We start from the raw sequence: 49916 nt of genomic DNA, 5'->3' as shown, positions 1-49916 counted from the left end.
TGCTGAAATCGCTTTAAAATCAGCCACTTCGTTGCTGTTTTCAATTTCACCATAGCGGTGCTATGCTAAAATCTCCAAACAGCCTGATTTTCTTGCGATTGCAACACTTCCCGTAAACACGGGACAGGCTTCACCCCTGACAATGTCAGGGCGGAGAAATTCTATTACATAATCCGGGTTAATATATCTCATTTCAATACTTGTACTGAAACCCAATCACCATCCGAAGGATTTTCCTTTGATTACAAAACTCAATAGGTACCCATCTGTGTAATTGAAATGTTTATTGTTTCACATCCCACCAAACTCTTGTATCAAGAATATCCGGCCCCATTCTACTGGTGGCAAGATCTACGTTTTCTTTATTGACAGTTAACTCGGAATCAGGATAGGTTAGTCTTCTGATAAAGTCTTCCTCTTTAAGGTCACTACCTGGGTAAGGATTAGGATCTACGTCAGGATAACCTGATCTTCTAAAGTTTGCCCATGCTTCATGGCCAATTAGATAAGAGGACATCCAATACTGAGTATTAATGAGCTCAAGTTCTTTACCAGCTTCCAATGGATGGGCAGCTATGTAAGCATCGATTTCACTAGAAGAAATAGCCATATTATTGCCCCACAATGCCATTTGTTCCATATGTGCTCTTATACCGTCATGGTACAATTGTTCGGCATCCCCAGGGGCCCAGCCACGAAAAGCAGCTTCTGCCCATAAAAGCAATGTTTGAGAATAGGTTACTAGAAAATTTGGTGCTTCAGGATTTCCCATCCTACTTCTATCCAATTGTGTATAATCAAACAAGCTCGCCAAACCTGCATCCTCTACTACAGGAATAATGGTGGTATTGTCATAGCCCTGAGGCATTCCGACCTGGGCATCAAAATCCCTATTGGCATTTTCTTCAACTTGGTCATTACCGCTAAGCGCACCAATATACCTTACCCCGATAGAAGTCAATCTGGGGTCGTTGTTGTCTTGAAGGAAATCAACAAATTCTTGATCCAGATAGTAAAAAGGTGCTTGTCCTCCATTAAGGTTTGTACCTACACCATTTCTATAATCTGCATTGTGTCGGACAACGGCATTGTCATCGTTTGACTGCATCAAACCACCTGAAACTGCTTTGCTGGCATAAGAAGCAGCGGAAGTAGGATCGACTTTAGAAAGTCGCATACCAGCACGAAGCATTAAAGAATTCCCTAACCTCTTCCACTGTTCCACATTTCCACTGTACATTACTTCCTGCCCTATTGCATCCTTAGATGCATCAAGACCTTGCACTGCGGCTTCTAGGTCACTTAATATTCCAGCATAGATACTTTCTTGAGAATCATACTTTGGAAAAACCAAACCATCAATGTATCCTTTACCAGCTTCTGAATAAGGAATGTCTCCATAGGTATCGGTTAAGGTCATGAAAGTATGTGCTTTCCAAATTTGAAGAATATGTTTAAGATTAGTTCTTTCTGGCATGGATTCCAGCCTGGCCAAACCATCGATTAGGTTTTTCAATACGGTACGATAACCCGTGTTCCAGTTTCCTTCTGTGGCTGCTCTATTGTCTTGATTTAAATTGCCTCCAGTTCCTACCCCTTGAAAGGGAGTAATCATTTGTCTGACAATAGTTACTTCATAAGTCAAGTTATTGTAGCCAGGAGAACTAGAGATTATGGCCTGATTCAATTGAAACGCAGGGTCTATCGAAGTAAGCCGAACAGGGTTAGTGTTCATTTCATCAAAGCCCGAATCGCAGGAGAATAAAATGAACAGTAAAATAAAGGGATAGATGTATGATTTTTTTGACTTTTTCATCTCTGATAAATTTAATTGTAACTCATGGTTGATTGGATGTCGTAAAGCCATTAAAACTTCACATTTAGATTGAACCCAATACTTCTTGTAATAGGTAATCCGGTAGCTTCCAAACCAGCACTATTATCTGAGATAATACCGTTTTGGTCAGGATGAATATGTGGCACCCACTTTTTTATCACAGCTACATTGTTAGAAACAACATTAAATTTCAATCCTTTAACAAAGTTATTTTGAGGAATCAAGCTACTTAAGTCATAGCCCAGAGTTAACTGGCGAAGCTGCCAAGAACCTGCATTAAAAACAGATTGCTCAGACATTCTTCCAGAACGAATGGTCTCATAAAAGGTCTGTACAGGAGCTTGAGCTGTATTAACCTCTCCATTAGGATTTACACCATCACCTACTACGTATCCCACATCCCTTCCAACTAGTGTGGCTTTATCCAATCCATGCCTATAAGCATTTGTATGGGTTCCTGAGATCAATTTATGTCCCAATTTAAAGTCTATCAAGAAGGAAAAGCTAAGTTTTTTATAATTGAAGCTATTGGTAAATCCTCCAACCCATACAGGAATGGCTGAACCAAAATTCAATTGTTCATTAGATCTTAATGGACGTCCACTGTTCGGATCAAAGATTTGTCTGCCCTGATCATCTCTAAGGTATCCCCACCCATACAATTGGGCCATAGGCTTGCCAACTTCCTGTCTTAATTCTCCATGAAATTCTGCTAAACCTACAGTGATAAAAGTTCCTTCTACATCATCACCTAGACTTAGTACTTTGGATTTATTATAAGAAGCATTGGCTCCAAAATTCCATTCAAAATCTGAAGTTTTTATCGGAGATATAGCCGCATACATTTCCAAACCTTTGTTCTCACTTTCTCCTACATTAATCAATTGATTAAGATAGCCTGATCCATCAGATATCTGTGCTTGAAGAATTTGGTCTGAAGATAACTTGTCATAATAGGACATTTCAAAACGAAGGTTATCAAATAGTGTCAATTCCAAACCTATTTCTTTTTCAGTAACCCTCATTGGCCTTAAATTGGAATTTGGAACTACGGAGCCACTTACAGAACCTACCGGTTGCGCAACGCCATTAGAATTGGGGAATTGTTGTTGATTGATATTGTAGAATAGGTTATTGGCATAAGGCTGAACATCTGTATCACTACCTACTTCAGCATAGGCCAATCTAACCTTTCCGAAAGAAATCCAATTTGGCAGGTTTTCAAAAGCCTGTGAGAAGACAAAACTTCCTGTAACAGATGGGTAGACGATACTTCTATTGGCTGGAGAAAGGGTAGAAAACCAGTCATTTCTAACCGTTCCATTCAAATAAAGGAAACCTTTCCATGACAATTCAGAACTCGCATACAAGGAATTAACCTGTCTTTCAGAAATACTATAATTTGTGGTGATTTTACTTGCATTCCCTATTGTATAAAGATCACGGGTGTAAAAATTCTCGCCCAAAAGGGTATTTACATCCAGCCTTCTGTACATCTGGTTTCCTCCAAGATTAACCATCAAGCCAAAGTCTCCAAATGTCTTGTTCATTCCTATAAGGAAATCGGTATTAACTTCTCTAAATCTTCTTATATCTTGTACATATTGACCGTTTACAAATCCTGGAGGTGGGGAGGATTGTCTTTGCGATCCTGTAGGTAGGTTGTATTCTGAATCTCTGGAATAGAAATCCTGTCCAAATCTTCCTTGAACATACAACCAATCTGTAATGTCATATTTGGCCGTTACATTACCATAAACCCTATCCCTAATGTTGTTTTCAAACCTTGAAAGTGCAAAATAAGGATTGGTTCTGTTAGTAAATCTGGAATAGGGAAATTCATCACCGTTTTCATCAAAGGCATATTGCTCTAATAATGACAATGGCATGGAACTCGCTAAGGTGTAGATGACCACTGGGCTAAAATCCTGCTCTGCTATATTGGGTGGGTTTATTCTATCCTCTTTAGAATAGTTGATATTTCCAGAGACAGTTAATTTTTTTATGTTTTGAGTAAAGCCTAGGTTTATGGTTTTCCTATTGTAATTGGAGCCAGGCAAGATGGCCTTACTGTCCATATTAGAAACTGAAAGGCTAAAACCACCATTTTCACCACCTGAAGAAAGGGTAATGGTATTGGAAAGTGTAGAGCCATTTCTGTAATAATCTCTAATTTTATTAGGCTGAGCCGTGTAAGGAACTTCTACACCATCAAATAGTATTTGGGTCATTCCTGGCTCTATCTTTTCCCCAAAACTCCAAACCCCTGAAACCGGTCGTGGAGAGTTAGGTCTTATGCCACCTTCTCCTTGTCCATACTCATACTGATAATCTGTAAAATCTAGTGGTGTATCATTTGTATAATTGGTGTTAAGCTCTATTTGAATTCCTGATCCCGATGCCCTATTTCTGGTAGTAATCATAATTACCCCATCTTTAGCCCTGGCACCGTACAAAGCAGAAGCTGCGGCTCCTTTCAAAACAGACATTGAAGTAATGTCATCAGGATTAATACTACTTAAACCATCACCACTATCTGATTTTCTATTGCTTCCTACTTCTGAAACATCCCCACTTACTCCAAAATTGGTATTGTCAATGGGAACCCCATTCACCACAATCAAAGGAGAGTTATTTCCTCCAAAGGAAGAGACACCCCTGATCCTGATTTTACTACTACCCTGTGGTCCAGAACCCATAGAGGTAATGTTTACTCCTGGTACTTTCCCTTGAAGTGAATTGATGAAATTAGGCGTTCTGTTAATCGTCATTTCATCGGACTCTACTGTAGATGTGGCATAACCTAAGCTTTTAGCTTCTCTTTTTATACCCAAAGCAGTTACTACCACTTCTTCAAGTCCAGAAATTGACTCTTCTAAGGTGACATTAATAATCGACCTGGAATTGATTTGGATTCTTTGGCTACTAAAACCAATATAAGAAACCATCAACTGCCCATCCTCAGGTGCCGTTAAAGAAAACTCACCATCAATATTGGTTATTGTACCAATAGTAGTTCCAACAACAGCAATGGCTACTCCTGGAATAGGTTCTCCATTATTGTCTGTAACCTTTCCTTTGACATTAATATCGGCCTCATTGATAACAATCTCAACATCTTTGTTCTTTGCTTTATCTTCCAAAAATTTAACACTGATATTGTTATTTACCTGCTTGAAATGTAGGTTTTTTAACCGGGCGAGGTCTTTTAAGATATCAGCAACTGTACCTTTGTTACGACCAAGGGTAAGCACATCCTTGTCTACAATTGCTTTATCGGTGTAAAAAAACCTATAGTCGGTTTTACTCTCTATATTACCTAAGAGATCCTTTAAATTCCCTTCACGGAAGTCCAATTTGATCTTTACATCTTCAATACTCTTGGCAGTATTGGCAGACATTGCAGGAAGCATTGTGATTATGCTTAACAACCCTATTATTAGAAATCTAAATTTTAGGGCATTAAACTTTTTAAATAAAACTTGTTTCATGGGATTTTGGGTATTGGTTAGAACTAATTTTATTAATTACCTATTTAATCATCTATCATTATTTGTGTTAATTGTTACTTGTTTCTTATCTATTTCATAGCTAAAATTTAAGGCATGTGCCAGTACGTTTAAAACATTACTCAGGTAGGTGTTTTTTTCGAAGGTTCCACTGCAAGTACCTGTAGGTCTGTCACCAATGACAGTGATATGAACCCCATACCAGTTCTCTAATTTTTTTATAACCCTGTCAAATTTTTCATTATTTATGAAAAGGACCCCTTTTCTCCATTGAGCAATTTGTTCTGGATCAACTTTGTACTTTTCCATCTTGCTGTTGTCATCAACAACTCTACTTGCTTCCCCTGGGGCCAATAAGAGCTCTTTTCCTGTAGCCGAATTGGTTACTTTTAAAGCACCAGTAGCAAGGCCAATTTCAACCGATTCCGGATAATGTGAATTGACATTAAAAGAGGTACCTAAAACCGTTGTCTTGATATGGGATGCCTCGACAATAAAGGGATGATTTTTATCTTCAATAACATCGAAAAATGCTTCCCCATCTAGGATTACAAACCTGTTTTTGATGAAGTTATTGGAATACTTAATTTGACTTTCTGCATTTAAATAAACCCTTGTACCATCGGGTAAAAGTATCCTGGATTTTACTCCTTTAGGGTTTGATTTTGTAACCCATACCGTTTCAGACCCTTCATTGGTAGTATTAATTGAGAAGTTTGGTAAGAGGTAAATGTTTTTCAGCAATAAGAAAAAAGCCAACAAACAGGCTGCATATTTAAAGAGGGTGCCGATCCTTGAAATATCATAGGAAGTGAATTTTTTGAAAAAATTATCCTTTTTATTATTTAAGCTGGAAGAAGGATTGGAAAGGGGACTTGATTCTTGAGGATTAATTCTTCCTTGATCCGTCCAAATTTTCGTTAAGAGGCTTTCAAATTTTGCTTTACCCAAATCACTTTCTAGAAAATGTAAAAACTCAACAGCTTCTTTCTTAGAAAGACTGCCTTCATGAAATTTCTGCCACTTTCTGGTAAAGTTATCCATTAGCACATTTGGGTTTATATGGTATATATCCTTACTTACCTACATTTACTTACGCATACTCTTAATTTTACCTATTTTTTTACTAAATAAATTGCATTTTAAAAAATCAGCAATGAATAATTGTTTGTATTAATAAATTATCAACATGAACAGAAGTTCATAAGGGATCAATTCATTTGAAATTAATTGTTTTTTAAGTTTTTTAGTTGCCTTATACAATTGATTTTCCACTGTTCTTTTGGATATTTGAAGTTTCTCAGCAATTTCATCTGCTGTGAGCTGTTCTGAGAATTTTAGTGAAAACACCTCTTGTTGGCCTTTGGGAAGTGAAGCAATGGCCTTGGTAGAAAAGGACTTAATCTCCTCATAAAAGATCGATTCCTCTGTACTATTGTCCACTTTTTGGAGAAATTGAACATTGTATTTTTGGTAGGCAATATCCAGGGCCTGTTTCCTGGATCGTTTAAATATCAGCGAACGCATGATTGCCAATAGGTAGGCGTTAAATGACAAGGTATTGTCTAAATCAGCCCTTTTTATCCAAACTTTTAAAAACACCTCTTGAACGACCTCTTCGGCATCCTGCTGGTTTAGATACATTTTTTTACATGTATTTAAAATTTTTGGAGTGAATAGCTTATATAGATCATCGTAGGCTTTTTGATCTCCGTTCTGCAACAAGCCTACAAGCTTTGGAACGGATAGTTTTTTATCCATTGATTAAGTTATTTTTAATACATCACTATACAAGTAATGAATTTTTCTATAAATACACAATATTTTACCACACTTCATAAAACTAATTATACAAAATATTGTAGATTAAAAAATTTAAAGAATAATCAGTATTTGGTCAAAAATTTATATATTTTAAGATATTTTAGTAAAAATTAATTAATAAGAAAGTAGGTATAGCTAAATATATAACTAAAAAAATCATTTTCTGTAAATATATTTCTTTTATCCACAAGGCTTTAAATTTATTCTATGCATTGCATATCAATAAATTAGATGAAAAGTTTTCAATACTTTTTCCGAAATTATTCCTTAGAAAAAGATCAATACAACCAACTAAAACCTTTGATTTAAATTCCAATAGGACGGCAAAAAAGCGATCACCAAAAAATCCACAATAAATTTTGATTGTTCTCATTCAAGTTTTTCTGTCAATATTATAGTCATTTGCTATGCTTTATCAATCCCTTATGCTTAATTTTAAAATTGGATCAATGATTACAACCAAAGACATGAAAATTCAATTATTCGGAATTTCTAAGGATATTGTTGGAAAGAGAGAGCTGGATTTACCAGAAGATCCCTCCATCACTACGGTTATGGATCTAAAAAAATGGCTCTTAAGTAAATACCCCAAGATGGGCAATCTAGGAAGTATCGGTATTGCTGTTGACCTTGAATACGCAGAGGACGGTTTATCCTTGACCAATGCAAAAGAAATTGCTTTAATCCCACCAGTAAGTGGAGGATGATATGATACAAGTTAAACTGGTTGATCAGATTGAGCTAAATGATATTTACTCATGGCTTCAACACCCTGAGGCAGGCGGAATGGACCTATTTATAGGGAGTGTAAGAAACCATGCCCAAGGGAAAGATGTTGTAAAACTTGAATTTGAAGCTTATGAACCTATGGCAATTTTAGAGATGAACAAATTGGCGGAAATTGCAACAAAACAATGGCCCTTAAAAAAAATAGTAATCGTCCATGCCTTAGGAGTGAAACAAATAGGAGATCCGGTAGTAGTTATTGGTACTTCTTCTGCCCACAGGCAAGATGCATTTGAATCCTGTAGGTTTCTTATCGATGAGCTTAAGAAGACAGTTCCAATTTGGAAAAAAGAATATTTTACCGATCAAACGGTGTGGGTAAATGCACATCCATAACCTAAGGGCCTCAAAATCCCAACAACAATCTATGCAGCAAGAGCTAATTGATAAATACGGCAGAAAACTAGATTATCTAAGGTTGTCAGTTACTGATCGCTGTAATTTTAGGTGCTATTATTGCATGCCTGAAGAGGGAATGAATTTCGTGCATCGGGAAGATTTGCTAACTTATGAAGAGCTTGATTATCTCACAAAGATCTTCGTAAATCTTGGGGTTAAAAAAATTAGAATTACAGGTGGTGAACCCTTTGTAAGGAAAGGAATCATTGATTTTATTGAACTGCTTTCGAACAACAAAGGACTCAAAGAGGTAACCTTAACTAGCAATGGTTCAATTAGTAAAGCGCAGATCCGAAAACTGGCCAAATTTGGGGTAAATAAAATAAACATTTCTTTGGATTCCCTGGATAGAAAGCGGTTTCATGAAATTACAAGGCGAGACAAATTTGATGAAGTAATGGCCTGCATTATAGAATTATTGGACCAGAATTTCATTGTTAAGCTGAACTGTGTGATCGATGGAAAAAAGAACATCGAGGACATTGTACCTTTTATTAAACTGACGGAAAAACATCCATTGTCAGTTAGGTTTCTGGAAGAAATGCCTTTTAATGGAACCGATAAATTTGAAGTTCCTGAGTGGAACTACAAGGCCCTTTACAATTATATTGAAGCTCAATTTCCCGGAATACAAAAGATAACAGATGAATCAAATAGTACCTCTGTAAATTATAAGGTACCTGGTTACATGGGAAGTTTTGGCATCATCCCCGCCTTCAGTAGAACTTTTTGTGGCACTTGCAACCGTATAAGGCTATCCGCTACCGGAGAATTAAGAACTTGTTTATATGGACCACCTGTAAGCAACCTTAGGGATGTATTACGAAGTGGTGCTGGAGAAGAGGCACTTAAAACAGCCATTCTTTTGGCTGTGGCAGGTAAAGAAAAAGACGGTTTTGAAGCTGAAAAGCAAATTCCTGATGGCTCGAAAGAATCCATGTCATTTTTAGGAGGGTAAAAGCTCTTTTATGAATTATTGTGAAGATAAATCAAACTGAATGATTAGCGTAGCAGAAGCCCAAAATATTATTTTAGAACACAGTACAAAAGGTGGAACAGAAAGCATAGCATTCGAAATCTGTTTGAATAGAATGCTGGCAGAGGGTATTTATACCGACAGGGATGCACCACCATTTGACCGTGTAGCTATGGATGGAATAGCCATTGATAGCCGGCAATTATTGAAGCAGCGAAGTTTTTTTATCGAAGCCATACAAGCTGCAGGACAGGAACAGAAAACACTCAAAAATCCAGAGAATTGTATTGAAGTCATGACTGGTGCTGTTTTGCCTTACCATACCGATTGTGTGATTCCTTATGAAAAGGTTACAATACAAAATGGAATTGCAAAATTGGACTCAATGGCTCATAAGCCCTTCCAAAACACCCATAGAAAAGGTATAGATGCTAAAAAAGGAGATTTATTGCTACCTTCAGGAACATGGATCCAACCGGGGGTCAAGGGAATCCTGGCCACTACAGGAAATACACAGGTAAAAGTGGTGAAATTGCCGAAAGTCATGATTTGTTCTACAGGAGATGAATTAGTTCCTATAGAAAGTGAACCCCTGCCCCACCAAATAAGAAGGTCCAATGTTTACATGCTTCAAGCAGCCTTGAAAGAGCTGAATGTAGAAGCAAAAACGACCCACCTACCAGATGACAAAGCAAAGCTTACATCGGCCATAAAACAACTACTTGACGAATTTGATGTATTGCTGTTTTCCGGAGCTGTCTCCAAGGGGAAATATGATTATCTACCAGTGGTTTTTCAGGAACTAGGCCTTCAAATCCACATTCATGGGGTAAAACAAAAACCCGGAAAACCTTTTTTATTTGGTACTAAAGGCACAAAATGTGTTTTTGGCTTTCCAGGAAATCCAACCTCTACCTTGGTTTGCTTTCATGCTTACTTTAAATTATGGCTCAATCAACATTTAGGGATTACCCTAACCCCTAAATATGCCTATTTAACCAAAGACATTGTTTTCAAAAAGCCTCTTACCAATCATTTATTGGTGAAAACCAGCCATGAAAATGGTAAAACAATGGCCAATCCAATTGCAAACTCAGGCTCAGGAGACTTGGTTCACTTGGCATTAGCAAATGCATTTTTGAGTCTTCCGTCGGAGCAGGATGAGTTTAAAAAAGGAGAATTATACCCTATCACTTACTTTCATCAAAACAGCTTTTAGTCGAATGAAAGAAATAAAAGAAATCCTGAAAGCTTATGATTCGGCAAGACAGAACAATGAAAAAACTGCATTGGCTACAGTTGTAAAGGTCGATGGCTCTTCTTACCGCCAACCAGGGGCTAGAATGCTAATTACAGAAAACGGTGCCCTAACAGGTGCTATTTCAGGAGGATGCTTGGAGGGAGATGCTTTAAAAAAGGCACAAATGGTGATCTTTCAGCAACGTGCATTGTTGGTCACCTACGACACTACTGATGATGATGATGCTAAATTTGGGATTGGTTTAGGTTGCAATGGAATCATTCACATTTTGATAGAACCGATTGATGAAAGTTATGAGAATAACCCCATCCAACTGCTCAAATCCTCCGTTAAAAACAGGGAATCAAAGGTTCTTGTCACCTTGTTTGATATAAAAAACAAAAGAAATGACCAACACGGAACCATTCTCCTCTTTCAGGAAGAGGCCATGACTTATAGTAAACCTTATAACCAATTAGAGGCTGAAATCAAAGCATTTGTACTTAATGAAGCTACGACGGTTTTAGCATCCAATAAATCTATTATTCTCCCCATAAAGAACTCCAATTATACAGCCTTTGTAGAATGTATGCTGCCCGCTATAAAGCTAAACCTATTGGGTGCTGGGAATGATGTTATTCCCTTGGTGAAATTAGCCAAAGTAATGGGCTGGGAAATCACGATCGCTGATGGTAGAAGTGACTTGGTTACAGCTACGCGCTTTCCCGAAGCTAGTGAACTTCTGATAGGTAAGGGAGAAGAGATTGTGGACCAATTGAAAGTAGACAATAAGACGGCTGTGGTACTAATGACCCATAACTTCAATTATGATCTTGCAATTTTGGAAGGTTTGTACCCCTATAAATGTCCATATATAGGAGTATTAGGGCCTAAAAAAAAGCTATTGAAGTTAATAGACCAGTTACAAAGTCATGGAATTGCGATTCAAAAGAAGGATGAAGAATTAATTTTCGGCCCTATGGGTCTGGATATTGGAGCAGAAAGCCCAGAAGAAATTGCCTTGTCCATTATGTCAGAAATCAAGGCGGTAATGAGTGGAAATAAAGGAGGCTACCTCAAGTCAAAAAACGGTCCTATTCATGACAATTGATACTGTCATTTATTGATATTATTATTTTTGACAGTTTCGATCAAAAAACCTTAAGGTGTTTTCTAAGTGTTTCTGCCAATAGGGCCATTCATGAGCACCATCAAATTCCCCATATTCATGAGGAACACCCAATTCCAGCAATTGAGCATGTAGTAAGCGATTGCCTTCAATCAGCTCATCCTCTTTACCGCAGTCAAAGCGCAAGGCGGGAATAGATTGGGCATTTTTTCTTATTGAATCGATTACATCATTGTCTTCATTCATTAGATCGTAAGCATCCATAGGCTCTTCTACAAACCCCTCCATTTCGGTAAATTTAGTGATGGCACTGTGTGCAGATATGGCTTTGAAAACTTCCGAAAATTCGGTACCCAATCTTAAAGCACCATATCCTCCCATAGATAGGCCGGCTATTCCAAGTGGAGATTTCTCGCTTGCAGAGGGAATATTCTCATAGACAGCTTTTGGCACATCAGAGACGATCCATTGACCAAAATCCCTGTTCTTATGCCTCAAATAACCAGAGCCATCTCCCCATAGCCCATCGGAAGGCATGGCAAGAATGGCTGGCCGGATTTCACCGGAATCCATCATCCTTTTGGCTGTATGGTGAGCGCCACCTTTCAATGCCCAAACCCAGGAGCTCCCGTATACACCGTGGAGCAAAATATAAATGGGCAGATCGGCAAGTGCATCTGTTCCATCAGGTATAAATAGACAAATGTCTCCCCTCCCTTTAAGGTTTGGCGTTTTGACAGTGAGAAAGCGCAAACCGTCCATTCCAAAAGTGTTGTCAGACAATTCACTGGTTCTGAAACTACTCATAGGATAAGCTAATTTTACTTAAAAACGATGACTCCTTTTGCATTCTTTCCTGCTAGCATGTCATCAAATGCTTGTTGTAAATCCTCCAGCGCATATTCCTGGGTGATCATCTGATCCAGCATCAATTCACCCTTATTGTAAAGTTTCATGATTTTTGGAAAATCAATTTGTGGCCTACATTTGCCATAAAGAGGGTTGATATAGACTTTATCCCATTCAAATAGCCTCATGTCTATACTTATTTCTTCTTCTATTCCACTCACCTGAACCGCTGTTCCAGCATTCCTAACCATGGCCAAAGGTGCGGCACCCAAGGCAGGTATGGCTGTACACTCAAAAGCATAATCTGAGCCTCGGCCTCCTAATAATTCCTTTACTTCTTTAGCAGCCAACAACAAACCTATGTCCTCCTTGTCCGCCAAAATAGTGTCAGTTGCCCCGAATTTTCTTGCCAATACCAACTTTGTAGGGTTGACGTCTACTGCGATAATTTTCGCTGCTCCTGAAATTTTACAGGCGTTGATCACATTCAGGCCAACTCCTCCGCAACCTAAAACAACAGCTGAGCTTCCTGCTTCCACCTTTGCCGCATTTACAACAGAGCCAAAACCTGTCATCACACCGCAACTCACTATGCTTGCTGCCGAAAAATTAAGTCCAGGTTCATCCACTTTCACCACTGCGGCCTCTTTCACAAGTGCATACTCACTTAGGGTACCCAGGTTAAATGAACGCTCAATGCTTTTTCCGTTCCATTGGCTACTCTCTAGGTTTGCATGACCGGGAGTATGTCCATTTGCTCCGGCTACAACAGGTGAATTGTTCTCACAAATGTGCTGATTCCCCTCCTGACACTGAAAACAATGCATGCAAGGGGTTGCCCAATTAAGAATCACCTGATCCCCTACTTTGAGCTCCTTTATGGCTGATCCAATTTTTTCTACGATTCCCGCCCCTTCATGACCCATTACAAGAGGCTTTCCCCAATTGAGTGAATCATAATCTGTATGGCAAAGTCCTGCAGCTTTCATTTTGATTAAGACTTCGTCTTCTTGAGGATCAGAAAGGTTGACCTGGGAAATAATAAAAGTCCCGTCCCCTTTGGCTACAGCACTTTTAGAAGTATTTGACATGGTGAGCTCGTTTTGGGATAATAGTAAGGATAAATCTAGTGGTAAAGATAGCAGTCTAAACGAATAATTTTATCTAACATCTACTAATTCCTGTACCGCTATTGGTGCTTATTCTCCCTTGGCTTTGTGTGAGGTTCTTCTGGCTGAAGAAAAACGCATGATACTTTGATAATCGGAGTTATTGTAAATATGGGACAGTCCCCACCGAAGAATTTCAGTTGGTTCCTTTTCTGAATCCGCACTACGGTTTAAGCCAATGGCATGAGGAGCTCCTTTGATCGAAGACATAATTTCAAAATTGATTCCATCAGGTGCCCATTGAATGGTATTTTTTTCCGGGCCATCTGTGGTGATTAATGAGGCTATTCCACCATTGTACGGCCAAACACATATCTCATGTCCACTGTTACTGATGGGGTTGTAAGGAGATTTGACATAGGGTCCTTTGGGATGGTCTGCAATGGCCACCCCATGCCGGATCTGTCTACCTCCAAAAGTAATCTCCTCGCCCATTTGTTCTCCCTTGTAATAAAGGTAAAATTTGCCTTTATAGGGAAGAATACATGGATCATGGACTTTATGACTGTCAAAGTCCCCTTTTTTCACTACAGCAAACCTATCCTGTTCTTCTCCTTTCCAAATGCCATTGTCTGCCGGACTCAATATTGGTTCTTCACTTTTGGTCCATGGGCCTTCAGGTGAATCAGACCAAGCTAGTCCAATTTGATTTTTCACCCGCACATTGTAGGGGGATTTCACTGTTTGATAGGTCAGGTAATACATATCTTCATGCTTCATGATTTCAACGGTGAATACCGAGCGATCATCATAGGCTCCTTTTTCCCCTCTGCCTACCGCCATTCCTTCTTCCTTCCAGGTCCAACCATCTTCTGAAGTCGCGTACCAGATATCGCACCTATCCCAAGGGAATACTTTGTCTTTGTCAATGTCCCCGGCAAATCCATCCGTTGGTCCAGTACTTTTGGAGTACCAAACATAGTATTTACCATTTTCAAATAGCATGGCACTTGGGTCTCTCCGAACTATCCCTTCTTCATAGGCCAGATCCCCTTTTAAAGGTTGTAAACTTGAGAATTCTATAAACCATTCATTCCCAATATCCGGCCAATTCAGTGCACGCTTGGATGCGGCGCTTAGGTGCTCCGCATTGGTAATTCCCAATTTATCCATTTGCTCCGGGCTGACTGCAATTTCATTCTCCTCTTTATGGTTTTCAGAATTTTGTGTAGACTGACATGATTGAAATAAAAACACACTTAGTGCACAATAAATAAGTAGTTTAAAATCCATATTTAATTTATTTGGGCTTGTATCAATTGTTAATTTAGAGTAATAGTAAAACTGAAAATGTAGGGCATTAATTTACACTTATTTATTTGGTCAATAAAAAGTGAACCCTAAAAATTTCGCTAGGGAAGTTTGCAACTACAGGGTAAAAATTAGATTTATGAAAAATTCACTGCTTTAAAAAAAAATAAACTATGGCTATTTTATCATTTATTCTCTATCCAGCTTTCAATTTTCGAATTTCATCTGCTAAAACAGGTATATTCTTTTGAATTATTCCCCATAATATCCCCGCTAGGTGTTTGCAACTACACCTTTATATATTTCAGAACTAATGTCACCTCTAAGGATACGTGTAAAACAGCTTTAAAACAATTTAATTGACATTTTAATGATAATCAGTTATTTTGAAGGTATTGGAGAAGCCTATCAAATAAGAAATCAAGAATTGCCTTATTTCCTCAATTCCAGGTGATAGGATAGGCTGATGTTTTTACAAGAAAAAGGTATAGCGATTTTATTTTGGAAAACCTGACTTGGTGCCGAAATGAAAAGGACTTTTTGAAGTGAATTATTTATGATTACGAGCTATTTTTACCATTTCTTGTCATCAAAAATATTGGGCTATAGTTGCAAACTACACCCAGACATCTTGGCTCTCAAAAAAAAGCAAAACAACATCCAATACTTTTTTTTACCAACCAATTTTAAATCAATTGCCAATTCCTTTACCAGTACTGCACAGGATGGTTTGATTAAATCAAAACCCTACTTTTAGACTAGCCTATAAATTAAAGTCGAATTAAAGACTTCGATCTTAATATCAAAAAGGAATTGTTTAATCCTGATCAAAACGACGATATAATAGCCCAAATACCTATAAAATGAATAAAATACAATTTTTAACGCTCTCCCTCTTTCTTTGCTGCGCTTGTCAGAAACAAGAAAAACAAGCCGAAAAACCTGTGGCAAGCCGTCCCAATATAATTTTCATTTTAGCGGATGATTATGGGATCATGGACAGCCAGACCTATGCGCAAAAATTCACAGGTGCGGATACGGCAAAAATGTTTTATGAAACGCCCAACATAGACAGACTCATCAGCGAAGGCACCGCTTTTTCTCAAGCCTATGCCAACCAACTGTGTTCGCCTACCAGGGCAAGCCTACTCACAGGCAAATATGCAGGCAGGCTTGGTTTTACTACTGCCATGCCGCCCAGGGCTACTTATTATAACCAGGATATAGCTGTTCCTGAAGGGCAATATATTCATGATGTATTAGAGCATAAGGACAATATACTGATAGAACAAGCCTTGATAAATGGCATTTCCAATTCGGCCATCCCCACAGGTTCAGACTTGGACAAGGGATGGGACGAATTGTCTATAGCTGAGGCATTGGAAGATTATCACTCGGCTTTTATTGGAAAATGGCATATTGGAGGTTTTGGAGCAAAAGGCTACCAACCCGAAGATCAGGGATTTGAACCATTGGCATGGTATGATGCCGGTGGATCGGCCTATTTTAATTGGAAAGACCGATGGAATGATACTACCAATAAGACTTTCCCTAAGCTGGCACCTGAAAAACTGGATATTGGAGACGCCGGGAATCCAAGCTCTGAGGAATACCTCACAGATGATTTGACCACACAGGCTTTGAATTTTTTGGAGCAAAGGGCTAAAACCAAGGAGCAACCATTCTTCTTGTATTTTTCCCATTTCGCTATACACTCCCCTTATCAGGGCATAGCAGATGAAATCAGTTATTTTGAGGGAAAAGATACCAAAGGATGGAATGGCCATAAAGACCCTACCTACGCCTCAATGATCAAAGGATTAGATCGTTCCGTGGGCAAAATATTGGACAAACTAAGCAGCTTAGGTCTGGAAGAGAATACCCTGGTAGTATTTATGTCTGACAATGGAGGAATTGATGCCAGTATCACTCCAAGAGGTGATGGTACCAGCAATAATCCCTTCATGGGAGGAAAAGCCTGCCTTACCGAAGGTGGCATCAGAGTTCCCTTGGTTTTTCGATGGAAAGGCAATGTCCCTTCGGGACAATGGGTAGACCTACCCATAGATTGTACAGATATCTATCCTACTTTACTGCAAGCTGGAGGCTACAACGCAAAACAAATAGTAGCTGCAAATGATTTGGATGGTGAAAGTTTAATGGGGCTGTTAACAGACAGTAAAAACAAAAAGAATAGCTATACCAAAACAAGTCATTACTGGCACTATCCTTTCAATGTAATATACAATAGTCCTTTCGAACCTTATCCATTGACGCCACATTCCGCTATCCGAGAAGGCAATTTCAAACTTATATTTGATTGGTATGGAAGGTTACGTTTGTACGATATAGAAAATGATCCATTTGAAAAAAATGACTTGTCTAAAACTTCTCCTGAGCAAACCAAAGAGTTATTCAAAAAGTTAAAAGGATGGATAAAAGAAAACATTGACAAGCGGTACTGGCCCACATTGAATCCAAGCTACAATGCGGACAATGAAGTAAGGGATAAGGAATTCAAAGTGTTGTTTAATGATATTTTATAAGTGAATTAAATGCTTTAACCCGGATTATGTAATAGGATTTCTCCGCCCTGACATTGTCAGGGGTGAAGCCTGTCCCGTGTTTACGGGAAGTGTTGCAATCGCAAGACAATCAGACTGTTTGGAGATTTTAGCATAGCTCCGCTATGGTGAAATTGAAAACAGCAACGAAATGGCTGATTTTGAAGCGATTTCAGCATGTAATAGATTGTCTATTGCATATTTCGGGTTTAATTAAGCTGAAATAAACAGCTCATTACTAGCGTAAATTTTAATGGCTAAATAACTTTAAAAGTTTTACTTTAAACTATTGATTTACAGTTATTTATGAATCTTTTAATAAAAGAGAATCTATTTTAAAAAGAGAAAAAATTATTGTTAATTGATTATTTGTGTTAATATTTTTTAATTAATTTCTCACACTTTATTATTTAAACTAATAAAGGTAATTCCTTACTTAAATATTACTGATTATTTATTCTATTTTATATTTAACTATTATTAACATTGAATGTAAATACCTCTAATGTATATTAGTTTATTCAAGTAATTTTTCTCTAATATGATCGATGCAAAAATTTTATACAGATATTTTATTCTTTTATTCCTTTATTCATGCAACCAAAAAATAGATGAAGACAAAGCATATCAACTGACCTTTGCTATTGATACTGTAATGGTGGACTCAGGAAAAGAAATTTTAGACCTTCAAACCGTTGATTTTGCCCTCTCTCCTGACAAGAAATATTATTACAACTTCAACTCCTACAATCACAGCTTAGAAAAAATTGATTTGGAGGAATTGAAGTTAGATGAAATGCTCCCCTTCGATAAGGAAGGCCCTAACGGTACGGTTGATAGAATATTTTATTTAAAAATGATAGACGAAAATATTGTCCAATTGGCTAACGATAATATTTCCGGGCAATTTCACCTAGATGGGACTAGAACTGGAAACCACAATTTATATTCTACAGATCTTAAAGGTGATGAATTAAATGATTTCGAATACATTAAAAAGGGCGTCATTAGCTTAGAACAGCCAGGGATAATATACGCTTTGGTTAACAATTGGAAAGACAAAACCTTTAATCTTCGCAAATTGGATTTCCATAAAAAGGAAATAAAAAAATATGAGATAGACTCAAAAGGTAAAATTCCAAAATATACTTTTAAAGTTCCAACTCTTTCAAAGGACCCTATAACTAGTCCTGCACTTTATCTGTCTTCAGCAAGAGGTAAACTTATTGTTTCGACAGATATTTCGAACGAAATTACTTTATATGATCCTGCTACCGATTCAATTATTACAATTAAAAACAACCATAAGCTTACGGCCAATGAAAAGTTAGGTGATTTTCCGGGTGAATATAACTCAATAGAAGAATTGATGCTCGATTATAAAAAAATGTATGAAGAAATCAGCTTTTCTCCACCCGTCTGGGACAACATCAATGAAAAATATTACCGGCTTTCTTATCAATTAACTTATGGAAAAAAAATAGTTTCCGAATCAAACGTAATCGACACCGCCCATCGGGAGATGTTTTTTTCTATCTATAATAAAAACTTTGAACTAATCGGAGAAGCAATCTTACCATATTCACTAAAAACATTGTCCAAACCCTTTATAAGGGAAGGAATGCTATGGCTAAAGGTAAATATAGCCGATGAACTTGGTTTTTTAAGAATAAAACCAAACCTAAAAGAAGAGAGGTAAACAAAAGAGCTAAGATTAAAATAATATCAATATTATTACGCAAAAAGGCATCATTACCCCTAAAACCTAAGCTAAACTTTCCCATTTCAAAGGTTAAAACCCCGATTTAGTTTATAGAAGCCAATAGGTTTCTCAAGTTCCCCTAAAAACTAAAGAGGTAGGCTAGAACCTGTTAAAAAAACAAGCCTTCACCTACCTAAATACAAACTGGAAAGGGCAACCAATTCACTACCTGCCCATCCAGCCGCCATCTACCAACATAGTGGTACCATGCATATAAGATGCAGCCTCAGAGCATAGGAATACGGTAGGCCCTGCAAAGTCTTCCGGCTTGCCCCAACGGCCCGCAGGTATCCTTCCAAGAATACTAGCTGATCTTTCCGGGTCATTGCGAAGTGCTTCTGTATTGTCTGTTTCAATATAACCAGGAGCAATGGCGTTAACATTTACCCCTTTGCTTGCCCATTCATTGGCAAAAGCCATGGTCATCTGTCCTATTGCACCCTTGCTTGCGGCATAGCCAGGCACGGTAATGCCTCCCTGAAAAGTCAATAAGGAGGCTGTAAAAACAATTTTACCTGCTCCCCGACTCACCATGTCCTTACCGATTTCCCTGGTAAGAATAAACTGGGCATTTTGGTTTACTTCGATGACTTTGTCCCACATTTCATCAGGATGCTCAGCAGCCGGTTTTCTGAGAATGGTTCCTGCATTATTGATAAGGATGTCTATTACCGGAAAATCTTGTTTAACGGCATCGATAAAGCCATACAAAGCTTTTCTATCACTAAAGTCACAGGCATAACCTTTAAAGGTTTTTCCCAATGCTTTTACTTCTTGTTCTACTGCACTGCCTGATGTTTCAAGGCTGGCACTTACACCTATGATATTGGCTCCTGCTTCGGCCAAGCCTATGGCCATGGCCTTACCTATGCCTCTCTTGCAACCGGTTACCAAAGCTGTTTTACCTTCTAAACTGAAAGAATTCAATACTGACATTTCAAATTGTTTAAATGTTAAAATTTTTAATACCTCGATACAGGTAATTTCGTAATGATTTTGTCAGTATTGTTGCAGAAAAACAGCAACAATGCCGCCAAAATCAAGGTGTGCTTAATCTTTTATTCCAAGGGCTTTCACCCTTGGCTATGATATTGCGCCCTGGTGGGGCTTGGTGAGGTCAAATGAAATAATTCTCGACCCCAGTAATAAATAGACGTTGTGATTTTGTCAGTATTGTTGCAGAAAAAAGCAACAATACCGCCAAAATCAAGGTGTGCTTAATCCTTTACTCCAAAGGCTTTCACCCTTGGCTATGATATTGAGCCCCATTGGGGCTTGGTGAGGATTAATGAAATAATCCACAACCACAGTAATAAATAATGTTGTTATTTCATACTTCTGTCTATTGGTTAAAACCCATGGCTATTGACCATATACTTGTTCCTAGGGCTAGTAAGCTACATTAATAGGACCCCGACAAAAAGTAACTTAAGAAGAAAACTTGGATCTATCTCAATTTCTATTTTTTCCTCGGCCTTATGGAAATTAGTAAAATGGATTACTCAATGGCGTGAAGAACAAAAAAATTGTTTGACGCTTTTTCGGCGGAGTTTTTTTTTGTTTAGCCAGGGAGTAATTCATTTTTGCGTTAAGATTTACATACAGCCTTGATCTTTTTGGTTCGTTTTTGTATCATAGCCTGCCCTGATTTACAATTCCCTCAGGGCCTGCCCTGAGTATCGAAGCGGATCAGTGGACAAAAATGAACAGGAAGAAATATCAATAACCAGTGATTTAAACCTTCAAATTATATTAACCGGATACAATGTCCCTGTAAATAGAAATAGTCAGACGGAATGTATTCATAGGTTTTTATTTCGTTTTATAGCTGGCAATCCATTAATACTTTTAGGCCTGAAGGATTTTTATCTATGGACTCAAAAACCTGCTGAATATTGCTCAAAGGCTGTACATCGGTGATCATTTTTTCAAAAGGAAGTTCGTTGGCAGTGATCAGTGCAATGGCTTTTTCATAATCCTCTTTTTCATAAACTCTTGCCCCTATAAGCTTCAATTCCTTCCAAAAGAACTTGAACAGATCTACGGGTTTTTTTTCCCCATGGATGGCGACCATTACAATTCTCCCTCGAATTCCAGCCAGATCGGTCATTATATCCAGGGCAGGCTGCACTCCAGCTACCTCAAAAACCACATCCGCCAGTCGGCCTTCTGTTTGCTCCCGCACCAATTCAACAATATCCGTTTTGGTTGGATTAACGGCCTGCAGGCCAAACTCAGCAGCTTTTTTTATTCTGGTTTCATTGACCTCAGAGATGATTACATTGGCGCCGGCATTCTTAGCGACCAAAGCCACCAATAAACCTATTGGTCCGCCACCTAGCACTACAGCTGTTTCTCCGGGCACCAGACCACTCATTTTAACATCGTGAACAGCTACAGATAGAGGCTCTATCAATGCTGCCAATTTCAAGTCTGTTTCAGGCTTTAATTTATGTAAAACAAAAGCCGGAACATTCCAATATTGCTGCATGGATCCCGGACTATCAATACCAATAAATTTAAGGCCTGCACAAATATGGTTGTATCCTTTGTCTGAAGCTTTGACCAAGCGATCATCCAAAGGCCTAACCACTACTTTTTCACCAATTGAGTAATCATTGACATTTTCGCCAACCCCATCTATGGTTCCTGACATTTCGTGCCCGATGGTTTGGGGTATAGCTACCCGCTTGTCCATCATGCCATGGTAAATGTGTACGTCTGTTCCGCAAACACCTGTATAAGCCACCTTAATGCGGACTTCATCAGGAGCTGGATCTTCCGTTGTTTTATCGATTACAGAAAAGGAGCCATTGCCGTTATAAACTGTTGCTTTCAAAATTGTATAGGTTTTAAGTTATGATTAGGTTAAGAGACTAATATTGAATTGTCCGCTATAGCTTCAATTCGTAGATAAAATGCAGTAAAAACCAGTATTCGAATTTTAGATGATCCTTAAGTGCAAAAATTAAAGAGATCTTTTCATGGTAAAATCAACTGGCATTTCATGTAAAAACTATTTTTTTAAATTATTGTTTTCGATAAAATCCCTTCTTATTTGTTTTGCAGTTTGGTATTCACCAGAATGATGCCATCCGGGAGGTTTGACGATATATAAAAGTTTATTCTTCAGTCCTGGGGCATGGATTACATCCCTATAAAGAGCTATAAATTCTCCAAAGTAAACATCAACAAAATTACCTGAATCCATTTTTCTGGTAATCCCATATTCTATTTCAATTTTATCGTCCTCATCCTGAAAAGTGCCAAATATTTTGTCCCAAATAAGCAATAAATTACAGAAATTCGTATCCATGTATAAGGGGTTTTTGGCATGATGCACCCTGTGGTGGGAAGGTGTAAGTATGACCTTATTGAGAAAACCCATTCTCCCGTCCTTCATTAAATTTTCTCCGACATGAATAAAGGCACCATAAGTACCATCAATAAACATAATCACAAACAACATTTCAGGAGGAACGCCCATTAGTATACACACTGCGGTACGAATGGTGTCAGCATAAGGCGCTTCCAGAAAGAAATGCGCATAAGTAACAGAAAGGTTCATGTTCTCAGGTGCATGATGGGTAGAATGCAGGCACCAAAACAAACGGACTTTGTGCCCCCAATAATGGTACAGAAAATGCGCAAACTCCCAAACTATATAGCCATAAATAAACCAGTACCAGGTAAGTTCTGCATGGAAAAGCGCATAGGGTTCTAACAAGCCTATGAGTAAAACCACCATGGCAATGGCGATAAATCTACCCACAATCCGATTAAAAACATAAATCAAGAAATTGACCTTATAAACCTTGGTTTGTGGTTTTTTGTAAACAAAACTTAAAATCAGTTCTAGTAAAACCAACAAGGGAATGATTGGAAAAATCAATGAGGTGATGCCATCATAGGTTTTAAATGCTGCATAATCCCCAGAACTTAAGATTTCCATTAATCGGTTTATGCCTAAAAACCCGGTTATTTCACTGAATAAATTGTTAAAAAACTCCATTTGTTATAATAAGATAATCTAGGTTATTGGTTTATGATTGGCCTTATTATTTTGATTAATAAGTCAAGCCATAACCATCATTTGGGTTCTGTATTTGTTAAATTTGGTTTTTAAAATAGTAAATAGGATTCTAAAATACATGAAATTAAATCCAAATCAACTTTTAAGGATTCATGGCAAACCAGGTATTGGCATTTTTATAAAATATCTTATCCACAACTTGCTTTGGCAATTTAATTCCCTGAAAGGATGAATTGATTAAATCACTCTCCATGACGTTGTCTGTTACAAAATATTCCCAATCCCTTTTCCAGGCACTCTCCATATTGGCCTCCAAGTCTTCTTTGCTCATATTATCATTATCAGCCAAATCAGTTGCATACAATATCCTGTCTTGGTACTTAATAAAGAAGTCTCTGACTTTTTCTCTATCCTCAACCGTTTGGTAAAAAACTTGCCCCATTCTTGCTGCAAGCCCAATAGCCATATTTGGAAACTTCTCAAACCTTTCAGCCAATTCGTCAACGCTATACTCCAAACTTCCCATATGTGCTCCTAAAAATCTAAGGTCAGGATGCTTTTCTAACATTCTATCACGACTGGCCACAATATCCTCATGGGAAGGCATTTCAGGATGCAGGTACATATGATATTCCGGATGTTTTTTAAAATAACTTCTATCATTATTGGTCGTCATTTCGTCAAAAGGTAACCAGCAATTTTTAGGTTCTCCAAGATGTCCCATTAAGGTTTTACCCCTTTTCTGAATATGGGCTATAATAGGATCAAACCTTGCATCGTCGATCGCAATTAAATTTCCTGTAGTATCCCTTGATACCATACCAATATTCTTCCAAACCTTAACCCCTACAGCTCCTTCATCAAAGCAGCTGTCCAACCAGGAAATTACTTTTTCTTCCCAAACAGGATCATCAAAATCAGAGACGGCAAAAGAAGTTACCAAATCGACAGTTTCAGGGTTTTGCTCCTGTTGAATCTTTCCATAATTGTACTTGATATAAACATCATCCCAACCCTTATTAATCTCCAAAGCGACATTCACCAAATGAAAATTATCAGCCTTGGCCTTTTCCACGAAATAAGGCCTGTCTGACATTATATGGATGTGAACATCTGTCTTTTTGACCCTAGTATAATCTTCCATGGAGTAATACGCATTGTCTTCAGTACAAGAGACAAAAATTGTAAGCGCGATAATAACAGATAGGTATTTTTTCATTAAAATAGAACTAAGATTGATTAGGGATAAATACTGGAAAAACCGACTATTGTCTACTCATTTACAATAGTTTAATGTTTTAACTCGAAGAAACCATGTCAAATTCCGGTACGAGTATCATTTTGGGACACCAGCTTATTTTGGCATAATTTAAAGGAAATTATTACCAGTAAGAAAAAAACGATAAAAAAATTATTTTTTAATCCTCTATATATTTAAAAAAATAGTATACTTTGTCCCTCTAATTTTATTTAGAAACAATAGATCTTAAATAACAAGACCATATCACCAGAACCTTTACACCTTAATAACAAGGTGTAGTAAATTAAATTTTAATGCACTTTTCAGTAAAATCATTTTATAGTCTAAGTGTCGCTTTGGTTTTTCTTTTCAGTTGTAAACAGGAAAAACCTTATACCGACATCTCTCCGACAGAAAGGCTTGATCCAAGTAGAATGCAAGCCCCCTATCCTGAAGTTCCCATTCCCGAATCTGCCGATCTAACTTCTCCAAGATGGAAAGGCATAGACCTTAGTCCTTTACCGCCTTTAGTTCCATTGTCCGCCAGCGAAGAACAAAAGACCTTTGTTCTCCAGCCTGGTTACTCCATGACACCGATTCTTACCGAGCCACAAATCAAAGAGCCTGCAGCCATACAATTTGATGGCAATGGAAGAATGTATGTGCTAGAGTTAAGAAGTTACATGCAAGACATTGATGCAGTTGGAGAATTATTACCTACAAGTCGTATTTCCAGATGGGAAGACAAAGACAACGATGGCATTTATGAAGAAGGCGTTGTATTTTTAGACAGCTTGGTTTTCCCGAGATTTGTTGTTCCATTTGGACCGGGTACAATTCTATCTATGGAGTCCAATGAAGATGAGGTTTATAAATATACCGATACGGACAATGATGGCAAAGCAGATAAAAAGGAATTGTTTGCTTCTGGCCTTGGTAGATCAGGAAATGTGGAACACCAAACCAGTTTCCTTACCTGGGCCATGGACAATTGGATGTACAGCACCTACAATTCGAAAAGAATTAGATGGACTCCTGATGGGGTAATTCAGGAACCAACTGGAAATCCTTATGGACAATGGGGAGTGACTCAAGACAATTATGGACAGGTTTGGTTTCAAGATGGTGCCGGTGGAGTACCCCGAAACTTTAACTTTCCCATTGTTTATGGAAATTTTAATGTTAAAGAGGAGTTCCAAAAAGATTTTAGACTTCCTTTCAGTTTGGTTAGGCTAGCAGATTTTGAACCTGGAATGAGGGAAACAAAACCTGACGGATCACTGAATAATGTAACCGGTGCTGCTGGAAATGATGTTTTCAGAGGTGACAGATTGCCAAAAGAATTGGTTAATCAGTATTTCTATGGTGAACCTGTAGGTAGAATAGTAAGACAGGTATATTCGGATAAAAAAGAAGGAATCACCTCTATTCAAAACCAATACTTGGACATCGAATCAGAATTCATTCAATCTACTGATCCATTTTTCAGACCAACAGATATGGCTACCGCCCCTGATGGCACCATGTATATCGTGGACATGTACCGTGGAATTATTCAAGAAGGAAACTGGACCCAAGACGGCAGTTATTTGCGTACAAAAATCCTTCAGTACCAAATGGACGATGTCATAGAGAATGGAAGAATCTGGCGAGTTACCTATGAGGGAATGTCTAGAGACAAAAACAAGCCCAAAATGTTTGAAGAAAGTGCTGCTGAACTTGTCAAGCACCTGGAACATCCCAATGGATGGTGGAGAGACAAGGCACAACAACTCTTAATTCTGAGACAAGACCACTCTGTTGAAGCTAATTTGGTGAAAATGGCCAAAAGTTCCAGCAATGAACTAGCTAGAATCCATGCATTATGGACTTTGGAGGGTTTAGGCCTACTTAAAAAGGACCTCGTATTGTCTTTCTTGGGAGATAAGAGTGTAAATATCAGGATTCAAGGACTACGAGCCAGTGAAACCCTATACAAATACGGAGAAAAAAGCCTTGAAAAGTCCTACAAAGAAATGACTTTGGATGCTGAACCTTCCGTAGTCATTCAAGCGCTTCAGAGTGCCTATGTATTAAAAGTAAGTGGAATTGAAGAGACCCTCAAAGCAATTCAGCGCTCCAACCAAGCCAAAGGTGTTCAAGTGGTCACTAAACAGTTATTGGAAAATATCGCAGAAGAAAAAAAATTGGCCGAAACCCAATACACTCCGGCGGAACTGGTTTTATTTAATCAGGGGAAAACAATTTTTGACAGCTACTGTGCAACCTGTCACGGTGTAAAAGGACTTGGAACACCTACCGGAGCTGCCGGTGGTCAATTGATTGCACCAGCATTCTCTGGTTCACCACGTGTTCAAGGTCATCCTGAATACATTGTAAAAACACTTTTACACGGACTTACCGGAGCAATAGAAGGCAAGGAATACGAGGGGGTAATGATTGCCATGAGTAGCAATGATGACCAGTATATCGCTGCCGTAGCCTCTTATATTAGAAATGATTTTGGTAATTCAGGAAGCTTTGTATCAGCAGACTATGTAGCAAAAATTCGAAAAGATACCGAACAAAAGGATGGAAATTACCAATACGATGCCTTGTTAGCTGAAGTACCAAAAGTACTTTCCCCTCAAGACAACTGGAAGGTAACAGCAAGCAGTACCTCTTTACAAGGTGTAGGTTCTACAAGAGATCCATCTTATGTCTTTGGTTTTAAAGGCTGGAAAACTGATGGAAACCTAAAAAATGGCAGTTGGTTTCAGGTTGAATTGCCAAAGGCGGCGGCACTAACGGAATTGTCTTTTGAATCCAGGGATGAGATGAATCTTGGGAAATTCAAAGTTATGGTTTCCTTAGATGGTAAACAATGGATTGAAGTAGCTCAGGCTAAAGGCAACCAAGGAGCAAACACTGTAAGTTGGGACAATAATACCGAAGCCAAATTTCTGAAAATTGAAAGCTTGGAAGAAGGCGAAAAGCCTTGGAACATGCGCAAATTAAATATCTACGCAAGATAAAAAATACAATGGTGGCAAATCAAGGCGCTTTCGGCTCTGATTTGTCACCATTTAATTAACCTAAAAACGATTGCCTTTTTTACGGGTCGTTATATCCGAATGCGAAGACCCCGCCATTAACTTTTAAATCTTAAGATTTTGTCAGCATTGTTGCAGAATAAAAGCAACAATACCGCCAAAATCATATAGTGCTCATCATTTTTTTACCAAGGGCTGACACCCTTGGCTATGTTATTTCGCCCCCTTGGGGCTTTAACCCGAAATATGCAATAGACATTCTATTACGTGCTGAAATCGCTTTAAAATACCCAATCGTTGCTGTTTTCAATTTCACCATAGCGGTGCTATGCTAAAATCTCCAAACAGCCTGATTGTCTTGCGATTGCAACACTTCCCGTAAACACGGGACAGGCTTCACCCCTGACAATGTCAGGGCGGAGAAATTCTATTACATAATCCGGGTTTAATAATCGGAATGATTAATCTTCCATTAATTTATAAGAATTTCTGTATTGAATAAAAGGGTTAGATGGGATTATTAATTAAGATTCTCTAACTATTATCAGCCCAAATAGATCATTATTCAAAGAATTAATCGCAACAGGTAATATAAATTTGATTGCCTATTTCAAGTTAAAACTTAACCATATAGTCCGATATTACTGCAGTAGATACACTTCCGTACTGTCCTTCTGGCATTCCCAATTCATAAGGTGTGGGCTTGATCCATTGACTTCTTACACCTTCCACGGTTAGCGTACCAACTGGGTCAACTGTCACAAAAGCATATAGAGGATCTTTATAAGCAGCAATATGTGGCAAGTTTGGGTACCTTTCGTATTGGGCTTTAGGAAACCTCTCCAAACTGGTATATTTTTCTCCTATCCACTGATAAGACATACTGTTAATTTCAATATAATCTATGCCATTGAGGTGCCTATGAAAATCGATGTGATTGTGACCGTTAAAACAACAAATGACTTTATCTGCCTCAGCTTCCATTATCTCCTGAATTCTCAGTCTATTTTTCACTCCCCATTGATGGTGCCAAAGACTTTGGTGTGAAAGTACAATAGTCGGTAATTTTGTGGCAGCAAGGTCTGCTTTAAACCATTCAATCTGCTCGTCATCAATGTAAGTTCTTAGTGCACTATCCACGTAAAAATTGGCTTTATGATAATCAATATATTTCCCATCTTGAAACAAAAAATTAGCATCTAGGGTAATAAAATGGACTCCCTTTAGGTCATAAGAATAATAAGTCTTTGGCATACCCCAAAAATCCAACATTTCCTGCTTTGAATTCCGATCCATATCATGGTTACCAAGCACATGGTATTTAGGCCCTTTGAAAGTTTCCCAGATACCCATAAAATCCTTGTTTTTATCCTCCCCCATACAAAAGTCACCCAATTGTATTACCATGTCCACCTCTCTTGAGATGGACTTGTCAATAAACTCCTCCAATCGCTCATTGGCGTCTGGGATCAAATCTTTATGAACATCGGCCACCAAACCAAAACGCAATGTTTGGGTATTCTTCTTACTTTCAGCATTGGCTTTAAAAGACAATGAAGTAAATGGCAGGGAGGCAAGTAATGAACCTGTTCCTATTTTATTTATAAATTTTCTACGCTTCATTAATTAGGATAAATTGTCAGTTTAAAAATTCAATTCTAAAGTTAAAATTATAGGGTATTCCTCTTAATACAATCTTTTTAAATAACTTTCACTTAAAACAGATGCTATTTCTTCGGATGAAAAATTTTCACTGTTAATATGGTCTGCCAAGACTTTAGCCACAACTGGTAATTGTTCCTTTTCCAGCCATGTCTCAGGTTCCCATAATTTAGATCTTAAAAAAGCTTTTGCACAGTGAATATAACACTCCTCTACTTCTACAATAATCCCTACTTCAGGACATTTCCCATTAATCTGGTATTTTTCAAGTAAATCTTTGTCTCGACTTAAGATGGCTTTACCATTTATCCGCAAGGTTTCTTTGAGCCCCGGAATGATAAATATTAACCCAATATGAGGGTTAGAAAGAATATTCACCATAGAATCACATCGCTTATTCCCAGGTCTTTCAGGTAGAACTAGGTATTGCTCGTTTAGCACATCCACAAAACCTGCAGGGTCACCTCTGGGAGAAACATCACAGCTCCCATCTTTATTGGCTGTACTTAGAAACAACATTGGAGATTTGGCGATAAAATTCTTGCAATGCCCGTCAATAAAATTAATTGACTTTTTTTGCACTAACTCTCTGGGGAAACCAAGAATTTCTCTCAATTCTTCTAAAGTATTTATCTGATTTTTAAACTCAACTTTCATGGGTTAATATTTTATTAGTAGTGCAATGAATAGGTTTTTTTAAAGAAGCCTCTATAGGCGCCTCCTCTTATCGGTTTTAAAGCTTTAATTTAATAATAATTCATTAATAAATAGGGAAGGAAATTAAGATTGGTAAAGCAGCTATTTTAGTGAAGGCTTTTTTCAATTGGATTTAGAAAAGTCCTTGCTAAATTCAATCCTTAATGGACAGTTTTTAACTGTATGGCTGGAACTATTTTACCTGAGAAGGAATTTTATTAAAATGCTTGGCTTATTTAGGTCAAAATAACCAAAGGAAACTATGGAAAATGAATTAGAGGTAAAACTTGAAGAGAAAAGCATTAAACCAACGACCATGAGGCTTTTGGTTTTAAAGAAATTGGTGGAATCCACGGTTGCAGTAAGTTTGAATGACCTTGAAAGTAAGTTTGACCGGGCAGACAAAGCCACCTTGTACCGAACACTCAAAACTTTTGAAAAGAAAAAATTAATTCACAGCATAGAAGATGGTACCGGAGCTGTAAAATACGCCCTTTGTGAAGAAGGTTGTGCATGCGAGCCTAAAGATCAACATACGCATTTCCATTGCATCAAATGCAATGAGACTTTTTGCCTCACACAATCCAAAATCCCTGCGGCCAGTATTCCGGCCGGTTTTAAGGCATTAAGTGTTAGTATGGTTTATCAAGGCCTTTGTAATATATGTTCTTGACCAATTTCTCCTTAATGGTATCTAACTCTTCTGAAATTAAAGTAAAGATTCAATAATCTTACCTTTTAATTATTTGGAAAATAAAATAGAACAGTTATTGACCCTTATTTAATTAATCTGACTAGAAGTCATATTGATGCTTTTTTAATGATCTCTGCAGAGAATTTTAAATTAGAAAAAACTTCACACTGAAACTTAGACCTAATCGCATTAGGCCAAAACATTAACGGCTATGGACTATAGTTTTAAAACTTATTTCATTGTTTTTTATAACCGGCGATAAATATTGAAAATTAAATCTTTAATATTGGATTATATAAGACTATTTTTAACTAATAACTTTTACTTATGCGTTTCAAAAGTACCATTATTGGAATGCCGTTTTTGGCAATTATTTTAACTTCAAGCCTTAACCTATCTTGTATTTCAGATGATAATGAGCCTGAAGAAGAAACTTGTGGGGGAAGTGAGAATTTCCCTTATATGGAAGAGGGAAATCAATGGACCTACCGACTGGAATCATTTTTCATGGCCGATGCCGAGATGACTGTAACAATAGCAGAACCATTGGAACCGGGGAAGTTCAAGGTATTGATTGATTCAGATCTAATTGATGAACCAATAGAAAACATATGGTTTTCCTGTGGAGAAAATATCTCCCAAATGAATACAGCTACAGATGACCCTTTAAATAATATTTTCAGGAAAAATGACCCTGCCATAGGAACCACTTGGGAAGGTAATAACAACAATGATGTTGGGAAGTATGAAGTCATTGATAAAAATGTGACGGTCATTACCGATGCAGGATCTTTTATTTGCGATAAAATTACTTTTCATATTGAGGATGCATTTAATGTAGATACCATATATGAATCATCGAACTATGGAACGATCAAGTATGATGGGATATTTTTAAAATATGAATTATCCCACAAGAACTTTTAAAAAGTGCTAATGTTAATAAGTATTGGCATTACTTCTGAAATTGGATTAGCTATTAACCGTTCAATTTTGGGTGGTTTACTATGAATCGGTAATACCAAGACAATTGTTAACATTTTGATGGCCTTTTTAAGGATCAATTTGCACCAATTTCCATATTAATTTAATTCGTATTCCCATAGCATTTAACTAAATTGGCCAATATGACCTAATTTCTAGCAAACCAAAAAATGGAAATCTTTAATACAAAATTCAAATGGGTTATCTTTCTGGGCTTGCTCTTGCTGTTGATGCCGGGTTTTAGTCAGGGACAAACCGATACCCTTTCTACCCCATCAGATAGCATTATGATTACCATCATGATGAAACACCACCAAGATAAAAACATTGAAGAGTTAAGAGAGATCAGAAACAAAAATGGATTTTTGGAAAAATTTCCTCCAGCTTCAGCAAGAGTTATCAATTGGTATGTCATGATGGGTATCGGACAAGTGGTCACCCTGAAAATTCCAGCTAGTGAACTACGTAATCTCAATATAGCTGTAGAACAAAGTGTGTGGGGTGCCTTCTCAACGGAGTTTTACCCGACATACGATCTTTATCCTGTAATTAAGGAAGCAAAAGAAAATCTAAACAAAGGTCAATGAAATTAAACTTAATTCAAACATGTATGCCATACTGGTTTTCAAAGGGTAAAATTATCATATCTTAATGCTTGGTTATAGGTATTGAAAAATTACCTGTTTAATAAAATTTAGATGAAAAATAAAATTTGCTTAATCACAGGTGCCAATGCAGGCATAGGATTTGAAACAGCTAAAGCACTTTGTGCAAAAGGTTTTAAAGTGATTCTTGTCTGTAGAACAAAGGAAAAAGCAATATCTGCCATGGATAGAATACTGGAGAATCAGGCAGATGCCAGTATGGATTATGCTACTGCAGATTTAAGTTCTCAGGCAGAAGTAAGAACTTTGGCTATGAATATTATTAGCAAATATCCAATATTGGATGTCTTGATCAACAATGCTGGCATTTGGTATTCGGACATGGTGTTGACAGAAGATGGAATAGAACGCCAATGGGCCATCAATCATCTTGCCCCATTTTTATTGACTCACCTTTTGTTACCCTTACTCGTAAAAGCAGAAGACCCAAGGATTATTACTGTCAGCTCTGATTCGCATTTCCACGGCAAAATTCATTTTGAGGATGTCAACTTAACAAACAACTACCATGGACTGAGGGCTTATGCCCAATCAAAATTAGCCAATATATTGTTTACAAAGGCTTTTGATCGAATTAAACCCTTAAAAAAATTAGCCATTTATGCAGTACAACCTGGCTTAGTGAAAACAGACATTGGCTTGAAACATACCTTTTCTTTTCATGGGCTGATGTGGAAATTAAGAAGACTGACTGGTAAAACTCCTGCCAATGGTGCAGCGACCTCTATCTTTTTAGCCTCCGAAGATTCGGTTAAAGGCGATTCTGGGAAATACTGGGACAATTGCAAACCAAAAGCCACTTCAAATAAAGCAGCTTCTATTCCTGATGCTGACAGGCTTTGGGCATTGAGTTGTAAGCAATGTGGGATAAACGATTATTTTGAGAATATAACTTAATGTGTACTGTATACACGAAACAAACGTTCCAATAACCGCATCTTGGTGGTGGTTGGAAAAAGGCGAGACAGCTTGACCAATACCCAATTGATTTTGCCTGGAATGATTATGGTTTTGCCCTTCAGTAAGCCTTTTAAACCTATCTCAGCCACTTCATCAGGCATCAAAACTACCAATTTCGCCCTACTACCATGGGCTTTCATGCGTTGCAGACCTTCTGCATTGGTCACAACAGGTCCAGGGCAAACTACTGACACAGTAACTGGCCCACTTTTAAGTTCCTCCCTCAAGGCAAGACTATAAGCATATACAAAGTTTTTTGAGCCGGTATAAACGGCTTTATAAGGCAGAGGTAAATTGGCTTCCATGCTGCTCATATTCAAAATATAGGCCTTCTCTTCTAGCTTGAGTAAGGGTAGAAAATAATGACACATCCTAATCAGTACCTTATTGTTCAAATCAATGATTTGAAGCTGTTTTTCCAAGCTTATATTTTCAAACCTCCCTCCTGTCCCTATACCAGCATTGTTAATCAATCCATCAATTGAAAGTTGCTTTTCTATGCAAAAATCAAATAATGCTTTAACAGCATCTTCCTGTGTAAGGTCTACGGTGAAAGTCAGTACTTTCACTTTCCACTTGGATAAGATTTCAGTTTGGACCTCGGCTAATTGCCCATCAGGTAAAGCTACTAGGATAAGATTAAACCCTCTTGCAGCACTAGCCATGGCAAAAGCCCTTCCTATGCCCATACTGGCCCCAGTAATCAATGTGAAATTTTCTCCCTTCATTGGGTTAAGTTAAAAAAACCTAGCAAATAATCCTTCTTATCAGTGATTTCTAAATAAAAACGCTTTTAGTCCCTAAAACTTTTAACCTTTTTCAATGTCATTGTTTACCTTTATGGTCTATGCAAAACAATGATGTAATTAGAAGTTTGAGGTATACTTTTGATTTTGGTGATGACCAAATGATTAAAATCTTTGGTCTCGCAGAATTGGAAGTAACCCGAACCGAGGTAAGCGACTGGCTTAAAAGAGATGATGACCCGGAATCAAAACCCATCAATGATTTTAAATTGGCTGTATTTTTAAACGGCTTGATCATTTACAAAAGAGGTAAAAAGGAAGGTCCTCAGCCCGTTCCTGAAAGCAGGTTGAGTAACAATCAGATTATACGAAAGATAAAAATTGCACTTGAGCTCCAAAATGAGGATATCATGGAGATTTTATCTTTGGCAGGAAGAGAGATGAGTAAGCATGAAATTAGTGCTTTTTTCAGAAAACCGGAACAAGCTCAATATAGACTTTGCAGAGATCAGGTTTTACGTAATTTTCTTCAAGGCCTGCAACTTAAGTTTAGGGAACAACAAAATAAAAAGGATTAATCAATGAGGCAGTTTAAGTCAATTTTCACTGCAAATGCAATCTTTTGTTGCCGGACAAGCTTATTGTTGCTTATTCTAATGTTGTCCTTACCAGGTTTCGCTCAAATAATTAAAAAACCGATCCCGGACAAAACAGTTATTTTATCTTTTGACGATGGTGTAGCCAGTCATTACTGCAATGTAGCCCCCTTGCTACAGGATAGAGGGTTTGGAGCTACCTTTTTCGTGTGTGAATTCCCTCCTAACTTTGCCGACAGTACCAAGTACATGAATTGGCGTCAAATGCAACAGTTAGACAGAATGGGTTTTGAAGTGGCCAACCATACCCACAACCATGCTCCTGTGGGGAAATTGTCAGAGAAAGAAATCCTACAAGAAATAAGCTATATAGAAGATAAATGTGATTCCCTAGGGATAAAAGCGCCTATTAGCTTTGCTTATCCTGGCTACTCTATGAGTGAAACGGTCCTGAAAGCACTAAGTAAGAAAAATTACTTAGTGGCTCGAGCGGGAGGAAAAAGAGCTTACGACCCATTGAAAGATCACCCTTATCTTATTCCAAGTTGGGCGACGGATTCAAATAATGAGTCGGAAATTATGGAAGCCCTTAACCAGGCAAAAGATGGGCAAATTGTTGTGTTGACTATTCATGGGGTACCTGATCTGGAGCATCCTTGGGTAAATACCCCACCTGAAATGTTTTTGAGGTATTTGGACTTCCTTACTGAGAATAACTATCAGGTAATGTCATTTGAACAATTGGCCGGATACATCGATTTTCGAGAGGCCAAAAATCAACTGAAAATAGATATTGAACAAGCCTTGAGAAATTAATATTGGAGGTCTAAACAGCAATATGATTTTGCTTCAGTTTAACCTATTCAATTCAACATAATTCAGCTTGTTTTAAAACGATTGAAACAGGAGTTTGCAGAGCTGTTTCTTTTTTCTAGTAAAATCATTTTAGGAATTGAGTTTTCCCCTATTTCCCGCATTATAAGCCATAAATTTATGTGATTGATAGCGAATTAGATGCTTTGGGGCGCAATGAATATATTTGGTTTTTAGAAAATTAAGCAGTAATCTTGTCTTGAAAAGGGCTTTTATAAGGATATTGCGAATTAAATGTCCCTTTATAGATTTATTATAAAAGAATTTCAATTAATCATTAAACATATAAAACAATCATGTCCAAAAAAGTAGTTACTCTAGGTGAGGTAATGCTTCGCCTTTCTACCCCAGATTTTAAGCGTTTTGTACAAACTGATACTTTTGACATAACCTATGGTGGCGGTGAAGCGAATGTGGCTGGAGCCCTTTGCAATTATGGGCTGGAAGGCACTTTCGTGACTAAAGTTCCCGATAACCCAATTGGGCAATCAGCCATCAATCACTTGCGCAGGTACGGTGTGGACACACAATACATTGCCAGAGGTGGTAAAAGACTTGGTATCTACTTCTTGGAAACAGGGGCTTCAATGAGAGCTTCTCAAGTAGTATATGACAGAGCTGATGCTTCCATTTCAGAAGCTGAAATTTCTGATTTTGACTTTGATAAAATATTTGAAGGTGCAGTTTGGTTTCACACCACTGGAATTACTCCAGCATTGAGTGACAAAGCTGCAGCATTAACTGAAGCAGCTCTTAAAGCAGCAAAAGCTAAAGGTGTAACTACAAGTATAGACCTTAATTACCGTAAGAAATTATGGAGCAAGGACAAAGCAAGGGAAGTAATGACCAGACTTTGTCAGTATGTTGATGTTTGTATTGGTAATGAAGAAGATGCTGAAACTACTTTGGGTTTCCACAGTAAGGAAACAGACGTAACCAAAGGTGAATTGAACCTTGATGGCTACAAAGATGTATTCAAGCAAATGAAAGATAAATTCGGATTCAAATACATTGCTTCTACCCTAAGAGAAAGCTACAGTGCTTCTGATAACGGATGGAGTGCTTTGGTATATGATGGAAATGAATTTTATCATTCTAAAAAATATGACATCAGAATTGTTGACCGTGTAGGTGGTGGAGATTCTTTTGCCAGTGGATTCATTTATGGTTTAATTCAGGAAATGGGCCTTAAAGGTGCTACTGAGTTTGCTGTTGCGGCATCCGCATTGAAACATACCTTCCCAGGTGACATGAATCATGCAACACTTGCAGAGGTTGAAGTCCTAATGGGTGGTGATGCTAGTGGTAGAGTTCAACGATAGTAACTGCTAAACAACAACCCATGATACTTGATACATTATCCAATGCCTCTAGATACAATAGTGTGCATCCATTATTCGAAAAAGCATTTGCTTTTATCCAGTCCAACAATTTAGCGGATATGGAAGAAGGCAAATATGAAATCGATGGGGATAAATTAATTGCTGCTGTTTTTGAAAAAGGAGCTAAAACCCAATCTGAGGCCAATGAGAAATTTGAATGTCATGACAAGCACATCGACATTCAGGTTTTAATAAAAGGTAAAGAGAGCATTGGATGGAAACCTAGAGAAAAATGTACTGAAGTAAAAGGAGCCTATAATCCTGAAAAGGATGTGTCCTTTTATGTTGACCAACCAGAAATGTATTTTGGCATGGAGCCAGGACAATTTGCTATTCTTTATCCTGAAGATGTACATTCTCCAATGATTGGTGAGGGAAGTATTAAGAAAATGGTTGTTAAAGTAAAAATCTAGCAACAAGACCAAACACGCTTTAATTCAATAACTTATATAAATTACCCCGGGTATTCTCCGGGGTAATTTACTTTAATCATACTAAGATGAATAAAAACGAAACCATACTTAAAAAAATAACGGATCAGGCCATCCTTCCTCTTTATTTTGACGCTGACGAAACCGTAAGCTTAGAAGTATTGAAAGCACTTTACGCAGCTGGTATCCGACTAGTAGAATATACCAACAGAGGTGAAGCAGCTTTGAACAACTTTACTAAAATGGTTGCGCTAAGAAACAGCGAAATGCCAGATTTGTTGTTGGGTATTGGTACCATCAAAAATGCGCAAATGGCCACAACTTATATTGAGGCAGGAGCTGATTTTATCATTTGCCCAGGACTTGTTGAAGAAGTAGTAGAAGTTGCTGACAAGCACGATATGCTTTGGATTCCTGGATGTATGACTCCTTCTGAGATCATCAGAGCTGAGAATCTAGGTGCAAAAATGATCAAATTGTTTCCAGGTGATATTTTAGGTCCTAAATTTATGGCTGGTATCAAATCTTTGTTCCCAAATTTGATTTTTATGCCTACAGGAGGTGTATCACTTGACAAAGACAATGTTGAGGCTTGGTTCAAAGCTGGAGTAAGTGCAGTTGGAATGGGTAGTAAATTGGTTAGCAAGCAATTGCTTCAAGAGAAAAATTACAGTAAAATTCAGGAAATGGCAGGACAAGCCATTGAATTAGTGAATGAAGTAAAAGGATAAATGATAAAAGCGGCTAAGAAATTGGCCGCTTTTTTTAATGTTTATTCTTCTTTTACAATAGTTATAAAAAGAATTCTTTTTATAACTATACCATAGGTATCAATTATTGTTAAAAATCTCCTAATTATTCTGCGGGTTTCATGTTTCGAATGGCTGCAATTTTCCATTGCTTTCCTATCTTTACAGTCACAAAAGTGCTCCACATTTTCCGCTCCGTTCCATCCTGATTTTTAATGGTATATCGGGCATCAGCCAAGGCCACATCCTCTTTCATATAACGTACCCTTTCCACTTTCAATACCCTATCTCCAGGATTGGAGCCAGAACTTGCAGCCATTCCCTTTACTGCTGCTTCTTTACCATGTCTCCATTCTCCATTGGACACCAATTGATCCATATCTTCAGTAATAATGTATTTGAGCATAACCGTATCGATACTTTCCCTAGCTTGCGCATAGCTTGCAACAAGATCAATAATGGCTTTTCCATCTTCAAAGCTTTGCGCTTTAAGAGAAAAAGTAGTTCCTGAAAAGATCAATACAAGTAAAACAAAAATTCTGGATAGGTTCATGATAGATTGGGTTAGTAATAAAAGTAAGAATTTTTGTATTATTTCCCTACCTTTTTAAAACCAAATATTCAATAGTTTGCCTAGTGATTACCCAATTCCCCAATAAATTTACGGGTTTGATCAAACAAGCGTGAAGCCTTTTTGTGATAAAAAGGTAAACTCCTATCTGCAGCTAAAATAAATCAATGCGCTTTTACCTTAGAGGTATTGATACTTTGACCACATTATATATTTTATTTCTTTATACCCTCCAATTGAATCCCGGATTTTATTGGTTTATTACCTAACATAGGCATTCTTGAGGGAAAATCTTTAGAAAATTCTTTGACAGGCATTTTGGAAGAAAAATCCTTTGAAAGGTCTATAATGGCCATATTTGAATCTTCCCCTAATGTATTACCATTTTCATCACTAACATTATCATTATTATCACTAATATTTGATTCAAGTGGTGAAACTATATGGCCAAGGGATGACTCAAAGTCAATGGTGTTATCGTGCAGATTATTAGGTATATCCAATTTATCTGGGATTGAACGTGGTATAATCAATGCCTGACCAAATACAAATGACGAAGAAAATACTAATCCTAAAATGAGTACAATTTTATTCATGGGTATAATTGATAGATGCTATTTTAACTTTATCAAACGTTAAATTAAACATTAAGTTTGGATACCCTTCTATAAACTTCTTTAAAGGAGGTAATTATGGATAGATTTAACAATAAATAACACCCAAAAGGGCTTTTTCGCCTCACATCCACCTTGTTTAACATTGTCCCACTTTATGCTTCATTGCATACCACAATTTTACTTCATCAAATCTCCTCTCAAAACCTTCTGTTACCCCTTTTTCAATATATGCCTTTACAGTTTTCACTCCCCCATTTGCTCTTTCCATATTTTCTTTCTCCTTTGGAATCATGACTACTAGGTTAATTTTTGCCAAATTTATGGGTGGCTTTCGCGTATTTATGGTTAAATTAAACAAACAATCGTCAATAGCCTTGTTAAAAGCATGAGATACCTACTAATTGTTTTGTCCTTTTTCTTCCTTTGCCTATCCGGAGAAGTAACTGCACAAACTGAAAATGACTATTCTCAAAAAGAGCCATCGAGAGATGGAATTGGAAAAGTATATATGGGAAGAGAAATTTCTCATGTAATGGGTTTTCATGGGGTAGCCTGGCTGGAAAGAGACAGCCGTGAGGAAGAAGAAAACACTAAACTGACCATTTCCAAGCTACCTATTAGTGAGAACAGTAAAGTAGCAGATGTGGGGGCCGGCTCAGGCTTTTATACTTTTCGTATCGCTGATAAGGTACCAAAAGGTAAGGTATATGCCGTAGACATTCAAAAAGAGGCACTTAACTACATCAAAAATAAAGCGGAAAAACAAAAAGTAGACAATGTAATCCCCGTGTTGGGAACAGAGAAAAGTCCAAACTTACCTGAAAATACCTTAGATTTGGTAATAATGGTGGATGTTTACCATGAGCTTGCTTTTCCAAAAGAGATGCTTTTAAACATCAAGAAATCCTTAAACCCAACGGGTAAGTTATTGCTTATTGAATACCGTGGCGAGGATCCAAAAGTGGCTATAAAGCCATTGCATAAAATGACCGTTAAGCAGGTAAAGAAAGAATTGGAAGCCAATGGATTTAAATTGACTACCAATGGCCAATTTTTAAATATCCAGCATTTTCTTGTTTTCGAAAAAGAGGATTAGGATTATTTAATATCCAATGAAACTTCACAGCGTTGCCCTTTTAGCATTGTGGAAATGGCTTCCTGGTCCCAGGTTCGTTTTAACTCCTTAAGAATTGCTCCGTATTCACTTTTGTACTTTTTCCTTTTGATAGCTTCTACAAATCGCCTTACATCTGTACGGGTTTCCAATAATAATGGCGGAACAGGCGTAGGCTTGTCGTCCTCCCCTTTGGCGACCATGGTAAAGTAACAGGTATTGGTATGTTTTACTACCCCTGTTTTTACATTTTCGGAAATCACTTTTATCCCAATAATCATTGAACTATTGCCTACGTGATTTACTGAGGCTTTCAAAGAAACCAGCTCCCCTACTTCTACTGGCTGTAGAAAATCGACGGTATCCACTGAAACCGTGACACAATAAGCGCCGCTATGTTTGGTGGCAGCAGTATAGGCCACCTTATCCATCATAGAAAGTAAAATCCCTCCATGGATTTTGCCACCAAAATTAGCAAAAGAAGGAATCATAAGTTCAGTAATGGTAACGCGAGAAAAACTCGCTGGCCTTGCACTTAGGAATGCACTCATTTATTAAAAGAATTTGTATGAATCAAGGCAAGTCGTAGCGACATGCACCTGCAAATATATGTATGATTTTTATAAATCAGCCTGTAGAAGGCAAATGGATTTCCTAATTCCTTATCTTGATTGTACCCATACCATAAAAATTAGAGTGACGTAATGATTTTGTCAGCATTGTTGCAAAAAAACAGCAACAATACCGCCAAAATCAGATGGACTCCTCATGCATTATCCAAGGGTTGTCACCCTTGGCTACAAAAATGTCACCCCTAGGGGTTTGGGGAGGTTTAGTAACTTAATGTACGTTTTTGGTAGAAATAATACGTAATGATTTTGTCAGCATTGTTTCAGAAATAGTCGACAATACCGCCGGAAGCAGTATGTGTCTATCAGTGCATACCAACACCTGACTCCCTTGACTATAATTACACCACACATTCAGCCTTTTTTATTATGAGGGAACTTATAATGAAAGTCTCCCTCCACCAAAAACAAGGTTTTAATTGGTACTAAAATTTGTCAGCATTGTTGCAGAAAATGAAACCATGGCTCTAAAATCAAGAAAGGAATATCATTTTCTTTGGAATGCTTAAGCATTTGGCTATCAATATACCACGATTCCAAAGTCTATCCAACCTCTACAATATCACTAACTCAACCCATCACCAAATCACAACATCACAGATCACAACATCACAAATCACAACATCACTACATCACCATTCAATCCTCCTCTATGGGCCTTAATTCATAAATATAATAACACTGGTATTCTTTTTCCTCTTCATGAATGTCGGCCTGATCAGCATAATGTAAATAACGGTTGTTCCCTAAGCCCAGTTTGAGGTTTCCTGGTTTATCCCAAAGGACAGGGAGGCCAATTAGAATGCCATCTTCTATGGGGTAATAATAGACTTTTCTTGTTTCCATTAGAGCCATTCTTTCTTTGTAATCGCCAGTTTCAATATTGTCTTCAGGAGCTAATCCTGCTTTATATTCAACAATAAATGCATCTCCTTGTCCAACAATATGCGTAAAACTGCCTCCTAGGGCAAAATCAAGGCCGATCGCGCCAAATTCTTTTCGATCGGCCATTTCCATGGGGACTTTGGCAAGTTGATCAGGTTCCTCACGTTCCAGTTTGATTTTATTGACCAAGACCAGGTTTTGATCATATTGAAATAAAATAGAATCTGCCGGTAAGATTAATGACATTACTTTGGAATTCAAATCTGAAAAATAAATAGGCTTGTGCTTACCAGGATAAAAATAATTCTGTTTAAAAATACTGCTTTCATCTATTTTCCCACCTTTTATTACAGTCCCATCCATTGGATTTACTAAATGAAAATAGTTTAATGTATCAAAATAATCCATGGGAAATTTATCCAATCTTCGATCACTCAAATTGGCAATACCATAGGCAACATTGTTTATACTAAATTGGTGAAAATTATCCAATGGAGTATGAATCATTCTTACCATGGTATGTTGCTCGAAGGGGAATTTCCTGAGTTGCTGTAAATCTAAATCATATATAAAGATTTCCTGATCACTCACAAACATTATTTCATCCCCTACAAAGCCGGCCCGATGCAAAACCATCCCAAATGCATTGGGGCCTTCACTTAAAAGTTCTTCAGCAAGTACTTCCCCTTGGCTGTTTATGATAAAATACCTGCCCTCAACACCTTTGGTAACCATTAGGTATACATCCTGCTCCCTGTGATAGTCCAGCACATTTAATATTTGCAATTCGTCAAAAACCAAGGAATCCACCTTTACAAATTCCATTTCTTTAAGGGCTTTGCTTTGATTTTCTGTACTGTTACAAGAAACCAAACCAATGGATAGCAAAACCGACAATTGAAAATATCTAAATAGCATAAGAATACCGTTAACTTTAAACTAATTTAATAAAAATATAATTATAAAATTAATTTACAAGGTTTTTTTTACTATTTAAAATATTGAATTTATGCTGCTAAACCCTTGATTCTAAAAAAAATCGGTTTCAAAGTTATAGGAAGAACCAGTGGTCAATCAAAATTTCCAATAATAAAATTAAAAAAATATTGTACCTGATATTCTTCGTTACTTTTTATATTTAAAGGTTATATTAACAATAAATATCAGGTACCTAAACATTCCCATGAAAAGAATTTACATCCTATTATTTCAATTAATTTTATTCACTTCCACAGCATATTCTCAACAAAAATTTGCCCCTGAAAACGGGGACAGGCTTGTGCTCTTGGGCAATGCATTGATTGAAAATGAACAACAATTCGGATTCCTTGAATATAGACTTACCAATTACTGGCCTGAAAAGCACCTTACCTTCAGGAACATAGGCTGGTCAGGAGATACTGTATTTGGTGAAGCAAGAAGCTACTACACCAATCCCCCCGGCCCTTATGACTTACTTATTTCTCAAATAAAAGCGGTTGAGCCCGATTGGCTTATCATAGGTTATGGGAATGTGGAAGCCCAGCAAGGAGCTGAAGGCTTGGACCTTTTCAAAAATGGTATGAATCAATTGCTCGATAGCGTTGAGGCCATAGGTGCAAAAGCAATTTTGCTATCTACCATTCCACAGGTTTCTGCCGGAACGGAGGATTTATTGAAATTAAGAAACAATGAATATCGCAGCTATAACCAGGCAATTAAAGAAATTGCCCAATCCCGAAAATTGACTTTCATTGATGTTTTTGATGCCTTTAATACAGCTACTGGTGCTGAACTTTATGAAAACAATGGGGTTCATCTTAATGAAAAAGGATATGTAAAGCTTTCGGAAACTGTAATGAATCAATTAGAGCTTAACTCTGAAACTCCTTCCATTGAAATTGAAGCTTCTAACGCAAGCGTTGAAAGCAATGTACCGGTACAGCACATCTCCATTGCAGAGAAAGCCAGAATAATATCCTTTAATAGCACACAAAACCTAGTTTCTAAACCTAATGTAGGCAATGAAACCATTAAGGTGAATGGCTTAAAAAAAGGGAATTACTCCTTGTCTGTGGATGGAAAACTTTCGGCCATTGGAAGCAGGAAGCAATGGGAAGAAGGAATTATCTTGAAACAAGGCCCAAGCCTAGAACAATCCAAACATTTGCTAGAATTGATAAGAGAAAAGGATAAAATCTATTTCCAGCAATACCGTCCGCAAAATAGAACCTATATTCTAGGCTTCCGATCTTATGAGCAAGGAAGGCATAAGGAAGGATTGGAAGCTTTGGATGCATTGATCCTTTGGTTGGATGATCAAATCAATCAAACCAAAAAGCCCAAAACCCTTCATTACCAACTAGAAAAGCTGCCTTAAATGTTGGATTTTAATCGATTGAATCATTTTACCAAGAAATCCTTAAATACCATGTTATTGGAATTAAAAATATTTACAAATTTTTTGATAAGTGTGGCTAATAAAGCTTCCCATATATCAAGATTATTAGTAGGAATAGCTACATTTTTGATTGTACTGAGTGTCAATGGTACCATTGCCAATGCCCAAAATGCACTCCGCGACATTCCCTCTTCGGATCCACAAGATCAAATGGACAGGTTTCAGGTAGCAGATGGCTTTGAAGTCAATTTATTTGCCACTGACCCTATGGTGGTCAAGCCCATTCAAATGAACTGGGATGCCCAAGGCAGATTATGGGTAGTAAGCAGTACCATTTACCCTCACCTTAGACCCGGTGAGACGGCCAATGATAAAATACTGGTAATCGAAGACACCGATAGAGATGGAATAGCAGATAAATCCACTGTCTTTGCCGAAGGTCTCTTCACTCCCACCGGCCTCTTGCCTGGTGATGGAGGTGTCTATGTGGCCAATTCAACAGAAATCCTACACTTAAAGGATACAGATGGAGACGGCAAAGCAGATGAGAGGACCAAAATACTATCCGGCTTTGGAACCGGTGATACCCACCACCTCATCCACACTTTTCGTTGGGGACCTGATGGTTTGATGTATTTTAATCAGTCCATCTATATCTACAGCCATGTAGAGACTCCTTGGGGCATCCGTAGACTTGAAGGTGGTGGTGTTTGGCAATACAATACAAAAACCCAAAAATTAGAAGTATATGCCAAAGGATTGATTAACCCATGGGGCCTACAATTTGACAAATGGGGCAAAAGCTTTTTGACAGATGGTGCTGGACGAGAAGGTATTAATTACGCCTTTCCTGGCGCTACATTTGTAACTGCCCCTGGTGCTGAACGAATTTTAAGCGGTTTGAATCCTGGTCAACCAAAGCACAGTGGTTTGGATATCGTTTCAGGCGCACATATGCCGGAAGATTGGGCTGGAAGCCTTATTACCAATGATTTTAGGGCCAACCGTGTGAACCGTTTTGTTTTGGAAGAACAAGGAAGTGGCTTTGTTTCTAAGCAGGCTGATGATTTATTATGGACAGATCATATAGGCTTCAGACCTGTTGACATCCTGATGGGACCAGATGGCGCAATCTATGTTGCTGATTGGTATAACCCTATCATTCAACACGGGGAAGTTGACTTTTTTGATTCCAGAAGAGACCAACAACATGGTCGAATCTGGAGGGTAACCAAAAAGGACAGCCCTTTGGTCAAGTATCCTGATTTACAGAATAAACCTATCCCGGAATTATTGGAAGCCTTAAAATCGGAAGAAAACTGGGAAAGATTACAGGCGAAGTTGATCCTAAAAAACAAGGATGTACAAGAAGTAAAGGATGCATTGAGTAAATGGCTCGATGCACTTGATCCTTCAAATCCAGAATTTGAGCACCATTTAATGGAGGGGCTTTGGATGCATCAGGCCATTGGCGCGGTGAATGTACCTTTATTAGAAAAGCTATTAACGGCTAAAAAACCGGAAGCAAGAGCTGCAGCCATAAGGGTATTGGTGCATTGGAAAGAAGACATCCCTGAAACCCAATCTTTATTGGCCAAAGCTACTAAGGATAGCCACGCAACCGTAAGGTTAGAAGCGGTTGTAGGGCTTCAAAATTTCAGCACTGCAGAAGCCACTATTGCTGCTTTGGAGGCATTGGATCAAACCATGGACGTCAACCTGGACTTTGCTTTATGGCACACCATCAACACTTTAAGCCCGGTTTGGTTACCAAAATTATTAAATGATCCTGGCTATTTCGGGAATAAGGACAAAACCATCTTTGCTCTCAATACCGTAAGTGATCCAAAATCTACTTCTTTGCTGGCTGAATTGTATAGCGACAATAAAGTACCGGATAAATACCTCGAAATGGTTCGGGAGAAATTGGCCAAATATGGCACAAAAGCTGATTTAACCAAAATATACACGCTTGCCATCAATTCAACCGATACAGAAAGCCAATTGAAAGACCTAGAGCTACTGCACAGGGCAGCGAATGAAAGAGGGCTGGCACCACAGCATACTTCTGTACAATTAAGAAAATTGCTTTCGATTGAGAATGAAGCAGTTGAAATAAAAGTATTGCAATTGGTAGGCTTGTGGAAAAAAGCTGATCTTTTGGACCTTATCCTGCAAAAGAACCAAGATAGCAATGAAGAGGTTAGAAAAGCGGCCATGGAAGCCATGGGTAAGCTCGATGATGCCGATAGCCAAGAACTTTTGCTCAACATGGCCAAAACACATAAAAATGAAAGCATCCGCATCTTGGCCATTTCTCAATTGGTGAAAACAGCACCGGAAAAGGCTACAGATGCTGCAATTACCCTTCTTTCAGAAAAGCCTTCAGAAAATGGCACGCGAGAACTGTTTGCTGCATTCCTTTCCTCCAATAATGCCACCACTGTGCTGGCCAATTCATTGTCCAATACACGCATCCCAACAGAAACGGCCAAGACAGGAAGAAAAACCATGCAAGAATTACTCCCCGTGCATAGAAGAACTAGAGCCGGGGCCATACAGCTTAAAGATGCCCTAGAAGCCTCAGGTGGAGTATTACCTCCTGAGAAAATGCCTCAGCAATTAAGCGAACGAGAAATCTATCTCCTAGGAATAGAAGTGAAAACTGAGGGAGATCCGGTGAAAGGCGAAGCCATTTACAGGCGAGCCTCTATGATGTGTCAAAACTGCCATGGAATAGGTGGTGCCGGTGGTCAGTTGGGACCGGACTTAAGTTCTTTAGGCACAAGTTTACCTATAGACAATATTATCAAATCCATACTTGAGCCTACAGAATCAATCAAAGAAGGTTTTGAGTTGCAGAAAGTAACCAAAAATGATGGTGGAATTGTGATGGGTTATTTGATCAATGATGGGACAAGAGAAGTTGTCATTCGAGACATGGCGGGTAATGAAAATGGCATTCCTAAATCACAAATTAAAAATGTGGAAAAGGTCCCCGGTTCCTTGATGCCCGCAGGAATTACTGCTAGTCTGGAAAAACAAGAATTTATTAATTTGGTTAGTTACCTTTCCAAACTGGGAAGCAATGGAGACTTCAGGGTTACCAATGAAAAACTGGTGAGACGTTGGAAGGCAGCACCTGATTTTAAGGCTTTGAGCAAAATAGACGGGGTGAATACCTGGGAAAACCTGCCCGCTAAAAACATTGGCCCAAGCAGCAAGGCCTTGTACAGCACGGTGGCTGGAGGCCTGCCATTGGGAGATATTCCAGTGATTACAGACAATACAGGCAAAAAATTCAGCCTTGTTCAATTTGAAGTAAATATCCTTAAAGCGGGTGAATTCAGTTTGAAATTAACGGGCATTGATCAGGCCAAGGTTTGGGTAAGTGGTAAAGAAATCCCTCTCAATAAGGGTAAAGGGGCTACAAACCTCAGTGTAGGCAAGCAATGGGTAAATATTGCTATTGATCGGGAAAAAGCCGTATCAGGTTCATTAAAGGTTTTGATAGAAGATGGAAAAGCCAATAGTGCCCAAAGTCAGGTGATTGTAGGGCAGTAAGTTATTTGTGCTTCTTAATCGGATTTGAAAAGGGCTACTCCTCCTTGTATTTTAAACCATTCAAAAAAACGATGGGTAAACGCCGGTTTTGCGACCGGCGTTTTTTTCAAAAGCTTCCTGCTTAGGAAAACAGTGAATATTGGATATAAATTTTACTCCCTTTTCTCCACCTAATCCAACCTTTTCCCTTTTCTTTAAGCTGCCCATCAACGAATTTGCCGTAAAGCCATTCTTCATGAACCATTAATGGCTGTATAAACGCATATTCTATGGCTATTTCTCCTGCGTACTCAAAAGGCTTGATGTGAACTTTCCCTGGACTTTCTTCTTTAAGCTCCACACTGTTCACACTCATTAAAAATTCAGGCCATGAAAAAAATTCCCCTTGGTTCTTGTTCAGATAAGACACTTGGGCATTGTCCTTATTGGCAATCACTTTAACAAAATCATGTCCGATACCCAAGACTTTAAAATACATAACTCCATAATCTAATTTGAGGTGCTCCGGATAAAGCCAGGGAGGGGCATAGGAAGTGCTAAATTCACCATATTGGTTTTGAGTAAAAACAAGACTATCCATGGGCATATGTTCTATTAACCCTTTCTCAAGATTTATGTCTCCATAAAAAAACAATGTAGGATTTTCGTAAAAATTCGGTTTAAAGAAACCAATACCAATCTCTGAATTCCCAACTTGTTCGGGCAATAGTAAGGTTTGAACCAAGTTCCGTTTAGCTAAGCTACCTTGATTTTCAGCAGCTCGCTTATTATTGGCTGAATTCATACCCGGGCTTAGCAAGGAAGCGATCAAAATCAAGGTTAAAAATTTTAGGGTTGAATTATGGGATTGTAGTTTATTTGATAAATTCAACATTCTTAGAAATTTAAAGTTTTACTAACAGTTTCTCCGGCTTTTACTTCCACTTCAATACTTTGTGGGACTTTGTCCTTATATTCTCCCAATGGATTTATGGTCACCATATATTTCCCGGGATTTAATAGAAATTTCGCTCCCTTATTATAGGTTCGTTCTCCCCCTACATTTTTACCGGATTTTTTCTCCCTTAAGGCAACTACTGTATCGATGTTCTCTGACCCTACTCGGGTAAAAATTTCGAAATTGCCCGTTTTAAAATCGTATACCAAGGGAGAAGATTTCCCAGGCTCTATGGCAATACTATCCATTTCAGTATACGTATGCAAACCCTCCATGACCAAGGCCTGAATGGCTACTTTATATACGCCGGGATTGACTTCCATTTCCTTCTCCCGCCCATAGGTTCTGGTTGTGGCCACTACCTTTCCATTGCTATCGATGATTTTCACCATGCTGTCCCAACCTTCCCCGTTATTTGTAGTCAACACATTCAAAGTTCCCCCATCAAAGGAAATGGTTTGGTGGCCGATGGTATTTTCATGGCTTTCCACATTATTGACCGTGATCATGTCCACATCGCTTCCCTCCAATGGCATCACTTCCAAATTGTATTTGCTGGGGGGAAGGTAAAAATACCCGGTATCTTGATAGGTCCTGAGCATGATGGGTCTCCTTTTGGCCACTATATCATAAGCTTTGACAAAGACATCCAATGGCTTGCCATTTTTAAGGGCATAGACCGAAAAGTTGTTTTCAGGTTTGTCCACCGTAGCAGCGGTGGCTAGATTAAGTATTTCACCTAAATTCTCTGCATTCTCCGCACTAAAGTAGCTCCCATCTCCTGCTCCGGCAGCACACCTCAATTGTTGGGTATCTTCCTCCTTTAAGCCAAAGCCAATGATATGCAACTTGAAATCAATGCCTTCTTCTTTAGCTGCTTGTACGATTTCACAAATATTCCCATCACAGGATTCTATGCCATCGGTAATAAGGATAATGGTGGCTTTCTGCTTGGCCGCTCTTAATTGGTCAATGACCAATGTTGCTGAATAAGCCAATGGTGTTTTGCCAAGAGGTTTAATCCCTTTGACGGCTGCTATTACTTTCTTTTTTGTCCCTTTCTCGGCATCTACCATAAATTCCACATCCTTGCAATCCCCTTCCTTTCGGTGCCCATAGGCTACAAACCCAATTTTTTGTTGCTCAGAAAGATTATCTATGGTACTGCTTAAGGCATTGGC

The 49916-nt window shown here is 38.1% G+C and carries 41 protein-coding genes (1 of these 41 only partly in view); 20 read left to right on the top strand and 21 right to left on the bottom strand.

The window, feature by feature from the left end:
• Window positions 1-283 precede the first annotated feature (283 nt).
• The 4 genes from AC13EX_RS10620 to AC13EX_RS10605 all read right to left on the bottom strand — a co-directional run bounded on the left by AC13EX_RS10620 (window position 284) and on the right by AC13EX_RS10605 (window position 7107).
• Entirely contained in the window at window positions 284-1816 is a 1533-nt protein-coding gene (locus tag AC13EX_RS10620) for a SusD/RagB family nutrient-binding outer membrane lipoprotein (protein ID WP_339717638.1), read from the bottom strand.
• Between the two features lie 50 nt (window positions 1817-1866).
• Window positions 1867-5328 (bottom strand): SusC/RagA family TonB-linked outer membrane protein, encoded by a 3462-nt coding sequence (locus tag AC13EX_RS10615; protein ID WP_482892662.1) that lies wholly within the window; start codon window positions 5326-5328, stop codon window positions 1867-1869.
• Window positions 5329-5376: 48 nt separating this feature from the next.
• Entirely contained in the window at window positions 5377-6390 is a 1014-nt protein-coding gene (locus AC13EX_RS10610) for a FecR family protein (protein ID WP_048643541.1), read from the bottom strand.
• Between the two features lie 129 nt (window positions 6391-6519).
• Complete coding sequence (locus AC13EX_RS10605) at window positions 6520-7107, bottom strand: RNA polymerase sigma factor (protein ID WP_482892661.1); 588 nt, start codon at window positions 7105-7107, stop codon at window positions 6520-6522.
• Between the two features lie 512 nt (window positions 7108-7619).
• Between AC13EX_RS10605 and AC13EX_RS10600 the strand changes: the two genes are divergently transcribed.
• The 5 genes from AC13EX_RS10600 to AC13EX_RS10580 are packed head-to-tail and all read left to right on the top strand — an operon-like array spanning window position 7620 to window position 11682.
• On the top strand, window positions 7620-7877 hold the full coding sequence (locus AC13EX_RS10600) for a MoaD/ThiS family protein (protein WP_482892660.1): 258 nt from the start codon (window positions 7620-7622) through the stop codon (window positions 7875-7877).
• Window position 7878: 1 nt separating this feature from the next.
• A complete protein-coding gene (locus AC13EX_RS10595) occupies window positions 7879-8292 on the top strand; it encodes a molybdenum cofactor biosynthesis protein MoaE (protein ID WP_048643539.1) in 414 nt (137 codons plus the stop codon).
• Complete coding sequence (gene moaA / locus AC13EX_RS10590) at window positions 8279-9313, top strand: GTP 3',8-cyclase MoaA (protein WP_482892659.1); 1035 nt, start codon at window positions 8279-8281, stop codon at window positions 9311-9313. The genes AC13EX_RS10595 and moaA overlap by 14 nt, the downstream gene beginning before the upstream one ends.
• 40 nt (window positions 9314-9353) lie before the next feature.
• Complete coding sequence (locus tag AC13EX_RS10585) at window positions 9354-10550, top strand: molybdopterin molybdotransferase MoeA (RefSeq protein ID WP_482892658.1); 1197 nt, start codon at window positions 9354-9356, stop codon at window positions 10548-10550.
• Between the two features lie 4 nt (window positions 10551-10554).
• On the top strand, window positions 10555-11682 hold the full coding sequence (locus AC13EX_RS10580) for an XdhC family protein (RefSeq protein ID WP_482892657.1): 1128 nt from the start codon (window positions 10555-10557) through the stop codon (window positions 11680-11682).
• A 21-nt stretch (window positions 11683-11703) separates the two neighbouring features.
• Here AC13EX_RS10580 and AC13EX_RS10575 read toward each other — a convergent pair whose 3' ends face one another.
• From AC13EX_RS10575 to AC13EX_RS10565, 3 genes are all read right to left on the bottom strand, one after another.
• Window positions 11704-12507 carry an alpha/beta hydrolase gene (locus tag AC13EX_RS10575; protein ID WP_482892656.1) on the bottom strand — a complete coding sequence of 268 codons (804 nt, stop codon included), beginning with the start codon at window positions 12505-12507 and terminating at the stop codon, window positions 11704-11706.
• A 14-nt stretch (window positions 12508-12521) separates the two neighbouring features.
• The gene (locus AC13EX_RS10570; RefSeq protein WP_482892655.1) at window positions 12522-13640 is read right to left on the bottom strand and encodes a Zn-dependent alcohol dehydrogenase; all 1119 of its coding nucleotides are present in this window, start codon (window positions 13638-13640) and stop codon (window positions 12522-12524) included.
• Between the two features lie 108 nt (window positions 13641-13748).
• Window positions 13749-14951, bottom strand: coding sequence for a glycoside hydrolase family 117 protein (locus tag AC13EX_RS10565; RefSeq protein ID WP_482892654.1), 1203 nt, complete (start codon window positions 14949-14951; stop codon window positions 13749-13751).
• A gap of 881 nt (window positions 14952-15832) precedes the next feature.
• Here AC13EX_RS10565 and AC13EX_RS10560 point away from each other — a divergent pair.
• Window positions 15833-17515, top strand: coding sequence for a sulfatase (locus AC13EX_RS10560; protein WP_482892653.1), 1683 nt, complete (start codon window positions 15833-15835; stop codon window positions 17513-17515).
• Window positions 17516-18074: 559 nt separating this feature from the next.
• Window positions 18075-19232 (top strand): DUF4221 family protein, encoded by a 1158-nt coding sequence (locus AC13EX_RS10555; protein ID WP_482892652.1) that lies wholly within the window; start codon window positions 18075-18077, stop codon window positions 19230-19232.
• Window positions 19233-19460: 228 nt separating this feature from the next.
• Here the strand turns inward: AC13EX_RS10555 and AC13EX_RS10550 are convergent, their stop codons facing one another.
• The 4 genes from AC13EX_RS10550 to AC13EX_RS10535 all read right to left on the bottom strand — a co-directional run bounded on the left by AC13EX_RS10550 (window position 19461) and on the right by AC13EX_RS10535 (window position 24547).
• Window positions 19461-20231 (bottom strand): SDR family oxidoreductase, encoded by a 771-nt coding sequence (locus AC13EX_RS10550; RefSeq protein ID WP_339717990.1) that lies wholly within the window; start codon window positions 20229-20231, stop codon window positions 19461-19463.
• A gap of 886 nt (window positions 20232-21117) precedes the next feature.
• Window positions 21118-22134, bottom strand: a complete 1017-nt coding sequence (locus AC13EX_RS10545) for a (R,R)-butanediol dehydrogenase (protein ID WP_048643531.1) — start codon at window positions 22132-22134, stop codon at window positions 21118-21120.
• 177 nt (window positions 22135-22311) lie between these two features.
• Entirely contained in the window at window positions 22312-23247 is a 936-nt protein-coding gene (locus AC13EX_RS10540; RefSeq protein ID WP_339717991.1) for a sterol desaturase family protein, read from the bottom strand.
• Between the two features lie 223 nt (window positions 23248-23470).
• The gene (locus tag AC13EX_RS10535) at window positions 23471-24547 is read right to left on the bottom strand and encodes an amidohydrolase family protein (protein ID WP_339717992.1); all 1077 of its coding nucleotides are present in this window, start codon (window positions 24545-24547) and stop codon (window positions 23471-23473) included.
• Between the two features lie 335 nt (window positions 24548-24882).
• On the opposite strand from AC13EX_RS10535, the gene AC13EX_RS10530 reads away from it, so the two are divergent.
• The gene (locus tag AC13EX_RS10530; RefSeq protein WP_482892651.1) at window positions 24883-27582 is read left to right on the top strand and encodes a DUF7133 domain-containing protein; all 2700 of its coding nucleotides are present in this window, start codon (window positions 24883-24885) and stop codon (window positions 27580-27582) included.
• Between the two features lie 633 nt (window positions 27583-28215).
• Here the strand turns inward: AC13EX_RS10530 and AC13EX_RS10525 are convergent.
• Window positions 28216-29223 (bottom strand): metallophosphoesterase family protein, encoded by a 1008-nt coding sequence (locus AC13EX_RS10525; protein ID WP_482892650.1) that lies wholly within the window; start codon window positions 29221-29223, stop codon window positions 28216-28218.
• Between the two features lie 63 nt (window positions 29224-29286).
• Entirely contained in the window at window positions 29287-29919 is a 633-nt protein-coding gene (locus AC13EX_RS10520) for a pyridoxamine 5'-phosphate oxidase family protein (protein WP_048643526.1), read from the bottom strand.
• Window positions 29920-30220: 301 nt separating this feature from the next.
• Here AC13EX_RS10520 and AC13EX_RS10515 point away from each other — a divergent pair, with 301 nt between their 5' ends.
• The 4 genes from AC13EX_RS10515 (at window position 30221) to AC13EX_RS10500 (ending at window position 33198) form a co-directional block, all read left to right on the top strand.
• Window positions 30221-30631, top strand: a complete 411-nt coding sequence (locus AC13EX_RS10515; RefSeq protein WP_482892649.1) for a Fur family transcriptional regulator — start codon at window positions 30221-30223, stop codon at window positions 30629-30631.
• 348 nt (window positions 30632-30979) lie between these two features.
• Complete coding sequence (locus AC13EX_RS10510; protein ID WP_482892648.1) at window positions 30980-31579, top strand: hypothetical protein; 600 nt, start codon at window positions 30980-30982, stop codon at window positions 31577-31579.
• Window positions 31580-31806: 227 nt separating this feature from the next.
• Window positions 31807-32223 (top strand): hypothetical protein, encoded by a 417-nt coding sequence (locus AC13EX_RS10505; RefSeq protein ID WP_482892647.1) that lies wholly within the window; start codon window positions 31807-31809, stop codon window positions 32221-32223.
• 111 nt (window positions 32224-32334) lie between these two features.
• The gene (locus tag AC13EX_RS10500) at window positions 32335-33198 is read left to right on the top strand and encodes an SDR family NAD(P)-dependent oxidoreductase (protein ID WP_482892646.1); all 864 of its coding nucleotides are present in this window, start codon (window positions 32335-32337) and stop codon (window positions 33196-33198) included.
• Here AC13EX_RS10500 and AC13EX_RS10495 read toward each other — a convergent pair.
• On the bottom strand, window positions 33195-33989 hold the full coding sequence (locus AC13EX_RS10495) for an SDR family NAD(P)-dependent oxidoreductase (RefSeq protein WP_482892645.1): 795 nt from the start codon (window positions 33987-33989) through the stop codon (window positions 33195-33197). The genes AC13EX_RS10500 and AC13EX_RS10495 overlap by 4 nt on opposite strands.
• Window positions 33990-34108: 119 nt before the next feature.
• Between AC13EX_RS10495 and AC13EX_RS10490 the strand changes: the two genes are divergently transcribed.
• The 5 genes from AC13EX_RS10490 (at window position 34109) to AC13EX_RS10470 (ending at window position 38020) form a co-directional block, all read left to right on the top strand.
• Window positions 34109-34585: a YehS family protein gene (locus AC13EX_RS10490; protein ID WP_482892644.1), complete on the top strand. Its 477-nt coding sequence runs from the start codon at window positions 34109-34111 to the stop codon at window positions 34583-34585.
• 3 nt (window positions 34586-34588) lie between these two features.
• Window positions 34589-35419 carry a polysaccharide deacetylase family protein gene (locus AC13EX_RS10485; RefSeq protein WP_482892643.1) on the top strand — a complete coding sequence of 277 codons (831 nt, stop codon included), beginning with the start codon at window positions 34589-34591 and terminating at the stop codon, window positions 35417-35419.
• Between the two features lie 353 nt (window positions 35420-35772).
• Window positions 35773-36798 carry a PfkB family carbohydrate kinase gene (locus AC13EX_RS10480; RefSeq protein WP_482892642.1) on the top strand — a complete coding sequence of 342 codons (1026 nt, stop codon included), beginning with the start codon at window positions 35773-35775 and terminating at the stop codon, window positions 36796-36798.
• A 20-nt stretch (window positions 36799-36818) separates the two neighbouring features.
• On the top strand, window positions 36819-37271 hold the full coding sequence (locus tag AC13EX_RS10475; RefSeq protein ID WP_482892641.1) for a NanQ anomerase/TabA/YiaL family protein: 453 nt from the start codon (window positions 36819-36821) through the stop codon (window positions 37269-37271).
• Between the two features lie 86 nt (window positions 37272-37357).
• The gene (locus tag AC13EX_RS10470; protein ID WP_048643519.1) at window positions 37358-38020 is read left to right on the top strand and encodes a bifunctional 4-hydroxy-2-oxoglutarate aldolase/2-dehydro-3-deoxy-phosphogluconate aldolase; all 663 of its coding nucleotides are present in this window, start codon (window positions 37358-37360) and stop codon (window positions 38018-38020) included.
• A gap of 124 nt (window positions 38021-38144) precedes the next feature.
• Here the strand turns inward: AC13EX_RS10470 and AC13EX_RS10465 are convergent, their stop codons facing one another.
• The 3 genes from AC13EX_RS10465 to AC13EX_RS10455 all read right to left on the bottom strand — a co-directional run bounded on the left by AC13EX_RS10465 (window position 38145) and on the right by AC13EX_RS10455 (window position 39518).
• Window positions 38145-38591: an SgcJ/EcaC family oxidoreductase gene (locus tag AC13EX_RS10465; protein ID WP_482892640.1), complete on the bottom strand. Its 447-nt coding sequence runs from the start codon at window positions 38589-38591 to the stop codon at window positions 38145-38147.
• Between the two features lie 233 nt (window positions 38592-38824).
• Window positions 38825-39205, bottom strand: coding sequence for a hypothetical protein (locus tag AC13EX_RS10460; protein WP_339711693.1), 381 nt, complete (start codon window positions 39203-39205; stop codon window positions 38825-38827).
• A gap of 157 nt (window positions 39206-39362) precedes the next feature.
• Entirely contained in the window at window positions 39363-39518 is a 156-nt protein-coding gene (locus AC13EX_RS10455) for a hypothetical protein (protein ID WP_482892639.1), read from the bottom strand.
• Window positions 39519-39611: 93 nt separating this feature from the next.
• Between AC13EX_RS10455 and AC13EX_RS10450 the strand changes: the two genes are divergently transcribed.
• Window positions 39612-40322 (top strand): class I SAM-dependent methyltransferase, encoded by a 711-nt coding sequence (locus AC13EX_RS10450; protein ID WP_048643516.1) that lies wholly within the window; start codon window positions 39612-39614, stop codon window positions 40320-40322.
• Window positions 40323-40324: 2 nt separating this feature from the next.
• Here the strand turns inward: AC13EX_RS10450 and AC13EX_RS10445 are convergent, their stop codons facing one another.
• Both AC13EX_RS10445 and AC13EX_RS10440 read right to left on the bottom strand, forming a co-directional pair.
• On the bottom strand, window positions 40325-40891 hold the full coding sequence (locus tag AC13EX_RS10445) for an acyl-CoA thioesterase (RefSeq protein WP_482892638.1): 567 nt from the start codon (window positions 40889-40891) through the stop codon (window positions 40325-40327).
• Between the two features lie 717 nt (window positions 40892-41608).
• Window positions 41609-42772, bottom strand: coding sequence for a hypothetical protein (locus AC13EX_RS10440; RefSeq protein WP_482892637.1), 1164 nt, complete (start codon window positions 42770-42772; stop codon window positions 41609-41611).
• Window positions 42773-43037: 265 nt separating this feature from the next.
• Between AC13EX_RS10440 and AC13EX_RS10435 the strand changes: the two genes are divergently transcribed.
• Window positions 43038-44213: a GDSL-type esterase/lipase family protein gene (locus AC13EX_RS10435; RefSeq protein WP_482892636.1), complete on the top strand. Its 1176-nt coding sequence runs from the start codon at window positions 43038-43040 to the stop codon at window positions 44211-44213.
• Window positions 44214-47798, top strand: a complete 3585-nt coding sequence (locus AC13EX_RS10430; protein WP_482892635.1) for a PVC-type heme-binding CxxCH protein — start codon at window positions 44214-44216, stop codon at window positions 47796-47798.
• Between the two features lie 121 nt (window positions 47799-47919).
• Here the strand turns inward: AC13EX_RS10430 and AC13EX_RS10425 are convergent, their stop codons facing one another.
• Both AC13EX_RS10425 and AC13EX_RS10420 read right to left on the bottom strand, forming a co-directional pair.
• Window positions 47920-48672: a hypothetical protein gene (locus AC13EX_RS10425; protein ID WP_482892634.1), complete on the bottom strand. Its 753-nt coding sequence runs from the start codon at window positions 48670-48672 to the stop codon at window positions 47920-47922.
• Window positions 48673-48674: 2 nt separating this feature from the next.
• A protein-coding gene (locus AC13EX_RS10420; RefSeq protein ID WP_482892633.1) for a vWA domain-containing protein crosses the window boundary here: on the bottom strand, window positions 48675-49916 show its 3' portion. 153 nt of this gene lie beyond the right edge of the window; the window shows 1242 of its 1395 coding nt (coding positions 154-1395); its start codon lies beyond the right edge, outside the window; its stop codon occupies window positions 48675-48677.

The organism is Cyclobacterium sp. L-R (genome assembly GCF_056859355.1).
This window is presented reverse-complemented; position numbering and strand designations above follow the sequence as displayed.

Bases quoted from the DNA above. Each gene is read 5' to 3' on its own strand.
- AC13EX_RS10620 (WP_339717638.1), bottom strand. From the start codon at position 1,816: ATGAAAAAGTCAAAAAAATCATACATCTATCCCTTTATTTTACTGTTC.
- AC13EX_RS10615 (WP_482892662.1), bottom strand. From the start codon at position 5,328: ATGAAACAAGTTTTATTTAAAAAGTTTAATGCCCTAAAATTTAGATTT.
- AC13EX_RS10610 (WP_048643541.1), bottom strand. From the start codon at position 6,390: ATGGATAACTTTACCAGAAAGTGGCAGAAATTTCATGAAGGCAGTCTT.
- AC13EX_RS10605 (WP_482892661.1), bottom strand. From the start codon at position 7,107: ATGGATAAAAAACTATCCGTTCCAAAGCTTGTAGGCTTGTTGCAGAAC.
- AC13EX_RS10600 (WP_482892660.1), top strand. From the start codon at position 7,620: ATGATTACAACCAAAGACATGAAAATTCAATTATTCGGAATTTCTAAG.
- AC13EX_RS10595 (WP_048643539.1), top strand. From the start codon at position 7,879: ATGATACAAGTTAAACTGGTTGATCAGATTGAGCTAAATGATATTTAC.
- moaA (WP_482892659.1), top strand. From the start codon at position 8,279: ATGCACATCCATAACCTAAGGGCCTCAAAATCCCAACAACAATCTATG.
- AC13EX_RS10585 (WP_482892658.1), top strand. From the start codon at position 9,354: ATGATTAGCGTAGCAGAAGCCCAAAATATTATTTTAGAACACAGTACA.
- AC13EX_RS10580 (WP_482892657.1), top strand. From the start codon at position 10,555: ATGAAAGAAATAAAAGAAATCCTGAAAGCTTATGATTCGGCAAGACAG.
- AC13EX_RS10575 (WP_482892656.1), bottom strand. From the start codon at position 12,507: ATGAGTAGTTTCAGAACCAGTGAATTGTCTGACAACACTTTTGGAATG.
- AC13EX_RS10570 (WP_482892655.1), bottom strand. From the start codon at position 13,640: ATGTCAAATACTTCTAAAAGTGCTGTAGCCAAAGGGGACGGGACTTTT.
- AC13EX_RS10565 (WP_482892654.1), bottom strand. From the start codon at position 14,951: ATGGATTTTAAACTACTTATTTATTGTGCACTAAGTGTGTTTTTATTT.
- AC13EX_RS10560 (WP_482892653.1), top strand. From the start codon at position 15,833: ATGAATAAAATACAATTTTTAACGCTCTCCCTCTTTCTTTGCTGCGCT.
- AC13EX_RS10555 (WP_482892652.1), top strand. From the start codon at position 18,075: ATGATCGATGCAAAAATTTTATACAGATATTTTATTCTTTTATTCCTT.
- AC13EX_RS10550 (WP_339717990.1), bottom strand. From the start codon at position 20,231: ATGTCAGTATTGAATTCTTTCAGTTTAGAAGGTAAAACAGCTTTGGTA.
- AC13EX_RS10540 (WP_339717991.1), bottom strand. From the start codon at position 23,247: ATGGAAATCTTAAGTTCTGGGGATTATGCAGCATTTAAAACCTATGAT.
- AC13EX_RS10535 (WP_339717992.1), bottom strand. From the start codon at position 24,547: ATGAAAAAATACCTATCTGTTATTATCGCGCTTACAATTTTTGTCTCT.
- AC13EX_RS10530 (WP_482892651.1), top strand. From the start codon at position 24,883: ATGCACTTTTCAGTAAAATCATTTTATAGTCTAAGTGTCGCTTTGGTT.
- AC13EX_RS10525 (WP_482892650.1), bottom strand. From the start codon at position 29,223: ATGAAGCGTAGAAAATTTATAAATAAAATAGGAACAGGTTCATTACTT.
- AC13EX_RS10520 (WP_048643526.1), bottom strand. From the start codon at position 29,919: ATGAAAGTTGAGTTTAAAAATCAGATAAATACTTTAGAAGAATTGAGA.
- AC13EX_RS10515 (WP_482892649.1), top strand. From the start codon at position 30,221: ATGGAAAATGAATTAGAGGTAAAACTTGAAGAGAAAAGCATTAAACCA.
- AC13EX_RS10510 (WP_482892648.1), top strand. From the start codon at position 30,980: ATGCGTTTCAAAAGTACCATTATTGGAATGCCGTTTTTGGCAATTATT.
- AC13EX_RS10505 (WP_482892647.1), top strand. From the start codon at position 31,807: ATGGAAATCTTTAATACAAAATTCAAATGGGTTATCTTTCTGGGCTTG.
- AC13EX_RS10500 (WP_482892646.1), top strand. From the start codon at position 32,335: ATGAAAAATAAAATTTGCTTAATCACAGGTGCCAATGCAGGCATAGGA.
- AC13EX_RS10495 (WP_482892645.1), bottom strand. From the start codon at position 33,989: ATGAAGGGAGAAAATTTCACATTGATTACTGGGGCCAGTATGGGCATA.
- AC13EX_RS10490 (WP_482892644.1), top strand. From the start codon at position 34,109: ATGCAAAACAATGATGTAATTAGAAGTTTGAGGTATACTTTTGATTTT.
- AC13EX_RS10485 (WP_482892643.1), top strand. From the start codon at position 34,589: ATGAGGCAGTTTAAGTCAATTTTCACTGCAAATGCAATCTTTTGTTGC.
- AC13EX_RS10480 (WP_482892642.1), top strand. From the start codon at position 35,773: ATGTCCAAAAAAGTAGTTACTCTAGGTGAGGTAATGCTTCGCCTTTCT.
- AC13EX_RS10475 (WP_482892641.1), top strand. From the start codon at position 36,819: ATGATACTTGATACATTATCCAATGCCTCTAGATACAATAGTGTGCAT.
- AC13EX_RS10470 (WP_048643519.1), top strand. From the start codon at position 37,358: ATGAATAAAAACGAAACCATACTTAAAAAAATAACGGATCAGGCCATC.
- AC13EX_RS10465 (WP_482892640.1), bottom strand. From the start codon at position 38,591: ATGAACCTATCCAGAATTTTTGTTTTACTTGTATTGATCTTTTCAGGA.
- AC13EX_RS10460 (WP_339711693.1), bottom strand. From the start codon at position 39,205: ATGAATAAAATTGTACTCATTTTAGGATTAGTATTTTCTTCGTCATTT.
- AC13EX_RS10455 (WP_482892639.1), bottom strand. From the start codon at position 39,518: ATGATTCCAAAGGAGAAAGAAAATATGGAAAGAGCAAATGGGGGAGTG.
- AC13EX_RS10450 (WP_048643516.1), top strand. From the start codon at position 39,612: ATGAGATACCTACTAATTGTTTTGTCCTTTTTCTTCCTTTGCCTATCC.
- AC13EX_RS10445 (WP_482892638.1), bottom strand. From the start codon at position 40,891: ATGAGTGCATTCCTAAGTGCAAGGCCAGCGAGTTTTTCTCGCGTTACC.
- AC13EX_RS10440 (WP_482892637.1), bottom strand. From the start codon at position 42,772: ATGCTATTTAGATATTTTCAATTGTCGGTTTTGCTATCCATTGGTTTG.
- AC13EX_RS10435 (WP_482892636.1), top strand. From the start codon at position 43,038: ATGAAAAGAATTTACATCCTATTATTTCAATTAATTTTATTCACTTCC.
- AC13EX_RS10430 (WP_482892635.1), top strand. From the start codon at position 44,214: ATGTTGGATTTTAATCGATTGAATCATTTTACCAAGAAATCCTTAAAT.
- AC13EX_RS10425 (WP_482892634.1), bottom strand. From the start codon at position 48,672: ATGTTGAATTTATCAAATAAACTACAATCCCATAATTCAACCCTAAAA.